Annotated in this window: 59 protein-coding genes and 1 tRNA gene (1 of these 60 running past the window's edge); 21 read left to right on the top strand and 39 right to left on the bottom strand. The window is 61.7% G+C overall.

Going from position 1 to position 56,184, the window contains the following annotated elements; all coding sequences use genetic code 11:
* The 4 genes from R4P65_RS25740 to R4P65_RS25725 all read right to left on the bottom strand — a co-directional run.
* Window positions 1–1,013 carry the 5' portion of an MFS transporter gene (locus R4P65_RS25740; RefSeq protein WP_317828613.1) on the bottom strand. The gene continues 289 nt to the left of window position 1, outside the view, so 1,013 of the gene's 1,302 nt are visible here — the first part of the coding sequence; it begins with the start codon at window positions 1,011–1,013; its stop codon lies off the left edge, out of view.
* Window positions 1,010–1,150: a hypothetical protein gene (locus R4P65_RS25735; RefSeq protein WP_317828612.1), complete on the bottom strand. Its 141-nt coding sequence runs from the start codon at window positions 1,148–1,150 to the stop codon at window positions 1,010–1,012. The genes R4P65_RS25740 and R4P65_RS25735 overlap by 4 nt, the downstream gene beginning before the upstream one ends.
* Before the next feature lie 1,677 nt (window positions 1,151–2,827).
* Window positions 2,828–3,223, bottom strand: a complete 396-nt coding sequence (locus tag R4P65_RS25730) for a PPOX class F420-dependent oxidoreductase (protein ID WP_230817094.1) — start codon at window positions 3,221–3,223, stop codon at window positions 2,828–2,830.
* 28 nt (window positions 3,224–3,251) lie between these two features.
* Entirely contained in the window at window positions 3,252–4,478 is a 1,227-nt protein-coding gene (locus tag R4P65_RS25725; RefSeq protein WP_317828611.1) for an MFS transporter, read from the bottom strand.
* 141 nt (window positions 4,479–4,619) lie between these two features.
* Between R4P65_RS25725 and R4P65_RS25720 the strand changes: the two genes are divergently transcribed.
* A complete protein-coding gene (locus R4P65_RS25720) occupies window positions 4,620–4,967 on the top strand; it encodes an ArsR/SmtB family transcription factor (protein WP_230817096.1) in 348 nt (115 codons plus the stop codon).
* A 52-nt stretch (window positions 4,968–5,019) separates the two neighbouring features.
* Window positions 5,020–6,003 carry a LysR family transcriptional regulator gene (locus R4P65_RS25715; RefSeq protein WP_269590771.1) on the top strand — a complete coding sequence of 328 codons (984 nt, stop codon included), beginning with the start codon at window positions 5,020–5,022 and terminating at the stop codon, window positions 6,001–6,003.
* Here the strand turns inward: R4P65_RS25715 and R4P65_RS25710 are convergent.
* The 30 genes from R4P65_RS25710 to R4P65_RS25565 form a co-directional block, all read right to left on the bottom strand.
* Entirely contained in the window at window positions 5,975–6,805 is an 831-nt protein-coding gene (locus tag R4P65_RS25710) for a DUF6282 family protein (RefSeq protein WP_230817098.1), read from the bottom strand. The two genes, R4P65_RS25715 and R4P65_RS25710, sit on opposite strands and share 29 nt — an antisense overlap.
* Complete coding sequence (locus R4P65_RS25705) at window positions 6,802–7,491, bottom strand: RraA family protein (protein ID WP_317828610.1); 690 nt, start codon at window positions 7,489–7,491, stop codon at window positions 6,802–6,804. Before R4P65_RS25705 ends, R4P65_RS25710 begins: the two co-directional genes overlap by 4 nt.
* Window positions 7,488–8,579 carry an isocitrate/isopropylmalate dehydrogenase family protein gene (locus R4P65_RS25700; protein WP_317828609.1) on the bottom strand — a complete coding sequence of 364 codons (1,092 nt, stop codon included), beginning with the start codon at window positions 8,577–8,579 and terminating at the stop codon, window positions 7,488–7,490. Before R4P65_RS25700 ends, R4P65_RS25705 begins: the two co-directional genes overlap by 4 nt.
* On the bottom strand, window positions 8,554–9,294 hold the full coding sequence (locus tag R4P65_RS25695; RefSeq protein ID WP_317828608.1) for a hypothetical protein: 741 nt from the start codon (window positions 9,292–9,294) through the stop codon (window positions 8,554–8,556). Before R4P65_RS25695 ends, R4P65_RS25700 begins: the two co-directional genes overlap by 26 nt.
* A complete protein-coding gene (locus R4P65_RS25690; protein ID WP_317828607.1) occupies window positions 9,291–10,229 on the bottom strand; it encodes a hypothetical protein in 939 nt (312 codons plus the stop codon). Before R4P65_RS25690 ends, R4P65_RS25695 begins: the two co-directional genes overlap by 4 nt.
* A 52-nt stretch (window positions 10,230–10,281) precedes the next feature.
* A complete protein-coding gene (locus R4P65_RS25685) occupies window positions 10,282–11,676 on the bottom strand; it encodes an FAD-binding protein (protein WP_317828606.1) in 1,395 nt (464 codons plus the stop codon).
* A gap of 25 nt (window positions 11,677–11,701) precedes the next feature.
* On the bottom strand, window positions 11,702–12,286 hold the full coding sequence (locus R4P65_RS25680) for an antibiotic biosynthesis monooxygenase (protein WP_230817104.1): 585 nt from the start codon (window positions 12,284–12,286) through the stop codon (window positions 11,702–11,704).
* Window positions 12,287–12,337: 51 nt separating this feature from the next.
* A complete protein-coding gene (locus R4P65_RS25675; protein WP_317828605.1) occupies window positions 12,338–13,387 on the bottom strand; it encodes a nitronate monooxygenase in 1,050 nt (349 codons plus the stop codon).
* Window positions 13,388–14,178: 791 nt separating this feature from the next.
* Window positions 14,179–14,252: transfer RNA gene (locus R4P65_RS25670), tRNA-Cys, on the bottom strand.
* A gap of 103 nt (window positions 14,253–14,355) precedes the next feature.
* Window positions 14,356–14,982, bottom strand: coding sequence for a class I SAM-dependent methyltransferase (locus R4P65_RS25665; protein WP_230817106.1), 627 nt, complete (start codon window positions 14,980–14,982; stop codon window positions 14,356–14,358).
* 20 nt (window positions 14,983–15,002) lie between these two features.
* Window positions 15,003–15,725: a hypothetical protein gene (locus tag R4P65_RS25660; RefSeq protein ID WP_317828604.1), complete on the bottom strand. Its 723-nt coding sequence runs from the start codon at window positions 15,723–15,725 to the stop codon at window positions 15,003–15,005.
* A complete protein-coding gene (locus R4P65_RS25655; RefSeq protein WP_317828603.1) occupies window positions 15,722–16,306 on the bottom strand; it encodes a sigma-70 family RNA polymerase sigma factor in 585 nt (194 codons plus the stop codon). The genes R4P65_RS25660 and R4P65_RS25655 overlap by 4 nt, the downstream gene beginning before the upstream one ends.
* 30 nt (window positions 16,307–16,336) lie before the next feature.
* A complete protein-coding gene (locus R4P65_RS25650) occupies window positions 16,337–17,020 on the bottom strand; it encodes a lysoplasmalogenase (RefSeq protein WP_317828602.1) in 684 nt (227 codons plus the stop codon).
* Between the two features lie 4 nt (window positions 17,021–17,024).
* Entirely contained in the window at window positions 17,025–18,620 is a 1,596-nt protein-coding gene (gene nuoN, locus R4P65_RS25645; RefSeq protein ID WP_317828601.1) for an NADH-quinone oxidoreductase subunit NuoN, read from the bottom strand.
* On the bottom strand, window positions 18,617–20,221 hold the full coding sequence (locus R4P65_RS25640) for an NADH-quinone oxidoreductase subunit M (protein WP_317828600.1): 1,605 nt from the start codon (window positions 20,219–20,221) through the stop codon (window positions 18,617–18,619). Before R4P65_RS25640 ends, nuoN begins: the two co-directional genes overlap by 4 nt.
* Window positions 20,215–22,107, bottom strand: coding sequence for an NADH-quinone oxidoreductase subunit L (nuoL, locus tag R4P65_RS25635; RefSeq protein WP_317828599.1), 1,893 nt, complete (start codon window positions 22,105–22,107; stop codon window positions 20,215–20,217). The genes R4P65_RS25640 and nuoL overlap by 7 nt, the downstream gene beginning before the upstream one ends.
* 1 nt (window position 22,108) lies before the next feature.
* Window positions 22,109–22,408, bottom strand: coding sequence for an NADH-quinone oxidoreductase subunit NuoK (nuoK, locus tag R4P65_RS25630; protein ID WP_003942238.1), 300 nt, complete (start codon window positions 22,406–22,408; stop codon window positions 22,109–22,111).
* On the bottom strand, window positions 22,405–23,202 hold the full coding sequence (locus tag R4P65_RS25625; RefSeq protein WP_317828598.1) for an NADH-quinone oxidoreductase subunit J: 798 nt from the start codon (window positions 23,200–23,202) through the stop codon (window positions 22,405–22,407). Before R4P65_RS25625 ends, nuoK begins: the two co-directional genes overlap by 4 nt.
* Window positions 23,199–23,756 carry an NADH-quinone oxidoreductase subunit NuoI gene (nuoI, locus tag R4P65_RS25620; RefSeq protein WP_317828597.1) on the bottom strand — a complete coding sequence of 186 codons (558 nt, stop codon included), beginning with the start codon at window positions 23,754–23,756 and terminating at the stop codon, window positions 23,199–23,201. The genes R4P65_RS25625 and nuoI overlap by 4 nt, the downstream gene beginning before the upstream one ends.
* Window positions 23,749–25,104 carry an NADH-quinone oxidoreductase subunit NuoH gene (gene nuoH, locus R4P65_RS25615; RefSeq protein ID WP_317828596.1) on the bottom strand — a complete coding sequence of 452 codons (1,356 nt, stop codon included), beginning with the start codon at window positions 25,102–25,104 and terminating at the stop codon, window positions 23,749–23,751. Before nuoH ends, nuoI begins: the two co-directional genes overlap by 8 nt.
* The gene (locus tag R4P65_RS25610; RefSeq protein WP_317828595.1) at window positions 25,101–27,515 is read right to left on the bottom strand and encodes an NADH-quinone oxidoreductase subunit G; all 2,415 of its coding nucleotides are present in this window, start codon (window positions 27,513–27,515) and stop codon (window positions 25,101–25,103) included. The genes nuoH and R4P65_RS25610 overlap by 4 nt, the downstream gene beginning before the upstream one ends.
* Window positions 27,512–28,831, bottom strand: coding sequence for an NADH-quinone oxidoreductase subunit NuoF (nuoF, locus tag R4P65_RS25605; protein WP_317828594.1), 1,320 nt, complete (start codon window positions 28,829–28,831; stop codon window positions 27,512–27,514). Before nuoF ends, R4P65_RS25610 begins: the two co-directional genes overlap by 4 nt.
* A gap of 1 nt (window position 28,832) precedes the next feature.
* On the bottom strand, window positions 28,833–29,657 hold the full coding sequence (gene nuoE, locus R4P65_RS25600; RefSeq protein ID WP_317828593.1) for an NADH-quinone oxidoreductase subunit NuoE: 825 nt from the start codon (window positions 29,655–29,657) through the stop codon (window positions 28,833–28,835).
* The gene (nuoD, locus tag R4P65_RS25595; protein WP_230817119.1) at window positions 29,654–30,985 is read right to left on the bottom strand and encodes an NADH dehydrogenase (quinone) subunit D; all 1,332 of its coding nucleotides are present in this window, start codon (window positions 30,983–30,985) and stop codon (window positions 29,654–29,656) included. Before nuoD ends, nuoE begins: the two co-directional genes overlap by 4 nt.
* The gene (locus R4P65_RS25590; RefSeq protein WP_317828592.1) at window positions 30,985–31,647 is read right to left on the bottom strand and encodes an NADH-quinone oxidoreductase subunit C; all 663 of its coding nucleotides are present in this window, start codon (window positions 31,645–31,647) and stop codon (window positions 30,985–30,987) included. Before R4P65_RS25590 ends, nuoD begins: the two co-directional genes overlap by 1 nt.
* On the bottom strand, window positions 31,644–32,198 hold the full coding sequence (locus tag R4P65_RS25585; RefSeq protein ID WP_095970587.1) for a NuoB/complex I 20 kDa subunit family protein: 555 nt from the start codon (window positions 32,196–32,198) through the stop codon (window positions 31,644–31,646). Before R4P65_RS25585 ends, R4P65_RS25590 begins: the two co-directional genes overlap by 4 nt.
* 81 nt (window positions 32,199–32,279) lie before the next feature.
* A complete protein-coding gene (locus tag R4P65_RS25580; RefSeq protein ID WP_003942165.1) occupies window positions 32,280–32,639 on the bottom strand; it encodes an NADH-quinone oxidoreductase subunit A in 360 nt (119 codons plus the stop codon).
* Between the two features lie 228 nt (window positions 32,640–32,867).
* A complete protein-coding gene (locus R4P65_RS25575; protein ID WP_230817164.1) occupies window positions 32,868–33,260 on the bottom strand; it encodes a hypothetical protein in 393 nt (130 codons plus the stop codon).
* Between the two features lie 180 nt (window positions 33,261–33,440).
* Window positions 33,441–33,875: an SRPBCC family protein gene (locus R4P65_RS25570; protein ID WP_230817121.1), complete on the bottom strand. Its 435-nt coding sequence runs from the start codon at window positions 33,873–33,875 to the stop codon at window positions 33,441–33,443.
* An 87-nt stretch (window positions 33,876–33,962) separates the two neighbouring features.
* The gene (locus R4P65_RS25565) at window positions 33,963–34,445 is read right to left on the bottom strand and encodes a toxin-antitoxin system HicB family antitoxin (protein WP_230817122.1); all 483 of its coding nucleotides are present in this window, start codon (window positions 34,443–34,445) and stop codon (window positions 33,963–33,965) included.
* Between the two features lie 155 nt (window positions 34,446–34,600).
* Here R4P65_RS25565 and thyX point away from each other — a divergent pair, with 155 nt between their 5' ends.
* From thyX to R4P65_RS25535, 6 genes are all read left to right on the top strand, one after another.
* On the top strand, window positions 34,601–35,353 hold the full coding sequence (thyX, locus tag R4P65_RS25560) for an FAD-dependent thymidylate synthase (protein ID WP_317828591.1): 753 nt from the start codon (window positions 34,601–34,603) through the stop codon (window positions 35,351–35,353).
* A gap of 43 nt (window positions 35,354–35,396) precedes the next feature.
* Window positions 35,397–36,302, top strand: a complete 906-nt coding sequence (dapA, locus tag R4P65_RS25555) for a 4-hydroxy-tetrahydrodipicolinate synthase (protein ID WP_003942142.1) — start codon at window positions 35,397–35,399, stop codon at window positions 36,300–36,302.
* Entirely contained in the window at window positions 36,303–38,327 is a 2,025-nt protein-coding gene (locus tag R4P65_RS25550) for a ribonuclease J (RefSeq protein ID WP_317828590.1), read from the top strand.
* A gap of 59 nt (window positions 38,328–38,386) precedes the next feature.
* Window positions 38,387–39,010 carry a TIGR03085 family metal-binding protein gene (locus R4P65_RS25545; protein ID WP_317828589.1) on the top strand — a complete coding sequence of 208 codons (624 nt, stop codon included), beginning with the start codon at window positions 38,387–38,389 and terminating at the stop codon, window positions 39,008–39,010.
* A gap of 142 nt (window positions 39,011–39,152) precedes the next feature.
* Window positions 39,153–41,924: a DNA translocase FtsK gene (locus R4P65_RS25540; protein WP_317828588.1), complete on the top strand. Its 2,772-nt coding sequence runs from the start codon at window positions 39,153–39,155 to the stop codon at window positions 41,922–41,924.
* Between the two features lie 45 nt (window positions 41,925–41,969).
* Window positions 41,970–42,950 (top strand): TerC family protein, encoded by a 981-nt coding sequence (locus tag R4P65_RS25535; protein ID WP_317828587.1) that lies wholly within the window; start codon window positions 41,970–41,972, stop codon window positions 42,948–42,950.
* 17 nt (window positions 42,951–42,967) lie between these two features.
* On the opposite strand, the gene R4P65_RS25530 is transcribed toward R4P65_RS25535, so the two are convergent.
* Together R4P65_RS25530 and R4P65_RS25525 are read right to left on the bottom strand one after the other, a co-directional pair.
* Window positions 42,968–43,252, bottom strand: coding sequence for a YciI family protein (locus tag R4P65_RS25530; protein WP_230817127.1), 285 nt, complete (start codon window positions 43,250–43,252; stop codon window positions 42,968–42,970).
* A gap of 57 nt (window positions 43,253–43,309) precedes the next feature.
* Complete coding sequence (locus R4P65_RS25525) at window positions 43,310–43,834, bottom strand: amino-acid N-acetyltransferase (RefSeq protein ID WP_019748183.1); 525 nt, start codon at window positions 43,832–43,834, stop codon at window positions 43,310–43,312.
* 120 nt (window positions 43,835–43,954) lie between these two features.
* Between R4P65_RS25525 and pgsA the strand changes: the two genes are divergently transcribed.
* The 5 genes from pgsA (at window position 43,955) to pspM (ending at window position 47,407) form a co-directional block, all read left to right on the top strand.
* Window positions 43,955–44,596 (top strand): CDP-diacylglycerol--glycerol-3-phosphate 3-phosphatidyltransferase, encoded by a 642-nt coding sequence (gene pgsA / locus R4P65_RS25520; protein WP_317828586.1) that lies wholly within the window; start codon window positions 43,955–43,957, stop codon window positions 44,594–44,596.
* A complete protein-coding gene (locus R4P65_RS25515) occupies window positions 44,593–45,090 on the top strand; it encodes a CinA family protein (RefSeq protein ID WP_230817129.1) in 498 nt (165 codons plus the stop codon). Before pgsA ends, R4P65_RS25515 begins: the two co-directional genes overlap by 4 nt.
* Window positions 45,091–45,180: 90 nt before the next feature.
* Complete coding sequence (locus tag R4P65_RS25510; protein ID WP_230817130.1) at window positions 45,181–45,561, top strand: helix-turn-helix domain-containing protein; 381 nt, start codon at window positions 45,181–45,183, stop codon at window positions 45,559–45,561.
* 156 nt (window positions 45,562–45,717) lie between these two features.
* Complete coding sequence (gene pspA / locus R4P65_RS25505) at window positions 45,718–46,530, top strand: phage shock protein PspA (RefSeq protein ID WP_003942098.1); 813 nt, start codon at window positions 45,718–45,720, stop codon at window positions 46,528–46,530.
* A gap of 31 nt (window positions 46,531–46,561) precedes the next feature.
* The gene (gene pspM, locus R4P65_RS25500; protein WP_230817131.1) at window positions 46,562–47,407 is read left to right on the top strand and encodes a phage shock envelope stress response protein PspM; all 846 of its coding nucleotides are present in this window, start codon (window positions 46,562–46,564) and stop codon (window positions 47,405–47,407) included.
* Window positions 47,408–47,429: 22 nt separating this feature from the next.
* On the opposite strand, the gene R4P65_RS25495 is transcribed toward pspM, so the two are convergent.
* From R4P65_RS25495 to R4P65_RS25485, 3 genes are read right to left on the bottom strand one after another with little or no spacing between them, the layout of a single operon-like run.
* On the bottom strand, window positions 47,430–48,035 hold the full coding sequence (locus tag R4P65_RS25495; protein WP_230817132.1) for an energy-coupling factor transporter transmembrane component T family protein: 606 nt from the start codon (window positions 48,033–48,035) through the stop codon (window positions 47,430–47,432).
* Window positions 48,032–48,712 carry an ABC transporter ATP-binding protein gene (locus R4P65_RS25490; RefSeq protein WP_317828585.1) on the bottom strand — a complete coding sequence of 227 codons (681 nt, stop codon included), beginning with the start codon at window positions 48,710–48,712 and terminating at the stop codon, window positions 48,032–48,034. The genes R4P65_RS25495 and R4P65_RS25490 overlap by 4 nt, the downstream gene beginning before the upstream one ends.
* Window positions 48,713–48,718: 6 nt before the next feature.
* The gene (locus R4P65_RS25485) at window positions 48,719–49,315 is read right to left on the bottom strand and encodes a biotin transporter BioY (RefSeq protein ID WP_317828584.1); all 597 of its coding nucleotides are present in this window, start codon (window positions 49,313–49,315) and stop codon (window positions 48,719–48,721) included.
* Window positions 49,316–49,552: 237 nt separating this feature from the next.
* Here R4P65_RS25485 and R4P65_RS25480 point away from each other — a divergent pair, with 237 nt between their 5' ends.
* From R4P65_RS25480 to recX, 8 genes are all read left to right on the top strand, one after another.
* A complete protein-coding gene (locus R4P65_RS25480; RefSeq protein WP_230817135.1) occupies window positions 49,553–49,729 on the top strand; it encodes a hypothetical protein in 177 nt (58 codons plus the stop codon).
* A gap of 17 nt (window positions 49,730–49,746) precedes the next feature.
* Window positions 49,747–50,460: a PIG-L deacetylase family protein gene (locus tag R4P65_RS25475; protein ID WP_317828583.1), complete on the top strand. Its 714-nt coding sequence runs from the start codon at window positions 49,747–49,749 to the stop codon at window positions 50,458–50,460.
* A gap of 73 nt (window positions 50,461–50,533) precedes the next feature.
* Window positions 50,534–51,172 (top strand): TetR/AcrR family transcriptional regulator, encoded by a 639-nt coding sequence (locus R4P65_RS25470; RefSeq protein ID WP_317828582.1) that lies wholly within the window; start codon window positions 50,534–50,536, stop codon window positions 51,170–51,172.
* Between the two features lie 2 nt (window positions 51,173–51,174).
* Window positions 51,175–52,725 carry a glycerol-3-phosphate dehydrogenase/oxidase gene (locus R4P65_RS25465; protein ID WP_317828581.1) on the top strand — a complete coding sequence of 517 codons (1,551 nt, stop codon included), beginning with the start codon at window positions 51,175–51,177 and terminating at the stop codon, window positions 52,723–52,725.
* 12 nt (window positions 52,726–52,737) lie between these two features.
* Window positions 52,738–53,901 (top strand): glycosyltransferase, encoded by a 1,164-nt coding sequence (locus R4P65_RS25460; protein WP_317828580.1) that lies wholly within the window; start codon window positions 52,738–52,740, stop codon window positions 53,899–53,901.
* 52 nt (window positions 53,902–53,953) lie between these two features.
* Entirely contained in the window at window positions 53,954–54,148 is a 195-nt protein-coding gene (locus tag R4P65_RS25455) for a DUF3046 domain-containing protein (protein WP_003942185.1), read from the top strand.
* A gap of 288 nt (window positions 54,149–54,436) precedes the next feature.
* Entirely contained in the window at window positions 54,437–55,474 is a 1,038-nt protein-coding gene (gene recA / locus R4P65_RS25450) for a recombinase RecA (RefSeq protein ID WP_007735170.1), read from the top strand.
* An 8-nt stretch (window positions 55,475–55,482) separates the two neighbouring features.
* Window positions 55,483–56,058 carry a recombination regulator RecX gene (gene recX / locus R4P65_RS25445; protein WP_317828579.1) on the top strand — a complete coding sequence of 192 codons (576 nt, stop codon included), beginning with the start codon at window positions 55,483–55,485 and terminating at the stop codon, window positions 56,056–56,058.
* Window positions 56,059–56,184 lie beyond the last annotated feature (126 nt).

Raw genomic sequence — 56,184 nt, 5'->3', positions numbered from 1 at the left:
GAGATGACGAACACTGCCGTCGACGCGGCGGCAACGCCGGTACCCGCCAGGATCAGCACCACAACGATCTGCCACATCGTGGGTGCAAGGACTCCGACGGCGCCGCTCAGGCCGAGGAAGGCAACTCCCGCTACCGCAATGGCTTTCGTGCCGACCCGTTGTGCGAGCTTTCCGGAGATCACCGACGCGATCACCGCTGCGCCGTAACCGAGGCACAGCAGGATTCCGATGGCACTTGTCGACGCACCGCGGCCGAATCCGCTCTCCGGGGGCGCGGCGAGTTGCTGCGGAAGTAGATAGACAACAGCGCCGTAGGTGAACCCGAAAACCACGCCGATGACCACAGCGTTCCACATCGAACGATGCCGCATCATCGTCAGGTCGACCATCGGTTCGTGTGTCCGGCTCTGATACCTGGCCCAGATCGAGAACACCGCAGCGGCAGCGAGAACCAGCAGCATCGACGTCGGTGCGCTCCAACCGTCGCTCGCCAGCCATGCTGTCAGCGTCAGCAACCCCAGAGCCAATCCAGCAGCTCCCGGCCAATCGAGTCGACCGCCGCCGTTCGAGTTGTGATCCCGTGGTGTGCTCACGGCAAAAGCAAGTGCGCCGAGGAGGACGAAGGCGGTCGGCACTGCGTACATCGCCGTGCGGGAAATGTTTTCGGCCACCGGTCCCGCCAGCACGACTCCCAGAACGCCGCCCGCGACGACGACAGCCCCGAGCAATCCGGTGGCAGTTTTCAGCTGTTCCGAGGACAAAGTGCGTCGTAGGACCACGACGCTCACGGGCAACAACCCGAGCCCGAATCCCTGGAGAAACTGGCCGAGAACGAACAGCGGGAAGATCGTTGCGAGAGCGGACACGCTGCCGCCGAGCACGGCGATTGTCGTGATCGCGAGCAAGGTGGGGCGGGCGCCGTACACGTCGGCTATTCGCCCGGCCATCGGTGTGACGAGAACAGTGCTCAACGTCAGAGCGACGGATGCGAGCGCTCCGACGTCGGCCGTCACTTCGAAGTCTGCTGGGCCAGGGGGAGTGCGGGGACGATGATACTTTCGAGAGCGGCGACCGCAGCGATCAGAAGTGTCCGGCTGGCAATTGTTGCTACCGGTCGCTGCTGATTTCCGGAGATGCTCTCAGTGGTCATTGCGCTCTCTTTCGATCGGGGTGTGAGGAGCTTTTGGGCGCGACGATGCGTCGCCCCACCAAGAGTCCGGAAGGGTTGTGGCACTAGCTATATCGGATGGCTAGTAGAGTATCTTTTTATTTCGTTACGCGTACCGGTATTGTGAAGAACGTAATCGGGTTCGGCAAACAATGCAAGAGACCGCTGGAGCGGAATTGATGCCGGATAGCGCGAGACCACAACCGCCAGGCTTTCGCTGTTGCCGTCGGTCAGGGTCAGGTGATGTGACGACCGGGCTCAGTTCTCGACGAACATGACGCTGGTCACCAAAATTATTCTGCGAGCAGGGAGTTCATCTGCCGGACACATCCACGGTCCCCGTTTGCATGTCGGGTTTGCTAGCTTTCTGCCTGTGACGCGAGGTCACGGAAAGTTCACGAATCACGGAGGATCATCATGGGTTCTATTTCAACGATCATCGGCATCTTCGAGCTCTACAAGCTTCTCGAGCCGCTGCTGAGCTCGCTGAGCTGATTCGGGTGTGATTTCCGCTGTCGAGCCGGGGCGCCGAGGGACTCGGCTCGACAGCGGATCTCGAGGATCCGGCGCGATCAGGACCCGTGGAACGGACGTCGGCACCGGCAGAATTCCGTCGCTCCGGTGTATGGTCCATCACCAGTATTTCTGCGCACCGAGCGGGCTGCGGTGCGAACCTGAGGCAGCGCTCGATCCACCCGCGCTCCAGGGAAGGGGCGGGATGTGTGCAATTCGTGCATCGACTGGGACGTTCTGCGACACGAACGGAAGCATGGCGCTCCGGGGCATGCAAACATCTTGGTGGTACGAGGTTTCGAGGACAATGGTTCCGCTCGAGCGGAAGCGATGTCACGAAAGCCCCGCCGTAAGCGGAATTCCGACGTGTTTGTGCGAGCGCGAAGAATCGCCACGGCGTGGGGTCGCAGGCATCCGTCGAAGCGAAACACTATGCCAGCTGGAATTCCTCCGAAGTACAGTCACGGAGACTGATCGACCGTTCGTGGATGTGATGTGTTTGCTACCCGATTATCTGGCCGAGCACGAGTACCTGGACTGTGCGGCACCACGCAGTTCAGCGCAGCGATCTCCGGCGGCGATAACCGAGGACCGAGTACGGCGTGGCTGCGCTCCTGTCTACCTGACGATCGAACGCGCGCACCGAGTTCTGTGCCACCTGCGGATGCTGCGCTGGCGCCCAACCGTTCTCGGCCTTCGGCTGCAACGGTCTGACCCGGAAGATCGCGGCCAGACCGTCAGGTCCTCGCTGTATAACTTCGATCCATGAGTCGCCGAGAAGTCGCTTCCAATGGACCCGACTGCGCCCACGGAACTCGATCTCCGCTGCTGGCAGTCGCACTCGTCTAGAACGATTCCGTGACCAACGCTCGGCCGGCATCTGTCGCGGGCAGCACTGGGTTGCATCCATGGGGGCGTTGCAGTGAATGCGATTTCTCCGGTACAACCCGATCAATGCGTTGTCGAAGAGATCGAGGCGGCTGAGTTGCGCCGACTGGTCAGAGTAAGGGTCCTCGGCGGCACAGAATTGCTCCTTGGTTTCAAGGATTTCAGAGGTCCAAGACTCAAGCCGAGTTCGGGTAGACACTGTGCCGCGGGTACTGGACGAACCTCCACCCTTACCCTTCGTTCGCGGATTTCGGGGTGTCAGGAGCGGCCCACTAGACGCTGCGGGGTGAGGCGGATGATGACCCTTCTCGCTTCAGGATCTTTTTCGGTCCAAGTACTTCCGGTGTATGCGAGTGACAATCGTTGGATGAGATCTCCGTCCGGGTCGTCGACGATGACGGCACGTCCTCGAAGTTCGATGCGGCGCATCGGGTTCTCCGAGTCAGTGATGCTGATACTGATGCGCGGATCGCGGTCTATGTTGGTGTGTTTGCGGCGTCCCTCGACGGTCGAGAACGTCACAGTGTTGTCGTCGTGTGTTATCCAGACTGGGGACAGTTGGGGTGAGCCGTCTGGCTCTATTGTGCCGACGGTGGCGATATGGGGAGCCTTGGCCAGGTCTGATGCCAAGGTGGCGAGTTCTTGTTCGTTCATCTTCACTCTTTTCGGTTGGCCGATTTGTTCAGTCCGCCTCGATGGATTTTGCGACTGCGACTCCGCCGGCGACGGCGGCGAGGAACAGAACGACGCCGAACACGGTTACCGCTGTGGGAATGGATGTGGCGTCGATCAGGTAACCGGCAACCAGGGGCAGTATTCCTGCGGGGATGTAGCCGCCGATGTTCATCAATGCATTTCCTTGCGCCCGAGATGTAGGGGGAACATGCATTCCGATCAGCGTGAGCCCCCCGAGTTGGCCGAGGCCCTGGCCTGCGCCGGCAAGGAGTGCGGAAAAGATGAGTAGTGCTGCGGCGTCAGACTGGACGGCACCGTACAACGCGAGCATAGACATTGCGGTTGATGTTGCGCCGCCGATAAAGATGGTTCGGATCTGCGCACGAGCCACGGCAAATTGAACGCCTGTGGCGACGAGGAACATCGCGCTCGCGGTTCCGCCCGCGACCAGGGGGCTCGTAACCCCTAGCTGCCGGGCAAGCAACGAAGGACCGAGAGAAAGGACGAATGAGGTTGCAGTAATCCCAGGTCCGAAGACCGCGATACCGAACAGCACGTAACGGCGAAAACGCCGGGGAACCGACGGCAGACGTGGCTGAAACGGACCGCGATCATCGATGCCTGCGAGGTTGGTAAGTGGGCGGGAACGGACGACAGCGATAGTGGCGATGACAATGAGTAGAGCTTCCGCACCGAACACCCAGGTGACGGGCTCATCAAGGTACTGAGCCATGATTCCTGCGAACAGCGGGCCGAGTCCGGCCCCGAGGACCATGGCAACGGACGCGAGTCGCGCGGCGGTCGCGCGAAGGGTGTCGCCTCCTGCGTCGACGACGGAAGCCATTCCGGCAGAGACGATAACGCCAACCGAGATGCCGGTGAGCAGCCGCGCCACTATCAACATGGCGACGTTGTCGGCGACGAGGAAGAGGGCGCTGGCGGCCAATGCGACGACGAGTCCGGGCAGAAGTACGCGTGGGCGACCGAAATGGTCGGATAGTTGCCCCGCAACAAGAAGCGTCAGAAGTAGGCCGAGGATGTACGCACCGAAAATGACCGTGAGCATGCCCGAGCTGAACCCGATGCTCTGTTGCCAATGGACGTAGAGCGGCGTCGGCGAATTCGAGAGCACGAATACTGCCGTGACGACGAAAGCCGCGGTCATTACCGCAGGCATGGATCCGGGCACGGGTGTCGACGAGTGTGTGGAGGGCTGAACCTCAGAGCTTGTCATGGAGTCTTCCCTTCGGAATCGATGTACGTAATTATTCGTACTGTAAGGACCATAGTCGTATTGGTTCGAATCTTCTAGCGCACACTTCAGCTCACACTCGTACCGGTTCGACAAAACTAGTATTGGATGTATTCTCCTGTTATGGTCACAATCGCGGTTCCTGAAGTCACAGATAAGTACCTGCCACCTCCCATTGACGAGCCATCAGTCGACGAACTCGACCTCGCCGCAATTTTCGGCGCACTCTCGACCCCCATCCGCCTCGAGATTGTCAGACGTTTGCTCGCCGACTCCGTCGAATACGACCACCCTTGTAGTTGGTTCGGCTTCGATCGACCGAAATCGTCACTGACGCACCATTTCAAAGCTCTACGAGAAGCCGGATTGATCAGGCAACGCCAATACGGAATGGAGCGGCGCAGTCGCGTGCGGTACCAGGATCTTGAACATCGCTTCCCGGGACTTCTCGATCTGATAGCCAGAGGCTGAACAACTTTCGACGCATGCTCGCCCAACAACAGGAGGACCTGAATTGACCGTTGTGCGAACGTCACCAATCAGATCATCGACGGCCGAATTGCTCGGTCCGATCGCCACTGTCGATGACATCAACATTCGCAGTGTTCGATACTTTCTCACTGTTGCCGATACTGGATCGGTGTCTTCTGCATCAGCGTTATTGCAGGTCGCTCAACCAACTCTCAGCCAGCAGATCAAACGCCTCGAATCCCGCATCGGTTTCGAACTGTTCACCCGAAACGGACGGGGGCTGGTGTTGACCGCCGCCGGCGAGGCCTTCCGTAACCGCATCGCACCGCTTCCTCTGCAAATCCGTGACGCGATCGAAGCCGCACGGCCTTCACCGCCCCCTCATGTTCTCCACCTGGCATTGTGCCCAGGGATTGCCTACACGCGAATCTCTGACCTCACTCGACTTTTGCAGGGTTGCTACGCAAACAAGGTGGAGGATCACCTCGATGTGCGATTGCATTCGACCGCCACATCAGATCTACTGGCTGACCTCAAACAACAACGGATAGCGCTCGGAGTGGTGCGACTTCCATTCGATCACAAGGAAATCAATGTGACAGCATTCCGGACGGACGTTCTCGGAATCGCGGTGCACAGCAACCATGCATTTGCCGGCCGGGACGCGGTGACCTGGAACGAGTTGTCGGCACAGCAACTACTTTGCTTGGATACCGCCCAGAGCGACACCGAAAGAGGTGGAATGCTCTCTCAACTGCACCAACGCGGATGGTTCCCGGAAACAGTCTCGATCGACGACGATCATCCGGCTGTCATAACCCATACGCTGGCAGCCAATCCGTCGACCCTCATGCTGACTTCGCGAGATGACCTCCCCGCTTCGAGAGAACTTCACTGGATTCCACTGTCGGATAACCCTATTGAAGAGACGCTTGCATTGGTTGCCACTCGTTCATCCGTCTACGCGCGCGTCCCACGCGAGCTGGCAGGGCGAATGACCAGCCGCATCACCGAAACAGCAAGCGAGACGGGTTGACCCGTGAGACTCGGTCGAACACCTCTGCAGCACACCACTGACTTGCCAACTGCCAACCGGCAGGAAGATCGGGACGATCCGGTTGGCCGAGGTCGCTCGACAGCACGACCCGTTGGTGAACATTGGCAAGCTCGATTACCCTTTCGTACGGATGCCGATTCATCAAAACGCTCAGCGCAGTCACCTCAACCCAGATAGCCGGGTTTGCCGCGAGCTCTGCGATGTGGTCCACGGAGAAACCTGACATCGGGTGTGTCGCGTGGGTGAGTAAAACTCGTTCGACACCGATCGCCGCGGCCGCATCCATGATTCGTAGACTCTCCTCGGCACTGCTGTGCCCGGTCGCAAGAATCAGATCATGATCTCTCACGCATCGGAGAACGTCGAACGTCGGCCTGGACACAGTGCCCTCTGCCGTGAACGCGGTAGCGGACGACCATCTCGCGCGAGTGAAACCGCTATGCGCGAAACTTTCGCCCGCTGAGCTGTGTCCGCTACGCATGGTAGGAAGAAAGACGATCACTCGGGCGTCACAAAGCTCCCCCTGAGCGAAGACACCTCGCTCGACCGCTCTGGGATCGACGCCACCAGCCACATCGTTGAGGACGATCGACCCGCTTACTGGAAGCCCGAGTTCGCGTGCTTCCCATGCCGATTCGCAGGTTGATCCGAGATGTGACTTGGCGACGAACCAAGCCCCCATACGTTGAGCGTGCCGGCCCGCTTCTATTACGCTGTGTCGACGAAGAAGGAGGTCCGGCCCCGCGTGGACATGAAGATCGACCAATACCGGTGCACTCACCGTTCCCGGTTCTCGTTCCACGGCTGGGCATAACCGAACCGCGATCGTGCCTCATCGAGGCGGATACCTTCGCTCACCGCGGCCGCGATCTTCGCTTCGGTTCGCTCGACGGCTTCTGCCCGTGTGATGACGTCCGCAGCTTTGTCCTCTGGAATGACGAGTACACCATTGTCGTCGGCGATAATGAGATCCCCGGGACGAACGATCACCGTGCCGACTGTCACCTCACGCCCCACGGCGTCTAGCTCGACGCGATTCTTTCCGGACACCATCGACACTCCGACACTGAACAACGGATAGTCCGCGTCGCGGATTTCGGTGATGTCACGTGCAGCCCCGTGTACCACCGTCCCTCTGACCCCTTGACGCTGAGCGACGGAGGTCAGCAGACCTCCCCAATTCGTGCAGTCGGTACTTGCGAAATTGTCCACGACGACGACCGAACCTGCGGGCACATCATCAAGGTAGTTGGCAGCATTGTGAAATCCGCTGACGGCTTCCGCCACCGGCCGGTAAGTCACGGTGTATGCAGGGCCGACAGTTCGGGAGCCGGGCACCCTGGGTACCAGGCCCCTGAGGTGGCCGGTGAGACCCAGGCTGTCGAGAGCATCCGACACGGCAGCAGTATCGAGTTGTTCTGCCCTGTATACGAGTTCGGTGGACACTTGTGGCTTGGAAGTGGTCATCGTTCGATCTCCTTCAGAACCGCGTTTGCTGCTGCGGTAGTGGTTGCGGTACCTCCGAGGTCGTAAGTCACATCGGACGAGTGGCGCCGCTCCACGACTGTGCGAACGGCACTGCGGATGGTCGTCGCTTCACGGGGGAAGTCATGGTGTTCGGCGATTTCGGCGATCGTCAGTATGGTCGCCAACGGGTTGGCGCGGCCGGTGCCTGCCATTTTCGGCGCGCTCCCGTGGACTGGTTCGAAATAGCTGCCGCTACTCCCCAGATTCGCACTGGGTGCCAGCCCGAGCCCGCCCATGATCCCAGCACCAAGATCGGACAAGATATCACCGAACATGTTCTCCGCCAGTATCACTCCGAAACGTTCAGGACGGGTGACCATCCACAGGGCTAGTGCATCTACGTTGAGGATCTCCACCTCGATCTCGGGGTGCTCCTCGGCAATCGATTCGACGATGCCTCGTAAAAGCGTGCTCGACGCTCGAAGTACGTTCGGTTTGTCGGCCACCGTGACGCGGTCGAAACCGTGCGAGTGCGCGTACGCGAATCCGAAACGCACTAATCGCTCGATACCGGTGCGCGTTTGCAGCCGAATCGTCGCTGCGGTCTCCTCGCGACCGGAGTCTGCGGCGTTCGGGTGTACCCGTACGTGTTCCCATAAGTCAGCCGGCACCGGCCGGAAGTCCAGGCCGGCGTAAAGACCTTCAGTGTTCTCACGAATGACGACGAAATTGAACTGGTCGTTTCGTAGGTCTCGTATGGGGCGCACATTGGCGTAGAGCCCGAGATTCTGCCTCAATTGGATGACGGGCGATCGGTAGATCGGTGGATTGACGCGAAGACGAGTGGGTTGTTCCTGCTCTGCTTCTCTGGCAGGTTTGCTGGTGATCGCCCCTAGTAGGCACGTGTCGGTTTTACCGAGTAATTCCCAAGTCTGCGGAGGTACAGGGTCACCGCCCGATCGCCAGCACTCCCAGCCGACATCCCCGTATTCGAGCGCCCAGGGCAACCCAACGGTTTCGATCACGGGGAGCGCAGCGTTGATAACGTCTGGGCCGATACCGTCACCGGGCAGAACTGCTAATTGCATGGCTTGTCTCCAAAGGTTGGCGGATCTCGGTCAACGCGACGTCGATGCACGTCGGGTTGTGGTGATGTGGTCGCATACCGGCGCCGGCCACCGACAAAGTGCTGGAAGTTGGCCCGTCGGCAGTGTGTTCGGCCCCGACCAATTGGGATCGTGTTCCAACGATGCTCACGATTCGACCTGGGTATCTGTGCGTCGCCTCGTCGAGGTCGACTGTCCGCAACATCGACAGTCCGGTAGCAATTCGTCGAGCTGCGACATGGCGGCTGTGCCGTGTCAGCTGCAGTGGCGGAGTCGGAGGTGCTGCTTCACCGGCGGGCATCACTTTTGCGTGCAGTTCGACCATGGCCGCATCGATACCCCCTGACGCGGCGAGGTTGATGATCGTGGTCAGCCGGGCGCTGAGTTTGGGGCTGGTCCGCACCGGTCCGGAGACCGTGAGCACTGGACAAGATAGGCGGTTCCGTACTGCGAACATTGTCGCGACGGCGCCTCCGAGGGCATTTCCGCAGACAAGATCGAAGCGCAAGCCGGAAAGGTGTTCAGCCCACAACTCTGCCAAGTGTTCGATGCTGGTGGCCTCTTCGGTGAGGGAGTTCGTGTCGACGATGTGTGCGGCGATTCCGTGTCGATCGAGCCCTGCTCTGATTGGTTCGACGGATGCACCTTCGTCCCAGATCGGCAGTGCCGGAGCGAAGATCACTGCTCGAGCGGTCACGCGCTGAGCGCCTGTTCGAGGTCACGTGCCGCACGAACTCTGGCTTGCGAGTCCAGTCCGTGCACCTTGCTTTTGTGTTCGATCGACAGGTTGTATCGCCCGAGTAGTAGATCGGTGGCAGGAACGACTGGCGCCGATTCCGGAACCGTGTCTGATAGTAGGGCGGAGAGGTCGAGCAGTGCTGCAAGTTCGAATCCTGAGCTTTCCGGTGCGCAGCTGTCGAGGTATGAAATCCACTGCTCTGCGATGAGATTGCCCGCTCCTTTGCCCATGCCCAACACAGATGAGTCGATCCAGGATGCGCCTGCCGAAACTGCTGCGATGGCGTTCGCGAGCGCCAAGCCAATGTTGTTGTGTGCGTGAAATCCGATTTGGAGACCGCTGAAATCGCCGGCGACCGTGACCATTCGGGTGACATCTGCGGGTTGCATCGCTCCGTTGGAATCGGCTAGGTAGAGTGCGTTCGCTCCCGCAGCGGCCGCAGCACCGGATAGTTCTGCGATCGTTCGGGGCGTGAGGTTGCTGACTCTGGTGAGGTTCGCCGCGCAGACGAAACCCAGAGATCGGGCGTGGGAGATCAAGTTCCAGGTGAGTGAAGGATCATTCGCGTTGACGCACAAGCGGATCAGTCGGGCTCCCGCGGCGTAGGCCGATTCGAGATCCTCTGCGTCGACATTGTGGGGGTGGGCGATCAGGGCGACATGATCAGCGCCGATTCGGGCGGTGACGTCTTCGATGTAGTCGTCGTCGCCTCTGCCTGTGAGGCCGTTACTTGTGTTGGGGTTGAAAGATCCATTCCGGTAGGCGATTTCGACCCAGTTAAATCCGGCCTCGACGGCCAATGCTGCGTGGTCGAGTGCGTACTGCCTGGGAAAATTGAAGGTGTTGCGGTAGCCGCCGTCACGCAGTGTGACGTCAAGATTGGTCAGGCGCATTTCAAGCTCCTCGGCGTTGGGCTGAATTCGAACGGGATTGTGTGTCAGGTAGTCACAGGTTCGAGATCGAGGTGCCAGCACGTCGGCCGAAGATGACCGAGCGGAGCACCGATGTTGCTGGCGGGTATTCGCTGTAGTACAGACCGGTTGCTTCACCTGCTGCGAACAGACCGGGAATAGGCGTTCCCGACGGTGTAAGGACGCGGGCATCAGGGTCGGTTCGGATGCCTCCGTAGGTGAAGCACAACGCGGCTGTCAGGGGAAACCCGATGTACGGCGCTGTATCGATGGGGGTTGCCCAGTTAGACTTGTCGATTGTCAGGCCTTCGGTCCGTTTACCATCGAATTGTGTGTGGTCGAATGCGACATCGTTGGTGGCAGTGTTGAACTGCGAGATGGTCGCTGTGAGTGCTGCGGGTTCCAGACCGAGTTGCTCGGCCAAATCTTCGATCGTGTTCGACGTGACCGGTGGGACGTCGCTCAGGAGAGCGCGCTCGAACCAGGGCAAGTTGACGGAGGTGGCGTCACCGATCCAGTAGGCGCTCTGGTTCTGATGCGCCCAGATCGAGTAGCCGACTTTTTCGAAGGTGTTGTCCCATGTGTCTTTTCCTTCGTCGATGAAGCGTTCGGCGTGGTCATTGACGAATATTCCTGCAGGAAATCCGTAGAGAACCGCGTCGGCGGATGTCGATCGACGATCGACGGGTTCGGCGTGGATGCCGTCGAATGCTCCGGCTGTGTCAGCTCCCACCTCCAGTGCCATCCGGAGTGCGTCGCCTCGGTTGTTGGCGATGCCTGGCGCGATGAGTGGTAGTTCCCATGCGCGGGGGCCGACGTAGCGGGTGAGCATTTCCGGGTTTCCCTCGAATCCGCCGTTGGCGAGGACGACAGCAGAACCGGTCAGGTCGTGTTGGCCTTGTGGAGTTCGTACTCGTACGCCGGTGACGACTCCGTTTGTGGTCAGTAGCGACAGCGCTTCGGTTTGGTACAACAAGTCCACTCGGTTGTCGGATTCGAGTGTTGTGGAGAAGGATTCGACGATGGATCCGCCTCCTCCGACGGGGCTTGCCGGCGCAGCCATGGAAGGCTGCCCGCTGACAAAGGTGTGAGGAAACGGGAATTGATTGAAGCTGATCTCGACTCCTTGATCCTCCAGAAATGCGATAGCTGCAGGTGTGTCTTTCTGCAAGATCTGTAGGTAGTCGAGATCAGCACGCCCTCCCGATGTTTCAGTGAGCCGATCCGAGTATGTGTCGTCGAAGTTGTGTTCGCTGTCGATGCGGAGAAACGCCCCGGTCCATCGGGTCGCACCACCGCGCTCTTCACGGGAGGAACGCTCGAGGACGGCTACGCGTGCGTCGGCGTCGGCGCTTTCCAGGTAGGTGACGGCAGCGGCGAGCCCAGCGGCTCCGTGCCCTATTACGACGAGGTCGAACGAGGTGTTCACGGTGGTTCCTTTCTGATCGGGGATGTCAGGATTCCGGGCTGATGATGTGTGCCGAGCGGTAGAGCCTGTAGCGAGCTTCCGTGGTGGTTTCAGCGAAAGCTGCGTAGCGCGTTGTGAACTCGGGGTCGTCGAAAATCGCTTCGAATTCGTTCAGACTGTTCCATCGGGCGAAGTTGATGATGCTGTCGTTCTGTGTGCTTCGGAGCAATCTTGACCCGAGGAAGCCGGTCGCGGTGTGGGCGACGTGGTCGACTGCGTCGTTGAGTGCTGCCAGTGATTTCTGAGGGTCGTCAGTGAGCGCGACGTTGATGAGAGTGACCTCGTCAGAGTTCGGGCGGGGAAAGACGCCGGGGGCGCTGTAGGTACTGGCGAAGTGAATTCGGTCGTATCGGGCCAGCCCGTCGACGGTCCACGGGTCGCTGGCGACCAGTTTGTCGACAGCTTCGTCGTCGAGGTCTGAGGTGATTACGACGCCACCACCACCGTCTCTGGGTCCGGCTGCGACCACAGTGCCGGCGTTGATTTGCTCGCGTAGCCATCGAATGTGGTCAGGTTTGCTGCGGGTGAGGACGTCAGGATCCGCAAGATAGGTAAGTTGTAGTACGAACATCGGTTTCGCCTTCTTTCGTTGTCGCTGAATGGTGCTCGGGGCCTGGGCCGGTCAGTGAGCGGGAAGTGCGTCGCGGAACTCGGTCGTCCCGAGCGCATCCAGAACCGAGCAGGCCTGTGCGATCATCGACTCGATGATCTGAGCGGCTGGTTGAACCGAGGTAATCAGATCGATGTTCTCCCCCGCGAACAACGGTCGTTGTGTGACGTCGTCATCGGAGACCGATTGCGACCATGCGTCGACGAGGGTGGCAGCGTTGTCGGCGAGTTCGTCTTCATGGCCAAACCATTTGCGGGAGAAGTCGTTCCCGAGAGTGCGAGCGGTGTACTGAGATGGCCAGGGAATTGAACGGATGATGTCGAATGCACGGGTATCGAGGAGATCTCGACTGTGTCCATTGATCAAGGAATCGGTGAAGGACGGGCTTGTGAGTGCCTCGGCGGCGGCGGCGAACCGAGTGCCGATCATGACCCCGTCGGCACCGAGAGCGAGTGCTGCCGCCAGTCCCCGGCCGTCTGCGATTCCACCGGCTGCAACAAGTGGGATCTGCCCGTTGAGTGCGTCCGCGACTGCTGGAATGAGCGGAAATGTTGCACGGTCTTTGTGGTGTCCACCCGCTTCGGATCCTTGGGCAATGATCACGTCGGCTCCGGCAGCGGCGGCTTCTCGAGCTTGGTCGGTGTCGTGAACCTGCACGGCGGCTAACAGGTTTTCGCGTTGAATGGCTGCGACGTATTTGTTTGTCTGGGCGGCATTTCCGAACGACAATGCAACGAGTGGCGGCCGGTGGGACAAGACGCTGTCGAGCAAGTGAGGGGCCTTGTCGAAGGTGAACGTCACCAGGCCTGCCCCCCAGGCGCCACGTGACCGGGCGGCGATGGGCAACTCCGAAGCTATGAATTTTTCGTTGCCGTAGCTGACTCCGACAAGGCCGGCACCACCAGAGTTCGAGACTGCGGCGGCCAGTTCGCCACCTGCTACTCCACCCATTGGTGCCGACAATATCGGATAGCGCGTTCCCAATAGTTTATTCACTTTATTTACCATGCATAAGTCCTCGCTGTACGTTTCGGGATCTTCACTGCAGGAATGTGACGACATGAACGTACTTCGGAACGTCAACTACGTCTATTTGCTATTAGTGATAGCTGGTATTGCGTTTTATAGTTGAATGTACGAGCACGGCAGAATAGTGAATGGAGCGAGGTAGATTGGCGCCGATTACGGTCGGTGCGTACGTTCTGTCTGCTTCGAGTCTCCTATTAATCCGTTTGAGCTGAGTGAAGAATATCTGCAACTAGGTTCTGCTCAGAAGTCAAGATATTAATTCGTTAACAGTCTGTATATTTAGCATGTCGCGTAGCTAGTATGATATCCGTCACTTCAACAAATTGCAGTCCGCGGATGAGTATTCGGATACTCGATCTATGAAATCTACAAGACTTAGTAAACTTACTATCAACAATTTACCTAAATTCGTAATGCCGAAATAGGGAGATTTTCCAAATTCTGGCTACTCAGCGATCACTGTCGACCTGCGCAACGCGATGCAACCCGAAGTGATGGGCGGAACATGGGTTCGCTTCACTAGCCACCTATGTGCTGATTTGTCGGGCAGAGGGAGCGATGACGGCGAATGCGATGCGCCTGCGCACTTTTGGCCACCCGCGACCGTCGATCTTCCCGATGGTCAACGAGTAGACGCGCGCGTCAATCGAGGGCCGCGAAGGTGGTGTGATCGGAAATGATTGTGCATTCGCGGCTTTAGATTGCCGAGTGTAGAACTCGCCTACTGCGGTGGGGTCAGTAAAGGGTTTCTCGGAGCGGGGCAGCTCGCGGACACATCCACACGCTCTGAAGGACCGCCACGTCATGAATCGCTGTATCGCACGTGGAGCGGATGGCAGGAGTCGAACCTGCGTGGACGGTTTTGCAGACCGTTGCCTTGCCGCTCGGCCACACCCGCATTGATCCAATTGTGTTCGTAGTGAACAACAATCGCCACGATTGCGATCAGGGTGAGTTGATCGCAGTGTGACGGGTTGCGGGGGTGGAGGGCAATTGCCGGGCTAGGAGCGCGAGAACACCGCGACGAGGAATTCGGAATTGTCCTTGAACGGGCGCAGATCCCACGTGGAGAGCAGCAGATCAGCCTCGAGGCCACTCGCGGCCGCGTCGGCGAGAAACTCGGGGAACTCATAGCCGCGGCCGGCACCGAATCCGATGACCACTCGGCCGCTCGGAGCGAGATGACGAGCAAATCCTGACAATACAGCTTGCCTGGTTGACGGAGCGAGAAACGCCATCACGTTGCCTGCCGACACGATGACGTCGAAATTCGCCTCGACACCGCGGGCCGGTAGATCGAGCTCGGAGAGATCGCCGACAAGCCACGTCGGGCCGGGGTGGTCCTCCTCCGCGGCAGCGATGAGAACCGGGTCAACGTCGACTCCGACAACCACATGCCCGACGTCGTGCAGATAACCGCCGAGTCGGCCCGGCCCGCACCCTGCATCGAGAACCCGGCCACCGCGTCCGAGCATCGCGTCGATCAAACGTGCTTCCCCGACAATGTCCTTGCCGTCCGCTCTCATGGAACGGAAACGCTCGACATATCGTGTGGAATGCGTCGAGTCGGCTGCAGTGATCTCTTCCCACTGGCTGGGGATGCGCTCGTTCGGGGCCTGTGCAGTCATCTTTCGAGGGTACCGACAGCTCATCTGGTGCCGACGACCGTCCCGTCTGCGGCATATCCGACGAGAGTTGGACGCGGGAAGGTGAGCGAGAGGGGAATCCATCCGTAGAAGCGATCTTCGGCAAGAACTGTTGGATAGATCTCGCCGTCAGCTGTGTGAAGTTCGGCCCGAACGGCGCCTCCTGCCCCTGCGTCGTAGGTCGCCTCGTGCGGACCAGCAACCATGATCCCGGCTCCGCCTCCGAATGAATCTGCGCCGTACAAGTCGTCGTTCGATCTGCAGCCGTGTCCGAGGCTGATGAATTTCGACGGACCAACCTTGTCGATGTCGGCTGGCGCCTCGAAAACCGGGGCGACACACCTCCAGCCATCAGCGCCGTGGGCAACGAAGACGCTGAACAGGGTTCCGTCAGGTCCGGGGACGGAGCCGACCCGCTCGGCGGTGGACGGATCTATTCCGCCGTTGGTTCCCGGCATGGTCTGCCAACCCGAGTACATATCCGTAAACGGTTTTGGCATCATCGCCGTGGCAGCGGCGCAGCCCACCATTCCCGCTGCACAGAGCATCGCGACGAGAGCTACGGCGCCTACTCGGCGGCGTGGAACTCTGGGTGTTCCAATGTTGTTTTCGGTAGCGATGATTCGGATGCGAGCGGCAACCTGGACGTTCTCGGGCCAGAACTCGGCGGAAAGAGAATCGGTCGGCCGCAGCTTCTCGAGGGTGGTCAGCAGATCTTTGCTCATGGAGTACTCCCGTGTTCGGCGGCAGCGCAAGGTCGGGCGGTGTTCATCGGGATCGCGGTGTCGGATTCTGAAGCCAACCCGGTGCTCAATCGGCGCCGAGCGCGAAAGAGTCGAACATGCATGGCTGGAACCGAACATCCGGCGACCCGCGCTGCTTCGGTGGCGGTCAATCCGTCCCAGGCAGTCAGGAGTAGGGCTTCACGCTCGGTGACGGTGAGTGTTGTCAGTGCTTCGAGCAGTTCTGTGCGGTCGGTGACAGTCACGTCGGCGCCCGGCGTCGATGCCGCGATCTGCTCGATTCGTCGCATCTTCTCGGTCAACGCATCGTGGCGCCGAACGCTTCGACGGTTGTTGTTCACGGTGTTTCGAGCCACCACCAACAGCCATGGAAGTGCCTGTTCGGGCACTTCGTCCAAGCGTCGCCAGGCAACGAGGAACGTCTCGGAGACAACTTCTTGTGCGCTGTGATGATCAACGTGGCGGCAGGTGTACGCGAACACCCGACCGGCGTAGGCGTCCCACAGGACGGTGAAACGCTCTTCGTCGCTCGGTGGTGGCCCGTCCTCGGATTTCGGCGTCATAAGAAGAGATGTCCGGCTGGTTACTGATCCTTACAGCGTCGGCGCCAGTGGACGGTTTGCCGTGTTACTCCGGCCGAGGATTCCGACGGTCAGGAGCAACAACGCAAGGATGTACAGCGTCATGATCCAGATGCCCGCAGCGGCAGGCTGCCACTTGTTCGCCTGACCGAGCAGGATCAGGGCGTCAGAGGTGAGGAACAGTGCGCCGCCGATACCGGTGATCGTGTTGTAGGCCAGTGCGGTTGATGCGGTTCCCACCAGGATTGCGGCGTACACTGGGACGGCAATTCGAAGTTCAGGTTCGAGACCGGTCCAGGTGTACGACACAAGAGCGATTCCAGCGGCGGTGTTGGCGCACAGAAACCATGGCCGCCTTCGCATCTCCCGAAGAGCGCCGGCTGAGAGAAAGAATCGGATGAAGCAGAGGTGACCGATCGCGAAGGCGGCCATCCCGATGACAAACGTGGAGTCCCAGATCAGGAACAGGTCTCCGAAAGCGCAGGCAATCAGTGCAGCAGCAACAATTCTCGGTCCGCCTTGGTCGACAACCCAGGCAGCCAGAATCGGCGCGAGCATGACCTTGGTGATCCCGTCCCAGGGCGCAGCATCAGCGGCATTGACGATCAGATGAAGAATCGCTACCGCGGAAAACCCGACAAACCATGGCGACCGGATGGTGCTCGGCAGTCCGGCGTTGCGAACAGATTCACGCATCGGCTCAGCGTAGGAAGTCCGCTGCACGCTCGGCGAGATCGAGCGCCGGCTGGGGGAGTATGCCGAGAATGAGCGTGACACCGGCACCGAGGCCGATCACGCTGCTGGTCAGTGCGCTCGGTACCACGACGGTTGGTGCGTCCGCGGCCGATTCGGTGAAGAACATCAACACGATCACTCTCACGTAGAAATACGCGGCGATCGCGCTGCTCAGCACGCCGACGATCACGAGAGGTGCGGCACCACCCTCGGCGGCCGCGCTGAACACGGCAAACTTTCCGATGAACCCACTGGTCAACGGGATCCCGGCGAAAGCCAACAGGAAAAGTGCAAACACAACTCCGACCAGTGGTGAGCGCCGACCCAATCCTGCCCAGCGCGAGAGCGTCGCGACCTCACCGTCAGCGTCCCGGACCAAACTGACGACGGCGAACGCACCCACGGTGCTGAATCCGTAAGCCAGAAGATAGAACATCGCCGAGGCGAGGCCGGCATTCGAGTTCGCCACCACGGCGGTCAGAATGAATCCGGTGTGCGCGATAGCCGAATAGGCCAGCATCCGCTTCATGTCGGTTTGCGTCACAGCGACGATCGATCCGACAACCATCGTGAGTATCGCGACCGCCCACATCAGCGGACGCCAGTTCACGTATTCGTTGGGCAGGGCCACATAGAAGACACGAAGGATGGCGCCGAATGCGGCGATCTTGGTCGCAGTCGCCATGAAACTGGTGATCGGCGTCGGCGCCCCTTGATAGACGTCGGGAATCCACGAATGGAACGGCACGGCACCGACTTTGAACAGCAATCCCACCGCCACGAGTGCTGTCCCGAGCCACAGGAAGGCGTCGGTACCCGACCCGATGCGTGCTGCGTCGGCGATACCGGAGAGTGTGACCGTCCCGGCATAGCCGTACAGCAACGCAATTCCGAAAACGAAGAACGCCGACGAAAATGCCCCGAGCAGAAAGTACTTGAGCGCAGCTTCCTGGGAGAGCAGGCGACGTCTGCGTGCCAGACCACACAGGAGATACAGAGGCAGTGAGAACACTTCGAGCGCAACGAACATCGTCAGTAGATCGTTCGAAGCCGGAAACAGCAACATACCGCCGACCGCAAAGAGCGTGAGAGGAAAGACTTCGGTCTGGGCGATACCGACCTTCACTGCTTCTTGCTCCGCAACACTTCCCGGGACGCTCGACGCTTGAGGGGTGAAACTGCCGAGCGCGTCATGTTGCGCAATCACTTCGGCGGTGTTGCCCGAGCCTCGCTCGGCAATCAGCAGTACCGCGGGGATCGACACAAGAAGGATCGTGGCCTGCAAGAACAGCGTCGGTCCGTCGACCGCAACAGAACCCATCATCGCCGTCGACCGCGTGCCGGCGAGCAGAAGCACTGCCACGAATGCGGCTGCCAAACCTCCGACACCGAGGACGAGTTGCACTGGGTACCGAATACGCCGGGGTGCAAAGGCTTCGATGAGTACCCCGACCACCGCAACACCGAACACGACCAGCATCGGCGAGAGCAGGCTGTATTCGATACTGGGTGATGCCGCGTCGGCCGAGCCGAGGATGGTCACGTCGTTGAAGGAACTCATTTGTGGGCACCTCCTTCGTGGTCGGCGACGAGCGGCGTCGGTGCCTCGTAGACGACCGTGTGGCTCACTGCAGGAGTGATGACGTCCAAGGCAGGCTTGGGGTAGATGCCGAGAAGCAGCAGGAGTGCGATCAGAGGGGCGACCACCACGAGTTCGCGTCGCGCGAGGTCGCGGATCGTTCCCTGCCCTTCCTTCACGGGTCCGCCCATCATGCGCTGGTAGAGCCAGAGTATGTAGATCGCGGACAGTACGAGCGCGGCAGTCGCCGCGATAGCGGCGACGTGGTAGCGCGAGTACGTTCCGATCAGCACCAGGAATTCACTGATGAACGGAGCCAGACCCGGCAGCGACAGCGTTGCCAACCCCGCAACGAGGAATGTGCCGGCAAGGACGGGTGCGACTTTCTGTACGCCGCCGTACGCCGAGATAGATCGAGTACCTCGCTGCGAGACGAGGAAGCCCGCAATCAAGAACAGCGCGGCAGTGGAGATTCCGTGATTGACCATGTACAGCGCGGAACCCGCCTGGCTCTGGCTGGTCATCGCGAAGATTCCGAGAATGATGAAGCCGAAGTGTGAAATCGACGTGTAGGCGATCAGTCGCATGACGTCTGTCTGCGCGATCGCCAGAATTGCCCCGTAGACGATTCCGATCACGGCGAGCGTGATGATCCACGGTGCAAAAGTCGACGACGACTCCGGGAACAGTTGCAGGCAGTAGCGAATCATCGCGAAGGTGCCTACCTTGTCCACGACGGCCATCATCAACACCGCAGTCGACGGAGTCGATTCCACCGCGGAGTCGGGCAACCAACTGTGCAGCGGCCAGAGGGGTGCTTTCACCGCGAACGCGAACATGAATCCGAGGAACAATGCGTTGAGCACCCCGGGTCCCACACCGAGTTCACCGCTGTTTGCCGCTGAGGCGATCGCCCGGAAATCGAAAGTGCCGCTGGTGAAGGGACTCTCGTCGCGAGTGGTGACCACGTACAGGCCGATGACCGCAGCGAGCATGACCAGGCCGCCGAGGAGGTTGTAGAGCAGAAACTTCACGGCGGCGCGAGATCTACCAACTCCGCCGAACCCGCCGATGAGGAAATACATCGGTATCAGCATCGCCTCGAAGAAAATGTAGAACAAGAGAATGTCCAAGGCGCTGAAGGAAATCATCACCATGGACTCGACAACAAGGATCAGGGCGAAATAGGTGTGCGGCATCCGCTTGGGTGATGCCGGGTCCGCGGGGACGTCGTTCCATCCCGCGATCAGAAGTAATGGAACCAGCACGGCGGTGAGAAGAACCAGAACGAGTGCGATCCCGTCGAGTCCAAGTGTGTAGCTGGCACCGAAAGCCGGTATCCAGCTGTGGCTTTCGACGAACTGAAATTGTTCGCCGCCGCGGTCGAACGCAACTCCGAGAACGGCGGCGACTACCAGGACCGCCACCGACACAGCCAACGCGAGAGACTTCGCAAATTGGTACGACCGTGCCGGTATGGTGAGGACAACGCCCGCTCCGATGAGCGGAAGCAGCCAGAGCACCGTCAGCGCAGGGAAGCCGGCATTAGTCACAGAGTCGCTCACCGCCGCTTCGATCACCACAGTGTCACCGCCATCATTGTCGCGACCACGAGTGTTGCTCCGACAAACATCACCAGCGCGTATGAGCGAACAAACCCGGTCTGCAGCCTCCGCGTGAGCGCAGACAACCCGGTGACGACCACCGCAAAGCTGCCCACCACGCCGCCTATTCCCTTGGTGTCGAACACTTCCAACGACTTGGTGAGTTGTTGACCGGGCTTCATGAATACTGCCTCGTTGAAGGCATCGCCGTACAGATCACGGCGAGCCGCAACGGTCAACGGAGAAACCGGAGTCGGCGGCGCCACTGGAATCTCCCGGGTGGCGTACTCGCGATAAGCAATCGCGACGCCGGCGGCGACTGCGAGCAGCGCCAGCGCGGTGATCGACCATGCGGGTATCGGCGGTTCGACGTGATGGGAGCCGACAACCGGTTCCAGCCAGTTCTGCAAGCTGGACCCGATGGTCAGGAGCATGCCGGCCCCGACGGATCCCACCGCCAGAATGATCATCGGAGACGTCATCACCGCCGGAGATTCGTGAGGTTTCTCGTTCTCCCAGCGGGCCCTCCCGAAGAAGGTCATCAGCATCACGCGGCTCATGTAGAAGGCAGTGAGCGCTGCGCCCAACAGGGCGACCAGGCCCAGCACGACACCCTTCACGCCGCCCTCGCCGATCGCAACTTCGATGATCTTGTCCTTGGAGAAGAATCCTGCGAACGGCGGAACACCGATGATGGCAAGGTAACCGAGTCCGAATGTGACAAAAGTCAGTGGCATGAACGCTCGGAGTCCGCCGTAGCGCCGCATGTCGGTTTCGTCGTTCATCGCGTGCATCACCGAACCTGCGCCGAGGAACAGACCAGCCTTGAAGAATCCGTGGGTGATGAGGTGCAAAATCGCGAAGGCATATCCGGCCGGTCCGAGACCCGCAGCCAGGACCATGTATCCGATCTGGCTCATGGTCGATGCGGCGAGCGCTTTCTTGATGTCGTCTTTCGCACAGCCGATGATCGCACCGAACAAGAGCGTCACCGCGCCGACGATGACAACCACGAGTTGAGCGTCGGGTGCGAGATCGAAGATCGGATTCGAGCGCACGATCAGGTACACACCGGCAGTGACCATCGTGGCGGCGTGGATCAGTGCCGATACGGGGGTGGGGCCCTCCATCGCGTCGCCGAGCCACGATTGCAGTGGCACCTGCGCCGACTTCGCGCACGCAGCGAGGAGGAGCATCAGTCCGATCGCCGTCAGGAGACCTTCGCTTGCGGCAGATGCGTCGCCGAAGACGTTGCTGAACGAGAGCGACCCGAACGTGCTGAACATCAACATCATTGCGATCATCAAGCCGATGTCGCCGACCCGATTGACGACAAAGGCCTTCTTCGCCGCGGTCGCTGCCGACGGCTTGTGCTGCCAGAATCCGATGAGCAGGTACGACGCCAAACCGACGCCTTCCCAGCCGACGTAGAGTCCGAGGAAATTGTCGGCGAGGACCAGGAGCAGCATCGCTGCCAGGAATAGATTGAGGTACGCGAAGAACTTACGACGCTCGGGATCGTGCGCCATGTAACCGACCGAGTAGATGTGGATCAGCGAACCCACACCCGTGATGAGCAGAACGAAACACATCGACAGTTGGTCCAGCTGTAGTCCGAACTCGACTTGAAGACTGTCGACCGGGACCCAACTGAACAGGTGCTCGGTAACGGTGCGGTCGGCGGTGTCGCGGCCGAGCATGGCGATGAAAAATACTACCGCCACGACAAACGACGCGACAGCCATGACGCAGGCGAGCAGGTGACCCCACACGTTCGTGCGGCGACCGGCCAGCAAAAGGACAGCGGCACCGCACAGCGGCAGGGCGGGGAGCAACCAGATGGCGGACGTGATTCCTCCTGACATGTCAGTACTTCAGCAGGTCTGCGTCGTCGACGGATACAGAACGCCGAGATCGGAAGATGATCATGATGATTGCCAGGCCGACGACAACTTCGGCTGCAGCGACCACCATCGTGAAGAAGGCGAAGATCTGGCCGTCGAGATTGCCGTGCATACGCGCGAAAGTCACGAACGCCAGATTGGCGGCGTTGAGCATCAACTCGATGCACATGAACACCACGATGGCGTTGCGTCGCAGGAGGACTCCCGCAGCCCCGATGGTGAACAACAGGACCGACAGATACAGGTAGTTCTCGGGATTCATCGCGCAGACTCCTCACCGGTACTCGGATCCGGGGATCGCGGAGTGAGCGCGCTGCTGACGGAGAGTGTCGAGTACGATCCGTCCGGCAACAAGGCCGGCATGTCCACCGCGTTGTGTCGTGCGTACACACCGGGGCTCGGGAGTGGAGTGGCCGAGCCTTTTTCGGGATTGTTCTCATCGCTGCCCAGGTACGCGAACCGGTGCTGCGAGAGTTCCCGTTGGCTGAGTGTCGCTCCGATCTTCTCCCGATGCGCGAGCATCATGGCGCCGAGTGTCGCCGTGATCAGTAGTGCGCCGGTCAGTTCGAAGGCCCAGACGTAGCGGATGAAAATGAGATCGGCGAGAGCGTCGATGTTGCCCTGCTCGAGTCCGGTGAAGCCGGTGAAGCCCGAGATCGACGCATTACCGAGGCCACCGATGAGCAGCAGCCCGAATCCGACGCCGATCACGATCGCGCTGACTCGTTGTCCCCGTAGAGTTTCGATCAAGGAATCCGAAGAATCCACGCCCACCAGCATCAAGACGAACAAGAACAACATCATCACCGCGCCGGTGTAGACGACGATCTGGACGACGCCCAGGAACAGTGCGCCCTGCACGATGTAGAACACGGCCAGGATGATCATCGTCATTGCAAGGAAGAGTGCAGAATAGACGGCTTTGGGAGCGGCCACGACACCCAAAGCGCTGATCACCGCCAAGGTTCCGAGGATCCAGAACTGCACCGCTTCGCCGGTGGAGGTCGAAGTCATCGTTCCCTCCGCCAGAATCGTAGTAGTGACCGCCGCGATCATTTCTCGGTCTCCTGGCTCGGCTTCGGTTCGGGTGCTGCTTGCTCTGATGCTGCTGCGATGTCGCCGCGGTAGTAGTCGTCCTGAGTTGTGCCGGGACGCAGCGCGTGTGGTGGTGCCGTCATGTCGGGCTTCAATGGTGCGAGGAGGCGGTCCTTCTCGTAGATCAACCCGGCTCGGTTGTCGTCGGTCATCTCGTACTCGTTGGTCATCGTGAGGGCCCGAGTGGGGCATGCCTCGACGCAGAGGCCACAGCCGATGCACCGCAGGTAGTTGATCTGATACACCCGCCCGTAACGCTCACCGGGAGAGAACCGTTCTTCTTCGGTGTTGTCAGCGCCTTCGACGTAGATTGCGTCAGCGGGGCAGGCCCACGCGCACAGCTCGCATCCGATGCACTTCTCGAGTCCGTCCGCATACCGGTTGAGTTGGTGGCGACCGTGATATCCGGGGGCGGTGGGGCGCTTCTCCTCCGGATAGAACTCTGTCTCGGGCTTCTTGAACATTGTCGAGAGCGTCACTCCGAAACCCGCGATAGGTCCGAGGAATTCAGGCATGGGAGTCCTCCGATGTGTCGGAAACATCTGTCCGCCGCGGCGGTGGCACGTTCTGACCCGGTGGTTTTCGGGTCGGCAGCGTTTGACCAGGCAGTGTTTGACCCGGCAGGGGCGGAACCGGGAAGCCGCCCGACATCGCATCGAAAGGTGTGGCCCCCGAATCGGGCACCAACGCGGCGGTTCGGCGACGGCCACGGTAGGTTCCGGCCAACACCATCAGGAGCCCGGCTCCGAGAACCAGTGCGACGCAGAGGAGTACGAGCCAGGTGTTGTAACCCTCGTTGCGGAAGGCGCGAACAGTCGCGATCACCATCACCCACACCAAGGCCGCGGGGATGAGAATCTTCCAGCCGAGATTCATGAACTGGTCGTAGCGCAACCGCGGAAGTGTGCTGCGCAACCAGATGAAGACGAAGAGGAAGCCCCACACCTTGGCGACAAACCACAGCACGGGCCACCAAGCGGAATTGGCGCCGTCCCACAGATTGAATGGGAACGGTGCGTGCCACCCGCCCAGAAACAGCGTCGTGGCCAGAGCGGACACCGTCACCATGTTCACGTACTCGGCCAGCATGAACATCGCGAACTTGAGTGAGGAGTACTCGGTGTGGAACCCACCTACCAGCTCACCCTCGGCCTCCGGAAGGTCGAAGGGCGCTCTATTGGTTTCGCCGACCATCGCTGTCACGTAGATCAGGAAAGACGGCAGGAGAAGAAAGACGTACCAGGCACCTTGTTGGGCACTGACGATTCCGGACGTGGACATCGTTCCGGCGTAGAGGAAGACTGCGGCGAAGGACAGTCCCATCGCTACCTCGTAGGAGATGACCTGCGCGGTCGATCGAAGTGCGCCCAGTAGTGGATACGTCGATCCCGACGACCAGCCGGCAAGCACGATGCCGTACACACCGATCGAGGTCACGGCCAGGATGTAGAGAACTCCGACCGGCAGATCGGTCAGCTGCAAGGGTGAAAGGGTTCCGAAGATCGACACCTGCGGACCGAACGGAATGACGGCAAAAGCCATGAACGCGGGCACGACTGCGATGACGGGCGCGAGGAGATAAATCGGTTTGTCGGCTCCGGTAGGAGTGATGCCTTCCTTGAGGGCGAGCTTGATTCCGTCAGCGAGGCTCTGGAGCATTCCGCGGGGGCCGACGCGGTTCGGTCCGACACGCATCTGCATACGCGCCATGACTTTTCGTTCCGCGTAGATCGCCACCAGCGGGGTGAGTACGAGGAACACGAAGATGGCGAGAGCCTTGCCGATCACTAACCACCACGGGTCGTGTCCGAACGCCGACAGGTCGACCGGAGCAGCGACGCTCTCGTACTCGTGGGCGGTCATTGCGTTCCCGCCTTCGCGATCTTCACGATCGATCCCGCGGTGGCGCAGAGTGTTTCGTAGACGGTGCTACCCGGTGAATTGAGCGGCAACCAGACAGTTCGAGGTGGTAGTTCGGTGATCTCCAACGGCAAAGTGACGGTGCCGGATTCAGTCGACACGGCAACCTGATCACCGTTATCGGCTTCGATCTCGGCGGCGGTCTCGGCCGACAAACGCACGAGGAGGGATCGAGCAGTACCGGCCAGGTTGGGTTCGCCGTCCTGCAAACGACCATTGTCGAGCAACATCCGCCAACTCGACAACACCGCTTCGCCTTGCGCTGGTGACGGCACGGTTGCTGCCGGTACCTGGGGTAGGGTGGGGCGCGATCCGGACCATGCTCCGAGGCGGTGTATCTCCGCGCGCGCGGAAGCTGCGTCGGGCAGGCCAAGATCGATACCCATCTCCGCTGCGATCGCGTGGAGAACGCGCTGATCGGGCATTACGCCTGTTGTTCTCAATGCCGTGTCGAACACACGCTCGCGGCCTTCCCAGTCGAGGAAGGTTCCGGGCTTCTCGGCGACCGGTGCCACCGGGAAGACGACGTCGGCGAGTTCGGTGACTTCGCTGTGACGGATTTCCAAGCTCACCACGAATCCGGCGGCTTCGATCGCGGCGCGCGCCTTCGCCGGGTTCGGGAGATCACTCAACTCGACGCCGCCGACAAGAAGCGCAGCAGTCGTCCGCCTCGAATCCAGGAGGCTCGCGGCGTCGCGACCGTCGGACGTCGGGATGGGGGCGTCCCACACCGATTCCACCTCTCGACGCGCCAGCGCGTCCGCAACGAGGCGTCCACCGGGAAGCATTCCCGGTAGCGCACCAGCCTCGACGGCGCCGCGATCACCAGCGCGGCGTGGGACCCAAGCCAGGGAAGCTCCCGTCGCTTCGGCGAGACGTACTGCCGCCGAGAAGCCACCCGTCACCTCACTGAGTCGTTCGCCCAGCAGGATCACTGCGCCGGGCTGTCGGAGGAGCTGACCCTCCTCACTACTGGGGCGAGCCAACGAATCCATCAGAGCTGCTTCACTTCCGGGTACGGTCCGAAGCAAAGCACCCCCCATCTTCTGCAGGCCTCGCGTAGCGAACGGCGCGCTGGCGAGCACCGTTGTCTTGCCGAAACGAGCGGCTTTGCGTAGCCGCAGGAAGATGATCGGTGACTCCTCCTCGGGCTCGAGAGCGACCAGCAACGCAGCCGGGGCTGATTCGAGATCTTGGTACGTCACCGACTCTTCGAGCGTGCGGCCAGCGACGTGAGCTGAGATAAAGCTGGTCTCTTCGCCTGAGTGAGCGCGGATTCGGAAGTCGATGTTGTTGGTAGCGAGAGCAACTCGCGCGAACTTGCTGTAGGCGTACGCGTCCTCCCGGGTCGATCGTCCACCGACGAGTACGCCTGCGTCACCGTGGGCCTGTGCGAAGGATCGCGCAACGAGGTCGAGTGCCATGGGCCACGACGCCGGAATCAATTCGCCGTCAGCGTTGCGGATGAGGGGGGTGGTGATGCGATCGCCTTGGGTCGTGTATGTGAAAGCGAAACGTCCCTTGTCGCAGTTCCACTCCTCGTTGACGTCGGGGTCGTCCCCGGCGAGACGACGAAGAACCTTGCCGCGACGGTGGTCGGTGCGCTGGGCGCATCCGTCGGCGCAGTGCTCGCACACGCTGGGACTGGACACCAGATCGAACGGGCGCGCCCGGAATCGGTATGCCGTGCTGGTGAGCGCACCGACCGGGCATATTTGGATCGTGTTACCCGAGAAGTAAGACTCGAAAGGCTCGTTGGCGTAGATCCCGACCTGTTGAAGCGCACCGCGCTCGAGGAGATCGATGAACGGGTCGCCGGCGATCTGGCCCGAAAACCGTGTGCACCTGGCACAGAGGACACAACGCTCGCGGTCGAGGAGGATCTCGGACGAGAGTGGGATGGGTTTGGGGTAGGTCCGTTTCTCCTCACCGAACCGCGATTCCGTGCGACCGGTCGACATCGCCTGGTTCTGGAGCGGGCACTCGCCGCCCTTGTCGCACACGGGGCAGTCCAGAGGGTGGTTGATGAGCAGGAGTTCCATCACCCCCCGCTGCGCCTTCTCGGCCACCGGCGACGTGAGTTGCGTGGTGACGACCATTCCGTCCGCAACCGGTGTCGTGCAGGACGCCACCGGCTTGCGTTGACCTTCGACCTCCACGATGCACTGGCGGCACGCCCCGACCGGATCCAGAAGGGGATGATCGCAGAACCGCGGAATCTGGGTGCCGATCATCTCTGCAGCGCGAATGATCAACGTGCCCTTGGGAACCTGAAGTTCTCGGCCGTCGATGGTGAGAGTGACCAGATCAGTAGGCGGTGCCGTGTCGGTCTTGGTGGCGTCGGCTGCAGTCATGAGACGAACGCTCCTGTCGCGAGTACGGACCGGTGAGGATCGAACGGGCATCCGTTGCCGTCGAAGTGCGCGACGTATTCCTCGCGGAAGTACTTCATGGAGGACATGATCGGGCTGGTGGCTCCATCACCTAACGCGCAGAAGGACTTTCCGAGGATCGTGTCCGAGATGTCGAGTAGTTTGGTGAGATCGGCTTCGGTTCCTGTTCCGCCTTCGAGTCGCCGCAGGATCTGGACCAGCCAGTACGTGCCTTCTCGGCACGGCGTGCATTTACCGCAGGATTCGTGGGCGTAGAACTCGGTCCATCGCAGCACCGCGCGCACGATGCAGGTTGTGTCGTCGAATATCTGCAGTGCCTTGGTGCCCAGCATCGATCCCGCGGCGCCGACGCCCTCGTAGTCGAGTGGGACATCGAGGTGTTCCTCGGTGAAGATCGGTGTCGAGGATCCGCCGGGAGTCCAGAACTTGAGGGTGTGTCCAGCCCGAACGCCGCCCGCGTAGTCGAGAAGCTCTCGCAAGGTGATGCCGAGCGGCGCCTCGTACTGGCCGGGTGTGGTGACATGACCCGAGAGCGAGTACAGCGTGAATCCCGGTGACTTTTCACTTCCCATCGACCGGAACCACTCCGGGCCGCCCAGGACGATCGACGGAACACTCGCGATGGACTCGACGTTATTGACGACGGTCGGGCAGGCGTAGAGGCCGGCGACAGCGGGGAACGGCGGCCGCAATCGAGGCTGACCGCGCCGCCCCTCCAGAGAATCGAGAAGGGCTGTCTCCTCCCCACAGATATACGCGCCGGCTCCGGCGTGGACGACGAGATCCAGGTCGAATCCCGAACCGAGGATGTTTCGGCCCAGGTATCCGGCCGCGTAGGCTTCGGCCACAGCAGTCTGTAGGCGTCGCAGGACAGGGACGACCTCGCCCCTGACGTAGATGAACGCCTTGGCTGCTCGAATTGCGTACGCTGCGATGATCACTCCCTCCACCAACGTGTGGGGAGTCGCCATCATCAACGGCATGTCCTTGCATGTGCCAGGCTCGGACTCGTCGGCATTGACGACGAGGTAATGAGGCTTGCCGTCTCCGGGCGTGTCTTCAGAGACCTGCGGGATGAAGCTCCACTTCAGGCCCGTCGGGAAGCCGGCGCCACCGCGCCCGCGAAGGCCCGCGTCCTTGACCGTCTCGATCACGGCATCGGGGGAGCCTTCGAGTGCTGTGCGTAGGGCCTTGTAGCCGTCGTGACGAAGGTAGCTGTCGAGGGTCCACGAGTTCGGTTTATCCCAGTAGCGACTCAGGACGGGGGCGAGTGTCATGTCACTTCCCTTCGCCGGGAGCGTCGACCGCGGAAGCCGGGCCTGGTCGATTGTCGTCGAGAGATCGGCTGACACGCAGTCCGGCAACAGTTGCCCCGCCGACGGTCTGCGCTTCGGCCGCTTCGATTCGCGTATCCGGGAAACCGGCCAGGGTGCGCGCGGTCTGTCGGAACGAACACAGCGTCGCACCGCGACTGGGCGTCACGCGCTCTCCGGCGCGTAACGCATCGACAAGTGAGCGCGCCGATTCCGGAGTCTGGTTGTCGAAGAACTCCCAGTTGATCATCACGACGGGCGCGTAGTCGCACGCCGCATTGCACTCGATGTGTTCGAGGGTGATCTTGCCGTCGGCCGTCGAGATGGTGTGTCCGCCTTCGTTCCTGGACCCTGCCGAGCCCAGGTGCTCTTCGAGTGCCGCGAGGATGTCGTCACCGCCCATGATCGCGCACAGCGTGTTGGTGCAGACTCCGACCAGATACTCACCCGTCGGACCACGCCGATACATGGAGTAGAAAGTGGAAACGGCGGCGACCTCAGCGCCCGTCAAACCTAGCTTGGCACTGCAGAAATCGATCCCGGCCGGCGTGATGTACCCGTCCTCGGATTGCACGAGGTGAAGGAGCGGCAGGAGGGCCGATCGACTGGTTATCGCGGCGGCGTCAGGCTCGCGATAACGAGCGATGACGGTGTCGGCGTCGGCGTCGAGTCGGGCGAGTACGTCGGGGGGATAGCTCGATCGTGCGCCGGGGCGTACCAATTGTGTGGGTTCCTCCGGTCGCGGTCCGAGTTCGATGAACACCCGTGACGAACCGTTCGGGCCGGTCATCGGTCCACTCCGCCCATGACGGGATCGATACTGGCGACCGAAGCGATCACGTCGGACACCATGCCCCCCTCGCACATCGCCGCTACGGCTTGAAGGTTTGTGAACGACGGATCCCGGAAATGGACGCGGTACGGCCGGGTTCCCCCGTCGCTGACCATGTGCACCCCCAGTTCGCCACGCGGAGATTCCACGGCGACGTACACCTGACCGGGCGGCACGCGGATGCCTTCGGTGACCAGTTTGAAATGGTGAATCAGACCCTCCATGGACGATTCCATGATCTTGGCGATGTGCTTCTGCGAGTTGCCGAGGCCATCAGGTCCGACGGCGAGATCGGCAGGCCAGGCGATCTTCTTGTCGTCCACCATGACCGGCCCCGGTTGCAGCTTGTCGAGACACTGCTCGACGATCTTGAGGGACTCCTTCATCTCCTCGACGCGGATGACGTACCTTCCGTAGCAATCGGATCCGTCGTGCGTCACGACATCGAACTCGTAATTCTCGTAGCCGCAGTAGGGCTGCGCTCGACGCTGATCGTGGGGGAGACCTGTGGCGCGCAGGACCGGTCCCGTCACTCCGAGCGCCATACAACCGGTGAGATCGAGATATCCGATTCCCTGAGTGCGGGCCTTCCAGATGGAGTTGTCGCTGAGCATCAATTCGACGTCACGCAACCGCTTAGGAAGGACCTTCAACAGATGTCGTACCTTCGCCACCGAGCCGTCGGGTAAATCTTGCGCCAGACCGCCAGGCCTGATGTACGCGTGATTCATCCGCAGTCCGGTGATCGTCTCGAACACGTCCAGAATCAGTTCCCGTTCGCGGAATCCGAACAGCATCGCCGTCACGGCGCCCAGTTCCATTCCGCCGGTCGCCAGGGCGACAAGATGTGACGAGATTCGATTGAGCTCCATCATCATCACGCGAATGACGGTGGCTCGCTCGGGAATGTCGTCGGTGATGTCGAGAAGTTTCTCGACTCCGAGGCAGTAGGCGGTTTCGTTGAAGAACGGTGACAGGTAGTCCATCCGAGTAACAAAAGTGACGCCCTGCGTCCAGTTCCGGTATTCGAGATTCTTTTCGATTCCGGTGTGCAGGTAGCCGATTCCACACCGTGCTTCCACAACGGTCTCACCCTCGATTTCGAGTATGAGGCGCAAGACGCCGTGCGTGGACGGATGCTGCGGGCCCATGTTGACCACGATCCGTTCGGCCTCGCCGGTTCGCTGCCGGGCCGCTGCGGTGACGATGTCGTCCCAGTCCTGACCGGACGCCGTCACGATGGTTTCCGTCGTGGCGCCGGCGCTGCTTCCTGTCGTGTTGTTCATCAGTTGTACGCCCTACGCTCGTCGGGTGGCGGAGTCTGGGCACCCTTGTACTCGACCGGGATACCGCCGAGCGGATAGTCCTTCCGCTGCGGGTGGCCTTTCCAGTCGTCGGGCATCTCGATACGGGTCAATGCCGGGTGACCGTCGAAGACGATTCCGAAGAAGTCGTAGGTCTCACGTTCGTGCCAGTCGTTGGTCGGGTAGATCCCGACGATCGACGGAATGTGCGGATCGGAATCCGGCACAGACACTTCCAGTCTGATCCGGCGATTGTGCGTAATGGAGGCGAGTGGATAGACGGCGTGGAGTTCGCGACCGGTGTCCTGCGGGTAGTGCACTCCGTCGACACCCAGGCAGAGTTCGAAGCGAAGATCCGGTTCGTCGCGCAGTCTGCGCGCGACCTGCGGGAGGTGAGACCGTTCGACGTGCAGCGTCATCTCGTCTCGAAAAACCGTTACTCGCTCGATTGCGTCAGTGAAAGTGTCACCCACGCTGCGCAATGTGGCGTCCAAGGAATCTGCAACCACGTCGAAGTATCCACCGAACGGTCGAGAAGCCTTGTCTTCTACAGAGATCGGAGGGGCAAGACGGCTGTAGCCCGAGGTGTCGCCACTGCCGCGGACCCCGAACATCCCTCTCGCGCCGGTGTTGCCCGAGGTCATCGCAGCAGCCCCTTCATGTCGATGGTGGGGGTGGATGCCAGTGCCGCGCGCTCGGCTGCCGCGCGAGCCTCTTCGCGGTTGACGCCGAGGGGCATCTCCTGGATCTTCCGGTGCAGCTCAATGATCGCGTTGAGGAGCATCTCAGGCCGCGGCGGGCAGCCGGGCAAGTAGATGTCGACCGGAACGATGTGGTCGACGCCCTGTACCACTGCGTAGTTGTTGAACATTCCGCCGGAGGAGGCGCACACCCCCATGGCCAGAACCCATTTCGGCTCGGCCATCTGGTCGTAGACCTGACGAAGTACCGGACCCATCTTTTGACTGACTCTCCCGGCCACGATCAGAAGGTCTGCCTGGCGCGGCGACGCGCGGAAGGCCTCCATGCCGAACCGCGCCAGGTCGAAGCGGCCGGACGTGGTTGCCATCATCTCGATGGCGCAGCACGCGAGCCCGAAGGTGGCAGGCCACAGTGATCCCTTGCGGACATACCCGGCAAGGCCTTCGACCGTTGTCAGTAGAAATCCGCTGGGAAGCTTTTCTTCGAGACCCATATCCGACTCTTTTCAGTCGTAACAGCTTCGGTATGACCGGTTTTGTCTGAATTTCTTTGTGTTGATCGTGTCTTCGCCCAGCTAGTCCCAACCGAGACCGCCTCGTCGCCATTCATATGCGTATGCCACCGACACGTTGACTATGAAAAGGCCCATGGCCGCGAGACCGAACAAGCCGAGCGAATCGAAATGCACGGCCCACGGATAGAGGAAGACGATCTCGATATCGAAGATGATGAACAGCATCGCCGTCAGATAGAACTTGACGGGAAACCGGCCACCACCAGCGGTACGGGGTGCCGGTTCGATTCCGCATTCGTAGGCTTCGAGCTTCGCCCTGTTGTACCGCTTCGGGCCGACCACGGACGCGAGAACAACCGACACGACGGCGAAGGCCATCGCGATGACCCCGAGAACGAGAATGGGGATGTAAGCGTTCATGTCACCCGAACTCCTCTCCGCTGTGCGGATGCCCGCCTAGCCCGAAGGTGCCGTTAACCCGAAGGTGCCGTTCGATTTCGATACTGCCAGCAATTCGATATTTATGTGACCTGCGACACCCACACTAGGTGAGGCCTCCGACATTGGGTTGATTTTCGGGGTGCCGAGTTTCGCTCTCGAAAGTCCGAAGTAGTCGGCGCCGCAACGAATCACCGCCGCAACGGGTGCTCACCGGCTCAGTTGCCGACGGAGAAGCGCGATGACGGTGGAAGCGAGTTCGATCGGATCTATCGGCTGCGGCACTGAGGCTTCCGCTCTCGACCACGACGCCAGCCATGCATCGTCGGGTCGACCGGTCAGTACGAGGATCGGTGGACAGTCGGCGATTTCGTCCTTGAGTTGTTTCGCCACGCCCATGCCGCCGGCCGGACTGGCCTCGCCGTCGAGAATTGCGAGATCGATTCCGCCGGCATCGAGCTTGTCGACGACGATCGGCGCCGTTGCGACTTCGACGTAATCGATGGTGGGCATCGAGGGATGTGGACGCTCACCGAGAGCGAGCCGGACTTGCTCGCGCGTGTGCGCGTCGTCGCTGTAGACGAGGATGCGCACGGGTGCCATGGAGTTGGGCTCTGCGGTCTCGGCGGACACGCGGCCGACGTTACTCCGGGCGGTCCCCGGCTACCGGCGAATCTTCGACATCGGCAAGAACTTCCGCGAAATCGCAGCTCGGCTTCGCAGTAAACGGCCCCTACCCGGCGATGAACGCCGAAGTAAGGGCCGCCTGAATTGCGTGTGCGCTCAGAAGTTTTCGACGAACTTCGTCAGGCCCTTGCTTGCCGTTTCCAGGGCCGTCTTCTGCGCCTTCTTCACCAGGAAACCCGGCAGCGGAATCTTGGGATCGATGGTCAATTCGAAGGTGACTTTGGTTCCACCGTCGGTGGGCGTCAAGACGTAGGAGCCGTCCTGCTGGTTCTGCTGGCCGCTCTCGACGAGGGTCCAGGTCACCTTCTCGTCGCCCTCGAAGGTGTAGTCGACTACCTGCTCGTCGTTGATTCCCAGAATGGACACGGCCATGCGAACGCGATGGGGGCGACCGTCGGCGTGGGTGCTCTCGATGGTGATCTTCTTGTGCGCAGACGACCACTCCGGCAGTCGATCTACCGCGGCGACGGCCTGCATCACCGTTGCCGGATCAGCCTTGATCTCGAATTCCTTGACGCCCGAAACAGCCATGAACGTGCTCCTTCTCGCCTTGCGGCAACGGTTCGTGATTACTGCAGTTGCGCAATTAGATCATTCGGCGATCGGGGTGGCGTCGGACTAGTCCATGCCGTTCTTGCGCATCTGGTCCCGCAGTGCGCCCTGAACGGCTTGTGAAACCCACGAGTTGAGGGAGACTCCGTTCTGATTGGCTGCCTCCTCGGCGCGGGCTTTGATCTGCTCCATCATCCTCAACGTCACTCGGCTGATATCTCCGCTGACGTCGTCGAACGAGTAGGTGGAGTCCTTCTTCTCGTCGTCTGCCTTCTCGTTGTCGGCGGAATCGCCGCCAGTCGAACTGGGCGGGCGAACCACATCGACCAGCAACTCGCTGCCGTCGAGATTGACCTTGACCTCTCGATCGCCGAGCTTCGCCCCGATCTCCTTGGCCAGCTCAGTCGCCGCGGCCAGCAAGACCAGGCGGACCGAGGGTTCGATGGCGGCGGACAGCGACGCCGCAATTCGGCGCGTGTGATCGTCACCGAGTTCGGCTGCGGTGACAAGGTCGTTCTGCAGCTTTGCGGTGTACTCCGAAATGTCCATGACACCAGAGTGGCGTCAAAAGTGACGTCAGTCAAGGCTGCTGGTGACGTCACTCGATCTCGGGGACGGTCGACCGCTATAGAGTTGCCCCGCACCTGAGGCGAACAGCGTCCGGGTTTCGTGCTGGTTGTTTCGTGCTTGTCGAGGAGTGGGTTGTGCCGAACACGGTGTCGCTGAAAGTGCAGTTGGTGGCGAAGTCCGAGTTCTTCCCGCCCGAGGGCATTCCGTGGGAGACGGACGCCGACGGCGGCGAAGCGCTTGTCGAGTTCTCCGGTCGGGCCTGCTACCAGAGTTGGTCCAAGCCGAATCCGCGCACGGCAACCAACGCCGGCTACCTGAGGCATCTGCTCGAGGTCGGACACGTTTCGGTGCTCGAGCATGCAACCGTGAGCTTCTACATCACCGGTATATCGCGCTCGTGCACTCATGAATTGATTCGTCACCGGCACTTCTCCTACTCGCAACTCTCGCAGCGATTCGTTCGCGAGAACGATGCGAACGTCGTCGTGCCTCCGGCTGTCGAAGGCGATCCCGAACTCGAAGCACTGTTTCTGTCGGCCACCGACGAAAGCCGTCGCGCTTACGGTGAACTGCTCACCGCCCTCGAAAGGAAACTGCAATCAGTGCCCGGCGCCCCGATGCGGGGGAAGCAAGCCAGGCAAGCTGCACGCTCGGTGCTGCCCAACGCCACCGAGACTCGCTTGGTCGTGACCGGGAACTATCGGGCCTGGCGGCACTTCGTCGAGATGCGTGCCACCGAACATGCGGATGTCGAGATCCGGCGAGTCGCGGTCGAGTGCCTGCGTCAGCTTCGCGACGTCGCGCCAAATGTGTTCGGGGACTACGAGATTCTCCGCGGAAGCGACGGATCGGAAATCGCCGTCAGTGCATTTGCAGCTGAGTCGTGACTCGTGTGCAGAAGTAAGAGCTGAACCGGGTAACCTTCTGACCATGACCTACGGTGATTCCGCTTCTCTCGTCGAGCGTCCGTTCGGCACCATTTCCGTTGCGATGGTGACCCCGTTCACTGCCGACGGGAAGTTGGACGTCGACGCGGGAGTGCGCCTCGCAGCCCATCTCGTCGACAACGGCTGCGACGGCCTTGTCCTTGCCGGTACCACCGGTGAATCTCCCACCACCACCGAGTCCGAGAAGCTCGACCTGCTCCGCGCGGTAATCGACGCCGTCGGCAACCGCGCGAAGATCGTCGCAGGCGCCGGCAGTAACGACACCGCCCACAGTGTCGAACTCGCCCGTGATGCGGCTCGCGCCGGAGCGCACGGTCTGCTCGTCGTCACCCCGTACTACTCGCGTCCGCCCCAGGCCGGACTTTTTGCACACTTCACCGCCGTCGCCAACGCGACCGACCTGCCCGTCATGTTGTACGACATTCCGCCCCGCTCCGTCGTCCCCATCGAGACCGAGACGATCCGCCGACTCGCCGAGCATCCGCGGATCAAGGCCGTCAAGGACGCCAAGGGCGACCTCAACGCCGGCGCAGAGTTGATCGGCACCACCGAGCTTCAGTTCTTCTCCGGTGACGACCCGCTGAACCTTCCATGGCTCGCTGTCGGTGCTACTGGCTTCGTCAGCGTCATCGGCCATCTTGTTCCGGGTCGCCTTCGCGACCTTCACACCGCGTTCGTGTCCGGCGACATCGCCCGCGCACGCGAGATAAACCTCAGTTTGATCCCTGTGATTCGTTCCGTTGCCCGTCTCGGCGGTGTCAGCGCTTCGAAGGCGGGTCTGCGACTCATCGGAATCGATGTCGGAGAACCACGCCTTCCGCAGGTTGCACCCACTAAAGAGCAGATCGACGGTCTTGCCGCCGATCTGCATGCGGCAGGAGTTTTGTAAATGACCCGTCCCCCCCGACGTCGTAGTGCCAGTCGTCAAGCCGGTCCGCCCGCGCCTCCGGCTCCCGAAACGGCCGCGAAGGCCGCACCGGTAGAGGCACCAGCTGCGGCTGCGGCAGAAGCGGCCCCCGCCGCAGCCGCCCCGCCCAAGAAGGCCGCAGCAACCAAACCTGCAGCAACCAAATCTGCAGCAACCAAGTCCGCTGCCACCAAATCTGCTGCACCCAAGAAGTCGACCGAAGACAGGTCGCCGCGCAAATCTTCCGGCGGCAACCGTCCGGCAGCGTCGAAGGCGGGCAACGGGCGCGGAAACAAGCGCCCCGAGAACCGTCCGGCCGTCGATCCCACTGGTCGACTCGGAACACCCCCGAAGGCGCCGGCATCAGGTCTGCGCGTCGTCGCTCTGGGCGGCATCGGTGAAATCGGCCGCAACATGACGGTGTTCGAGCACCGCGGCAAGCTGCTGATCGTCGACTGCGGTGTGCTGTTTCCCGAAGACCAGCAGCCTGGCGTCGACCTGATCCTCCCGGACTTCCGCTACATCGAAGACCGTATGGACGACGTCGAAGCCGTCATCTTGACTCACGGACACGAGGACCACATCGGTGCTCTGCCGTTCTTGCTGCGCCTGCGCGCGGACATTCCGGTCATCGGCGCGAAGTTCACTCTCGCCCTCGTTGCCGCCAAGTGCCGCGAGCATCGCCTGCGACCGAACCTCGTCGAGGTCGTCGAAGGAAACACCACCACCCACGGCCCGTTCGACTGCGAGTACTTCGCCGTCAACCACTCGATTCCCGACGCGCTCGCGATCGCGATTCGCACCGACGCCGGCGTCGTACTGCACACCGGTGACATCAAGCTCGATCAGCTGCCTCTCGACGGCCGCCTGACCGACCTCGCCGGTTTCTCCCGCCTGGGCGACGAGGGTGTCGACCTGTTCCTCGTGGACTCGACCAACGCCGAGGTCCCGGGATTCGTCACGCCCGAGCGCGAAATCGGGGGAGTGCTCGACAACGTCATCGGCAAGGCGAAGCAGCGCGTCATCGTGGCATCGTTCGCCAGCCACGTGCACCGCATCCAGCAGGTCGTCGACGTTGCCGCTCGGTACAACCGCCGCATCGTCTTCGTCGGCCGCTCGATGGTCCGCAACATGCAGATCGCCCAGGATCTCGGCTACCTCACGGTGCCTGACGGCCTGGTCGTCGACATCGACACCGCCGCGACGCTTCCCGACGATCGCTTGGTTCTGATCTCCACGGGTTCGCAGGGTGAGCCGTTGGCAGCGCTCTCGCGGATGGCACGAGGCGAACACCGCCAGATCAACATCCGCGCCAACGACCTGGTCGTTCTGGCGTCCTCGCTGATCCCGGGCAACGAGAACTCCGTTTTTGCCGTGGTCAACGGTTTGGCCAAGCGCGGTGCCACCGTCGTGACGCAGCAGAGCGCCAAGGTTCACGTCTCGGGCCACGCGTCCGCTGGTGAGTTGCTTTACCTCTACAACGCGGTTCGGCCCACCAACGCCATGCCTGTTCACGGTGAATGGCGCCACCTGCGTGCCAACGCCGCGCTTGCCAAGGCAACCGGCGTTCCGGAAGAGCGCATCGTATTGGCCGAGGACGGCGTCGTGGTCGACATGGTCGACGGCCTCGCCGAGATCGTCGGACGGGTACCGGTCGGACACGTCTACGTCGACGGTCTGTCCGTCGGTGACGTCGGTGAGCCGACGCTTTCCGATCGCCTCGTGCTCGGTGAGGGCGGTTTCATCGCCATCACCATCGTCATCAACGAGTCGACGGGGCGCGCGGTCAGCACTCCCGAAGTATCCGGTCGCGGTTTCTCCGACGATCCGACAGCCCTCAAGGCCGCCGCGGATCTCGTGGAATCGGACCTGACACGGTTGGCGAGCGAAGGTGTCATCGACGCTCACCGCATCGCGCAGTCCGTGCGCCGCGTCGTCGGACGCTGGGTCGCGGACAAGTACCGCCGCCGTCCGATGATCATTCCGACGGTCATCGCGGTTCCGTAGATTCGGCACAGCAGGTCGCTTGCGCTCGAACCCGGTCCGGTTCGAGTACTTTGGCGAAGGTGACCTTCGCTCATGACGAACGACTCGCCCTGGTGGACAGCATGGTCGAATTCGGCCCCGATGCTCCGACGCTGTGTGGGGAGTGGACCAATCGTGACCTGGCAGCACATCTGATCGTCCGGGAGCGGCGTCTCGACGCCGCTCCCGGAATCATGTTCAGCCCTCTGGCCGGTCACACCGAGACCGTGCGAAAGGCCGCAGCGGCGCGTCCGTGGGAGGACATCCTCGACGACGTTCGCGGCGGGCCGCCTCGGTGGTCGCCGATGTACTGGCTCGACGCGCAGGTCAACACCACGGAAATGTTCATCCACCACGAAGATGTACGACGCGCACACCTGAACTGGGCGCCGCGTCCGTTGTCGGAGGGTCGGCAGGCTCAACTGTGGAAGTACGCGCGGCAGATCGGCAAGATGGGCTACCGCAAAGCCGCTGTCGAGGTGATCTTCGAACTTCCGTCCGGAGAGAGCGCGGTCGTCCACAAATCCGGCTCTCGCAGTGTTGTCCTGCAGGGCGAACCTGCCGAGTTGCTGCTTCACGCTTTCGGTCGCAACGAAGTGCAGATCGAAGCAAAAGGCGAACTCGGCGACGTTCAATCGGTGATGGCGCTCGATCGCAGTTTTTGATCCGCCCGTTTGGGATCTGCCCGTCTTTCGACCTTTACCGAGTTCGCCAGGCGGGTTGTGAAGATCACGTTTCGCACTCGCGACCTGTGTTGCTGGTGTTGCGGATGGTCCAGATGGGGTCGCACAGACTAGCCTGAACTCCATGGCAGGTAAGTCGAGCGCCCGGGGATCCAGTACAAGCACGTCCACGTCCAGGGCATCGACCAGGTCGTCAGCGTCTGCGCCGAGCGCGCGAGCGACCGCAAAACCCCGCACATCGCGCACCACGCGGACCGTCTCGACTCCTCGAAATGTCACGACGTCGGCCAAAGCCGGTGGCCGTCCCGCTTCGGGGAAAGGCTCCAAGCCTGCGCCGAAGAAGTCGTCCGGTACATCTTCGGCTTCGCGCCGACCCGTATCGAAAACGTCTCAGCGGGCCAGCCCGTTGGCGGCGGTCGGCAAGGGGATCGGCGCGGGGTGGTCCCTGGCTGCCCGCGGTGTCGGCGCCACTACGCGCACGGTCAGCAAGGTCGGCGAGATCGAAGCCGGCCATCGCCGCGACGGAATAGCGCTCGGCCTGATCGCATTCAGCGTCGTCATCGCCGGCGGAGTCTGGTTCAAGGCCGGAGGTCCGATCGGCGGTGGCATCGATACCCTCGTGCGGGCGATTTTCGGCGCGGCTTCGGCTGTGCTCCCCATCGTCGGCGTCGGCCTCGCGATCCTGTTGATGCGCACGGAACCCAAACCTGAGATCCGACCTCGATTGATCATGGGATCGTTGCTGGTCGGTCTGCCTGCACTCGGCCTGTGGCACATCATCTCCGGATCGCCGACAGACGCGACCGGCCGCTCCAACGGCGCAGGGTTTGTCGGATACGTCGTGGGAGGCCCGCTGACCAACGGCCTCACCGTTTGGCTGTCGGCGCCGCTGTTGGTCATCGCCACCGGATTCGGAATCCTGCTTCTGACCGGAACGACTCTGCGTGAGGTTCCGAGCAAGTTCCAGTCCTTCTTCGGGGCCTCGTACCGCTCGGACGAATACGGCGACTACGGATCCGAATTCGACGAGGACGGCGAGCACCACTACGGCGAATCGGCTTACGATCCTTCTCTGTTCGACGCCGACGGCTACCCGGTCGACACCTACGCCGAGCCGCCGCTCAAGCCCGCCAAGCGGACCAGCCGACGCGCGCCGATCGACAACTACCCGACGGACGAGTTCGAATCCGGAGACAAGAAGACCGAAGTACTCGGTCTGTGGAACGCCGACGAAACCGCAGAGCCCGACGAGCCCGTCGTGGCTGCGGCAGCGCCCGTCGTGGAGACACCGGCGCCGCGCCCCAAGGTGCCGGCTCGTTCGGTACCCATCGCCAAGCCCGTGCCGAAACCCGAACCGGAGCCGGAGGAGAAGGAACACTTCGTCACCGATCGGGTGACCGACGGCGACTACAACCTCCCGCCGACGACGTTGCTGATCGAGGGCGATCCGCCCAAGCTCCGCAGTTCTGCGAACGACGCGATGATCGAAGCGATCAGCGAGGTCCTCGAACAGTTCAAGATCGACGCCGCCGTTACCGGATTCACCCGCGGGCCGACAGTGACGCGCTACGAGGTCGAACTCGGACCCGGTGTGAAGGTCGAGAAGATCACTGCGCTCGCCCGCAACATCGCCTATGCGGTGGCAACCGACAACGTCCGCCTCCTCGCCCCCATTCCGGGTAAGTCCGCGGTGGGTATCGAGGTGCCGAACTCCGACCGTGAAATGGTTCGCCTCGCCGACGTGCTGAACGCGCCGAGCACCCGACGCGATCACCATCCACTGGTGATCGGTCTGGGTAAGGACATCGAAGGTGACTTCGTCAGTGCGAACCTCGCGAAGATGCCCCACTTGCTGGTGGCAGGTTCGACCGGCTCGGGTAAGTCGAGCTTCGTGAACTCGATGCTCGTGTCACTGCTGACCCGGGCGACGCCGGAAGAAGTACGGATGATCCTCATCGACCCCAAGATGGTCGAGCTCACGCCGTACGAAGGTATCCCGCACCTGATCACGCCGATCATCACTCAGCCCAAGAAGGCAGCGGCAGCGCTGGCCTGGTTGGTCGAGGAGATGGAACAGCGCTACCAGGACATGCAGGCCAATCGAGTGCGTCACATCGACGACTTCAACTCCAAGGTCAAGTCCGGCGAAATCACCGCGCCGCTGGGCAGCGAGCGCGTCTACCGCCCGTACCCGTACATCCTGGCGATCGTGGACGAGTTGGCCGACCTCATGATGACCGCTCCGCGCGACGTCGAGGAAGCAATCGTCCGCATCACCCAGAAAGCCCGTGCGGCCGGTATCCACCTGGTGCTGGCAACACAGCGCCCGTCCGTCGACGTCGTCACCGGCCTGATCAAGACCAACGTGCCTTCGCGTCTGGCGTTCGCGACGTCCTCGCTCACGGACTCGCGAGTCATCCTCGATCAGCCCGGCGCCGAGAAGCTCATCGGTATGGGTGACGGCTTGTTCCTGCCCATGGGCGCCGGCAAGCCGACCCGTATGCAGGGCGCGTTCATCACCGACGAGGAAATCTCTGCGGTTGTCGACTTCGCGAAGAACCAGGCCGAGCCCGAGTACACCGAAGGCGTCACGGCGCAGAAGGCCGGGGAGAAAAAGGACGTCGACCCCGACATCGGCGACGACATGGACGTCCTCTTGCAGGCCGTGGAATTGGTCATCACGAGTCAGTTCGGATCGACGTCGATGCTGCAGCGCAAGCTGCGCGTCGGGTTCGCCAAGGCAGGCCGACTCATGGATCTCATGGAAAATCGTGGTGTCGTCGGCCCCAGCGAGGGCTCGAAGGCACGCGAGGTTTTGATGAAGCCTGAGGAACTCGACGGTCTGCTGTGGTCGATTCGCGGTGGCGACCCGGACGAGGCACCCGCAGACGAGTAGCGACACCTCGGCGGACAAGCCGTCGACAGACGACCGGAGGAACCCGTGCATGTGACGCAGTTGGCTTGGGGAATCACGATCGTGGTGATCCTCGGCCTGTTCGTCTTCGACTTCTTCGCCCACGTGCGCACGCCACATGCGCCGACTTTCCGGGAGTCGGCATTCTGGTCGACGGTCTACATTTCGATAGCCATCGTCTTCGGCCTGGTCGTGATGTGGATCTGGGGTACGACGTACGGCGGTGAGTACTTCGCCGGCTACGTCACGGAAAAGGCGCTCTCGGTAGACAATCTGTTCGTCTTCGTGATCATCATGTCGACGTTCGCCGTCCCGCGAGAGTTCCAGCAGAAAGTTCTGCTGATCGGCATCGTCCTCGCGCTGGTGATGCGCGGAATCTTCATCGGCGTCGGCGCGGCCGCCATCAACGCGTACAGCTGGGTGTTCTACCTATTCGGTGCATTTTTGATCTACACCGCATACACCCTGATCCGCGATCACGGCCACGAGAAGGAAGCGGAGGAGAAGCGCGACAGTCGCATCATCTCGCTCGTGAAGCGGGTACTGCCCACCACCGAGGAATACGACGGGGACAAACTGATCACCCGGATCGACGGCAAGCGCGTCGTGACACCGTTGTTGTTGGCGCTCATCGCAATCGGGTTCGCCGACGTGCTCTTCGCGCTCGATTCGATTCCGGCGATCTACGGTCTGACGCAGGAACCGTACCTGGTGTTCACTGCCAACGCCTTCGCGCTGATGGGCCTACGGCAGCTGTACTTCCTGATCGGCGGGTTGCTCGAACGACTCGTCTACCTCTCGTACGGGCTCTCGATAATTCTGGCGTTCATCGGCGTGAAACTGGTATTGCACGCGTTGCACGAGAACACGCTCTCGTTCGTCAACGGCGGTGAACACGTCTCGGTGCCGGAAATCTCGACGGCACTCTCACTCGGAGTCATCATCGGAGTGCTGGCGGTGACAACGGTCGCGAGCCTGTTGAAGACCCGCGACCGGGCCGGGGAGTAAAGCCGGGGCTTGTGTCGTCAGGCGCTGAACTGGCCCAGAACCGGCACCCACTCGGTGATCCGGACGTTTTCGATCAGGTCGGCGATCGCGAACGGATCGTGGGTGAAGAGAAGCGAAACGGTATCGGTGTCAGCGGCGTCGACGATGATCAGCGCGCCGTTTCCATCTGCAAACGGACCTGAAGACAACACGATCGAGCGGGAAACCAGATCGGCGAGCCACGCGCGGTGATCGCTGCGGAGCTCGTCGCGCTGAGGATTTTTCTCGGGCGCATAGGTGTATTCGACGAGGAACAACGACATCGTGAACCGCTTTCGGGACGGGGATCGAAACAGGGATGTGTGAAGAGTCTGAACGGCTCAGAGAGTCAGAAGCATGCGAGTATTACCGAGTGTGTTGGGTTTCACATAGCTCAGATCGAGGAACTCGGCGACGCCGGCATCGTAGGAACGACACATTTCGGCATAGACCTCGGCGGTGACGGGAGTGCCGTCGATCTCCGCGAATCCGTGACGGTGGAAGAACTCGGTCTCGAACGTCAAAACGAACAGTCGTTCCAACTCCAATTCCTTGGCGACCTCGATAAGTTTGTCGACGACGTGGAAACCCGCACCCTGTCCCTTGGCGGTCGGATCGACTGCGACGGTGCGGATCTCGCCCAGGTCTGCCCACAGCACATGCAGTGCGCCGCAAGCGATTACCTGGTCGCCCCGCTCAGCGACCCAGAACTCCTGAACAGCCTCGTACAGCGTCACGAGATTCTTCTCGAGCAGGATCTTGCCGGCGTAGATGTCGATCAGGCGCTTGATTTCGGGGATGTCCGACGTTCGCGCGCGACGCACGATCAACTGGCTCTCGGTATAGGTCGGCGCGGTCGAAGTCATGTGGTGCACATTAGTCAATGGCCCTACCGATATTCTAAGTCGCGTGCCTGTCCGCCCCACGCAATTCCCGCGCCGCTCGGCTGTATCCCGGGTTCGGCTCACCGCCCGTGCGGTGATTCGATGAGTACCCCGCGCGATCAGACCGACGCCCATCGCGCCGCCGTCGGCCCGTCCGACGGCACACCTGTCGCGGACAACCCGGTTCCGTTGCTGAACATCGCGAACATTCTCACGATGGTGCGAATGGTTCTCGTTCCGGTGTTTCTCGTTGTTCTGTTCGTCGACGGCGGACACTCGACGTGGTGGCGTCTCGGAGCGATGGGCGTGTTCATCGTCGCCGCGATCACGGATCGAATCGACGGTCAATTGGCGCGGAAATACGGTCTGGTCACCGATTTCGGGAAACTCATGGACCCGATCGCGGACAAGGCATTGATCGGAGCCGCGCTCATCGGGCTCTCGCTTCTCGGCGATCTGTCGTGGTGGGTGACCGGGGTGATCATCGTACGAGAACTCGGAATCACTCTGTTGCGGTTCGCGGTCCTGCGGCACGCGGTCATCCCGGCAGGCAAGGGTGGCAAGCTCAAGACACTCGTACAGGCCGTAGCGATCGGCTTCTACCTCTGCCCGCTGCCGAGCAGTTGGGACATCGTCAGCGGACTGCTGATGGCTGCTGCCGTCGTACTGACGGTGGCGACGGGAATCGAATACATCGTGCAGGCGGTCAGGCTTCGCGCCGGAGTTCGCGCAGTCGAGTCATGATCGACCCGCTGCTCGGACTCGGAGTGGTCGAACTCGTCGACGCCCTCGGCGCCGCGAGGCAGACTGTCGCCGCCGCCGAATCTCTGACGGCCGGATTGTTCACGGCTGCGGTCGCGTCCGTGCCGGGGTCGAGCGCGGTGCTGCGTGGGGGCCTGGTCGTGTATGCGACCGACCTGAAAGCAACTCTGGCCGGCGTGGATCCCGAGCTCCTGGCGTCAGACGGTCCCGTATCCGAGAGCACCGCCGTGGCTTTGGCGCTCGGCGCCCGGACGAGGTGCGGTGCCGACTGGGGTATCGGACTGACCGGAGTTGCCGGTCCGAGTGAGCAGGACGGACACCCGGTCGGAACGGTGTTTCTCGGTATCGCCGGCCCGGACGGAACCGAATGCGTACCGCTCGCGCTCGGCGGCGAACGGTGGGAGATTCGGACAACGGCAGTCGCGACTGCCGTGTCGCGGTTGCGTGATCGTGTCGTAGAGCGTGCGGCACGATAGGCTCGGGAACCAATCGGATGTGTTCGGACGTTGACGATTGTGAAGACGTACGACCATGCACGATGAGGTCACGGATGAAGGAGGAGCGAGATGGCGCTGCTATTGCGTGAGGCAATCGGTGACAGTCTCCGGCGTACGCGCGTTTCGCAGAGCCGCACGCTACGTGAGGTGTCGAACAGCGCGCGTGTGAGCTTGGGCTATCTGTCCGAAGTGGAACGTGGACGTAAGGAAGCATCGAGCGAACTGTTGGCAGCGATCTGTGATGCGCTCGCAGTCCCACTGTCCGACGTGCTGGTCGATGTGAGCGAGACCTTGGCGACCAAGAAGAGCTCTCCGGTAGCTGGTCGACAGGTCACCGAACCTGCCGTGTCGGCATCCGGCACTGTCTCGGCTTCCGGCTCGCCGACTATCGCACGCGATACCCGCGTCGTGATTCCGGCACCGAACGCTCGAAGGTTGGCGGCGGCGTAGCCACTACCGGCCGTAACCGATAGATTTTGTACGTAACCGCCGGTTTCCAGCAGGTGGGGTCAGAGCAGATAGGGCGCAGCCCTTGTTTCGGTGCGCGACGGTCGCGCTCCGGGTCGCGTTCGGCGCGGCGCATCAGATGGAGGCAGGATCAAACCAATGGCTAATCCTTTCGTCAAGGGCTGGAAGTACCTGATGGCGCTCTTCAATTCGAAGATCGATGAGAAGGCAGATCCAAAGGTTCAGATTCAGCAGGCGATCGAGGACGCACAGCGCCAGCATCAGGCGTTGTCCCAGCAGGCTGCGTCGGTGATCGGTAATCAGCGTCAACTCGAGATGAAGCTCAGCCGTCAGCTCGACGAGGTCGAGAAGCTCAACGCCAACGCGCGCCAAGCCGTCAACCTTGCCGATCAGGCTGCTGCTGCGGGCGACAACGACAAGGCGATCCAGTACACCAACGCCGCCGAGGCTTTTGCGGCTCAGTTGGTGACGGCCGAGCAGGGCGTCGAGGATCTGAAGGCACTGCACGACCAGTCCTTGCAGGCAGCCGCTCAGGCCAAGAAGGCCGTCGAGCAGAACGCGATGACTCTGCAGGCAAAGGTTGCCGAGCGCACCAAGCTGCTCAGCCAGCTCGAGCAGGCCAAGATGCAGGAGCGCGTGAGCGAGTCGCTTCGTTCCATGGACAGCACGCTGTCGGCTCCCGGCAACACACCCAGCCTCGATGCTGTGCGCGACAAGATCGAGCGCCGCTACGCTGACGCACTCGGCTCAGCCGAGCTCGCCCAGAACTCCGTCCAGGGCCGCATGATGGAGGTCCAGCAGGCCTCGGTCCAGATGGCAGGGCACAGTCGCCTCGAGCAGATTCGTGCATCCATGAAGGGCGAGGCACTGCCTTCCGGCGGCGCAGCAGCCACTCCCGCGACTCCGTCCGTCGAGAAGCAGCCCCCGGCTGCCGGTCAGACCGGACAGTAGCCGAATCCTCGATGTCGGCAGTGATGCTCTGATGTTTTCTTCGCGAGACGGTCGATCTGGGCGTGAGCCCCGGTCGGCCGTTCCCGTTTCCGTATCCGGCGCCTTCGGGGCGTTGGGACGCACCGCGGATACATTGCGTGAGGTTGGTTTGTCTGCGGCGGATGCCGCTCGGCGGTGGCAGGATCCGCGTGCCAAGTTCGAGCGCAAGCGTGCCCGTGCGCGTCGACGGGCGCAGCGATGGGGATTCATGTCCGGCGGTTCAGTGGTCGGCACTGCCGGCCTCGCGGTTGCGGCGGCTCCCGAGTGGTCGGTGGTCGTGGCTGGCGGGGGAGCGGCACTGTTCGCGGTTCCCGCCGTCATCGCGGTCGGCCGTTACCGTTCGATGAGCTCCGGCCCTCCGCCGTCCGCGCCGATTCGCAGACGATTGCCACCGTCGTCGTCTCGCGCGTTCATTCCGATGTCGCGCCTCATCGGTGCCGAGACGTCGCTGTTCGAGATTTTGAGTGTTCTCAGACGCGCCGACACCATCGACCCCGGTGAGCTGGACGAAATCACCGCTACCGCCGATTCGGCACTCAGAGCGATGTTCGCGGTGTCTTCGGACGTGGTCGCGATGGAACGTGCGGTGGCCGCAACGCCCAAAGTGACTGAGCCTCTGGATCCCACCATCGACGGCGCAGTTCGTGAGTTGCAGTCGGGGTTGGATCAGTACGAGGATCTGGTGACCTCGGCCGCCGCACTGACTGCGCCTCACAGCCCTTCGGCGCTCGTGGGATTCAACCGAGAACTCTCGGCGCTGCACGCGGCCGCCGAGCGACTTTCGGCGCTTGCCGACGCCATCGGCGAGGTGGACGACATCACCCGCAAGTACAGCTGACAGTTCCTGGTCTGATCGGCGCTCAGTCGTCGGCGCCGCGGGCTGCCAATGCTTCACCCATCGCATCTGCGGTCATCAGGGTGCCAACGATGACCGGCACTGCGAAGGAACGCAGCGAGAAGCCGAGCCCTCGTGCCTTGCGTGCTTCTGATACCTGTGTGATGACCTCGAACATAAGTGGGATGCACCGGATCGTCATTGCCAGGAGCAAGGCGATCCGTTCGGGGTTGACGCCGAAGCGTCGCAAGGGTGTCAGGAATCTGGTGATCGCGTCGAGCATCTCGGAGATCCGCGTGGTCAGACCCATGATCGCCGCTAAGGCAATCGAGATGATCAGAACGCCGCAAACGACCGCCGCTCGCTGCCATCCCGCGACCACCAGCTGGAACGCGCCGATGAACAGCAACATCCACAGTGCAGGTCGCAGCTGCCGGATCGCCGTCATCGGCGGGATGCGTGCAATGACGTAGAGCGCGACGACGACGATCGCGGGAGGTGCCAGTTGCCACGGCTCACGTACGAAGATCGAGACGGCGAGGATGGCCACGATCAATCCGAGGAGCTTGATCCCCGTCGGCATCCGGTGCAGGAGCGACGTGCCCGGCCGGTAGACGCCGAGTGTGGTCACGAGACCAACGACCGGTAATGGCCGATCGAGTCGGCGGGGGAGCCGTCAGCGACGACACGGCCTTGGTCGACAACCAATACCCGTTCGAAGGATTCGAGGAGATCGAGTTGGTGGGTCACGACGATCAGTTGTTGATCGAGTGACTCGAACACCGAGCTGATGAGTCGCGAGTTGCGAAGATCGAGGAGCGTGGTGGGCTCGTCGGCGACGAGTACGTTCGGCTCCGTCACCATGATGGCGGCAAGCGCGAGAAGCTGCTTCTGCCCACCGGAAAGCTGGTGGGTGGGATGGTCGGCGTGCCCGGCGAGACCGTAGCGCTGCAGAACCGAGGTGACCTTGGCGGTGCGCTCAATTTTGCCTAAACCGCTACGACGGAGCGAGAATTCGATGTCCTCGGCCACCGTCGGCATCACGATCTGATGGTTGGGATCGGTGAAGACGAACCCGACCTGCTTGCGTACGTCGCGGCCCTTCTTCGCGGTATCCAGGCCGTTCACCTGGACGCGCCCTTCGGTTGGTACGACCAGCCCGTTGATCATGCGAGCGAGGGTCGACTTGCCGCTTCCGTTCGCACCCACGATCCCGATTCGCTGCTCGCTCAGTCGCAGATTTATCTGCTGCAGGACTGTTCGTTCACCGAAGCTGTGGCAGACGTTCTCGAAGACGATCTCACTCATCGGAGATTAATTCGCCACCACGGTCTTGGTGGACGCGATCACCGAATCACGCAAGAGTGCCGGATATGCGCGATGGACCTGGGACGCGACGAGCGCGGTGACCACGGCCTTTGCCGCGTCGAGAGGAATGAAGGCAGCGTTGGCCGACCAGGCAGCCAGGAAGCTCATGTGTCCGCGGATCATCATTCCGACGATGCCGAACGCGTAGAGGATGACGACCCCGCCGAGAAGGTTGATGCCGATGCCCGCGATGATCCGGTACTTCGGCAGCATCTTGGCAGTCAGCCACCCGATGACGAATGCCGTCGGGATCCAGCCGATGAGGAATCCGGCCGTCGGGCTCGAAAGAGACACGAGTGCGGTGCGACCGCCGGCAAGGACCGGCAACCCCACCAATCCCAGGGCGATGACCGTCAGGACGGCGAGAACACCCTTGCGCGGTCCGAGCAGAGCACCGGCCATCATGACGCCCATGGACTGAAGTGTGATCGGTACGCCGGAAATACCGATGTTGATCGACCCGGGTAGGCCCAGCGCGATGATGAGTGCGGCGAAGACGGCTACATGCGCGAGATCGCGAGCGGGGAAACGGGTCGTAGACACTGCGGACGTGCTCCTTCGGCGTACGGGATGGAACTTCGCGAGTTTACGCCAGTCGCACGCTGCAAGGGGTTGGACACCTGACCTGCGCGAGGGGCGGTCTCGGGGTGAACCCTGATCTTTACCTGAACTTGCCGCTGAGCTGCTGCTTTGTCACGCAAGACCTGTCAGGCTGGTTCTACGGACGACGTAGCACCTGTCCGATTCGACCGATTATTCAACGGCACGTTGGAGGTAAGCATGTTTTGGAAGATCGTTTTGGCCGTCGTACTGGTGTGGGTTGCACTCGCTGTGGTCGGTGCCCTGATCAAAGGGCTTTTCTGGATCCTGGTGGTCGGCGCTGTCGGCTTCGGAATCTACTTCCTGGTGAAGGCGATGTCGGGAAGTGACGACAATTCGCCCGCTTCGCGGTTCTGACAGGCAAGATCGGCCCTATGGAAAATTTCCCCGAGGACTGGCAGCGCGCGATTGTCATCGTGGCGCATCCCGACGACGTCGAGTACGGCGCAGCCGCGGCGGTGGCGCAGTGGACGGAACGCGGCAAGGACGTCCGATATGTCCTCGCCACGCGAGGCGAGGCCGGAATCGCTGGTCTGTCGCCCGAGGAGTCCGGCCCGGTCCGTGAGGAAGAAGAGCGCCGCTCGGCCGCGATCGTCGGTGTCAGTGAGGTGGAGTTCCTCGGACTACCCGACGGTCGTCTTGTGGAAGGCCTGGAGTTGCGCTCGACTCTTGCCGCTGCAATTCGTCGCCACCGTCCGGAATTGGTGGTCACGATGAACTTCTCGCACACCTGGGGGCCCGGTTACCTCAACAGTGCGGATCACCGCGCGCTCGGGATCAGCGTCCTGGATGCAACTGCCGACGCGGCAAACGAATGGATCTTTCCGTCATTGACGGCTCAGGGGTTGGTGCCGTGGTCCGGTGTTCGGTGGGTCGCGGTGAACACGATGACTCCCACGCACTGCGTCGACGTGACGTCGACGGTCGATCGCGCCGTGGATTCATTAGCGGAACACGCACGCTATCTGGCGGCATTGAGTGCCGTGCCTATCCGGGAACAGGCCAGCGCACAGATAGATATGGTCAGCGGACCGAAGCCTGGTTTTGATGCCGAGCGCGCAGTTGGTTTCGAGTTGTACTATTTCTGATGAGCTCTGAGCGAGAAAAGTCGCAAGTCCCGACAGGATTACCGGTGACTTGTCCGGTATTGTGTTACACACGATGGTAATCCGTAACGCAGATGACCCAATTGCCCCTCGCAAGGCCGACGGTCAGCGCATCCCCAGCCGCGATATCGACGACGTGATTCTCGACGCCGCAAGATCGTGCGTCCTCGATTTCGGAATGCAGCGAACCACACTTGCCGAGATCTCCCGTCGAGCCGGCGTCAGCCGACCTACGGTCTACCGGCGGTGGCCGGACACGCGGGCCGTGGTCGCGGACCTGCTCACCCGGGAGATCCGATCGGTGCTGCCCGAAGTGACCTTCACCGGGTCTGCGGGCACGTCGCTCGTGGAGGCGATCGGTGACGTCGTCGGCCAGATTCGCGACCATCCGCTCTTCGTGAAAATTCGGCAAGCCGATCAAGAATTGCTGACCACGTACATCGTGGACCGACTCGGCGCAAGCCAGAAGTCGATTCTCGAGCTGATCACCTCCGTCGTCGCGGCCGGTCAACAGGACGGTTCGATTCGCGAGGGAAGCGTCACCGAGATCGCGGCGATGGTTCTGCTGATGGCTCAGTCCGTTGTCATCTCCGCACCGACACTCGAATCGGAGCTTTCCTCGGAGGCCTCGGTCGAGCAACTTCGATATGCGGTTGCTGCGTATCTGGCACCTGTCAAGAATTCGGGAGAATAGCTGTGAACCCTCGAGATTCAGCAGGCAGTGATTCAGCAGGCAGCGATTCAGCTCTCAACGCACAGCGGCGTACGCGTGAGCTCGAGCAGTTGGCGAACGGCGATTCGGTCGACGTCTTGGTAATCGGTGGCGGAATCACGGGCGTCGGTGTTGCTCTCGACGCCGTGACTCGTGGGTTGAGTGTTGCGCTGGTCGAAAAGCACGACCTCGCGTTCGGCACCAGCCGCTGGAGTTCGAAGCTGGCACACGGCGGCCTTCGGTACCTTGCTTCCGGCAATGTCGGCATCGCCCGTGAAAGTGCGGTCGAGCGCGGAATTCTCATGACGCGCACCGCTCCGCACCTGGTTCGCGCCATGCCTCAACTCGTACCGCTGTTGCCGGAAACGTCGTTCTTCGGCAAGGCCCTGGTGCGCACCGGCTTCCTGGCCGGAGACGCTCTGCGCATGTCGGCGCGAACCCCGGCGTCGGTGCTACCCAGATCAAGGACGGTCAGCGCTGCTCGCGCTCGCGAGTTGGCCCCTGCGGTCAAGCAAGAGAATCTGCGCGGCGCCTTGACTGCGTTCGACGGGCAGCTCATCGACGACGCCCGTCTTGTCGTCGGCATCGCGCGAACCGCGGCATCCCACGGCGCGCGAATCCTGACGCGTGTCGGTGCGTACGACGTCTCCGGGACATCGGCCACCTTGCGCGACGAGTTGACCGGGTCCGAATTCTTGATGCGTGCCCGCGTCGTGATCAATGCGACCGGGGTGTGGGCTGATCAGGTCGACTCCAGCATCACTCTTCGCCCCAGCCGCGGAACGCACCTGGTGCTCGACGCGGCGCGATTGGGTAACCCCACGGCAGCACTGACTGTGCCGATTCCCGGCGAGACCAACCGTTTCGTCTTCGCCCTACCCGCACAGCTCGGCCGGATCTACCTAGGGTTGACCGACGAAGCAGCGCCGGGGCCAGTGCCCGACGTGCCGACGGCGTCCGAGGAAGAGATCGACTTCCTGCTCAGCACTGTGAACACGGCGTTGGAAGTTCCGCTGACACGTCAGGACGTTCTGGGGACTTTTGCGGGTCTGCGCCCCTTGCTGGACACCGGTGAAGGCTCGACTGCCGACCTCTCCCGCAATCACGCTGTTGTTCGTTCGGCTTCGGGCTTGGTCACGGTTGTGGGCGGCAAGCTCACGACGTACCGCAAGATGGCCGAAGACGCTGTCGACGCTGCGGTCGAGGTCGGGTCGCTGAGTGCCGGTGTGTGTCGGACACGCGCGTTGCCGCTGGTAGGTGCTGCGTCGCCGGTGGAATTGAAAAAGATCAAGGCTCCCGCATCCCTCGTGGCGCGATACGGCACCGAAGCGGAGATCGTTGCCTCCGCGAGCAGTGATCGTCTTCGGCCGGTTGCGGACTTGGATATTTGCGGCGCCGAGTTCGATTTCGCCGTATCGCACGAAGGTGCCCTCGATGTCGACGACGTCCTTGATCGCAGGACCAGAATCGGATTGGTGGCTTCGGATCGCGAACGCGCACTGGGTGCGGCAGAACAGGCGTTTCACTCGGTGTGACACTCTGATCCGGTGCGTGTAGCCGTCGTTGCCGGGCCGGACCCGGGTCATGCTTTTCCCGCAATAGCGTTGTCGCTGGCGTTGATCCAGGCCGGCGACGACCCCATCCTGTACACCGGGACCCGGTGGGTGGAGGCAGCGCGAGCAGCGGGCGTGGAAGCGGAGCCTCTCAAAGGCTTGGCTCCGCGGCCGGGAGACGACGATCTTGATGCAGGCGCTCGGATTCATTCGCGGGCCGCCTATATTTCCACCGAGCTGCTTCCCGACCTGAAATTCGTCTCCCCGGATCTTGTCGTCTCCGACATCCTTACTGCCGGAGGTGGATTGGCCGCAGAACGGCTGGGCATTCCCTGGGTGGAACTCTCGCCTCACCCGCTGTACTCACCTTCACGGGGGTTGCCGCCGATCGGCAGTGGGCTCGCGCCCGGCGTCGGAATTCGCGGTCGACTCCGCGACACCCTGATGCGCGCAGCGACGGGACGTTCGATCAAGCAAGGGTTGGCCCAGCGCTCACAGGCCCGTGTCGGTGTCGGGCTGCCCGCTCTCGATCCCGGTCCCCGTGCGCGGCTGATCGCAACACTTCCGGCACTGGAAGTGCCTCGCCCCGACTGGCCGGAGCACGCACACGTCGTCGGCCCGCTTCTGTGGGAGCCGACCGAGGTGATTCTGGATCCACCGCCAGGTGACTCGCCGCTGGTCATGGTGGCGCCGTCCACGGCACACACCGGCGCAGTGGGAATGTTCGAGGGAACGGTCGAAGGCCTCGACGGAGCCGGTGTCAGGCTGATCGCATCGATACTCGACGGAGCAGAAGGCAAGCAGCCTGATTGGGTTCGTGCAGGTCTCGGACGCCAGGACGCGATGCTGCGTGACGCGTCGGTATTGGTGTGCGGCGGCGGGCACGGCATGTTGGCGAAGGCCTTGCTGGCCGGAGTGCCGACCGTCGTCGTTCCCGGGGGCGGGGACCAGTGGGAGTTGGCCAATCGCGCTGCGCGGGCAGGCACGTCGGTGATCGTGCGGCCCGCAGATGCCCAGTCGATTCGCGATGCCGTACTGCAGGTGCTCTCCGACAGGCGATTCGCGGAAGCTGCGAAGTCTGCTGCAGCGACTGCGTCGCAGGTCACCGATCCGGTGGCGGTGTGCCGACAGGTGGTCAACGGTGGTGTGACGGCATGAGCATGATGCGCCTGAATGCTGATGCATCGCTCTGTGGACTACGGTGGCGGCTGTGCGGTTGACCGAATTTCATGAAATGGTGCGCGAAGAGTTCGGGCAGGTACGAGGTGACTCGATGCTGATCGACCATGTACTCCAGAGTCTCGACGGAATGACTGCCGCGGAGGCCGTCGAAGCAGGCTGGGAGCCTCGCGAAGTGTGGCGCGCGCTCTGCGTGGAGTTCGACGTACCACCCGCCCGTCGCTGAATTTTCGGCGTGTCGAACGTCTCTCATCTTCTGTTCGAACACGTGTTCGTCTATGCTGAACCTGTTCGGTGGTGACGCTCCTTTCGTAACTGCGAACTTTCGATGTTCTACGAACGCGGTGACCTACAAACGCGGTGATCGACAAGCGCGAAAGCAAGATCGAAAAGTCTGTCGGTGGCCGGATCTACTCTGATCGCAACACACCAACAGGGTCGGCTCAGGCAGGCGCTGAAGAGACGGAGTCTGCTCAGGCAGGCACTGAAGACTGAAACAAGGATGGGGATCACGATGGCACCACAGGCACCTGATCGGGACAAGGCACTCGACCTCGCGTTGGCGCAGATCGACAAGAACTTCGGCAAGGGTTCGGTGATGCGCCTGGGTGAGGGTGTCCGCCAGCCCATCGCCGTCATTCCCACCGGTTCCATCGCGCTCGACGTCGCGCTGGGTATCGGCGGTCTGCCGCGTGGCCGCGTCATCGAGATCTACGGCCCGGAGTCCTCGGGTAAGACCACCGTGGCACTGCACGCGGTTGCCAATGCTCAGGCCAACGGCGGCATCGCGGCGTTCATCGACGCGGAGCACGCACTCGACCCCGACTACGCAGCCAAGCTGGGTGTCGATACCGACGCGCTTCTGGTCTCGCAGCCCGATACGGGTGAGCAGGCTCTCGAGATCACCGACATGCTGATCCGTTCGGGCGCCCTCGACATCGTCGTGATCGACTCCGTGGCCGCTCTTGTTCCTCGCGCCGAGATCGAAGGCGAGATGGGTGACAGCCACGTCGGTTTGCAGGCTCGACTGATGAGCCAGGCGCTGCGCAAGATCACCGGTGCCATGAACAACTCGGGCACCACCGTCATCTTCATCAACCAGCTTCGCGAGAAGATCGGCGTGATGTTCGGTTCTCCCGAAACCACCACCGGTGGTAAGGCACTGAAGTTCTACGCTTCGGTTCGCCTCGACATCCGTCGTATCGAGACTCTCAAGGACGGTACCGACGCAGTCGGTAACCGCACTCGCGTCAAGGTCGTCAAGAACAAGGTCGCTCCGCCGTTCAAGCAGGCCGAGTTCGACATTCTCTACGGCCAGGGCATCAGCAAGGAAGGCTCGCTCATCGACATGGGTGTCGAGCACGGGTTCATCCGCAAGTCCGGCTCCTGGTACACCTACGAAGGTGACCAGTTGGGTCAGGGCAAGGAAAATGCTCGTAAGTTCTTGCTGGAGAACACCGATATCCGCGACGAGATCGAGAAGAAGATCAAGGAAAAGCTCGGTATCGGTGCTGACGTCACTGCAACCGACGAAGCTCCCGCTGACTTCTGAGTTCAGTCATGAGCTTCGGCGATGGTGACAACGGGGAGAATGCTCGTGAAGAGTACGGCGCGCCTCGGCGTCGATCCCGTCAACGATCCGAGAAGCCGTCGCAACGCGCGGAAGGTGGGACGGAGGCGCAGGCCAAAGATGCTTGCCTACGCCTCCTGACCGACCGGGCGCGCAGTCGTTCCGAACTGGAAACAAAGCTGAGCGGGCGCGGTTTCGAACCCGAGATCATCACGAGCGTTCTCGATCGGCTCCAGGAAATCGGTTTGATCGACGACGCAGACTTCGCGAACCAGTGGGTTCATTCGCGGCACACGTACTCAGGCAAGGGAAAGCGCGCCCTGGCAGTCGAATTGCGGCTCAAAGGCATCGACCAAGATGTGGCTTCCGAAGCGCTCTCACAGATCGATCCGGAAGACGAGCGCGAGCGAGCAGCGGAGCTGGTTCGGCGGAAGCTGAAGAACAAGCCCGTCGATGATCGTGACAAGGTCACGCGCCGACTGGTGTCGATGCTCGCGCGTAAGGGATATTCAGCGGGGATGTCGTACGAGGTGGTCAAAGCCGAGATGGCTGCTGCTGAATCGTAGGCAACAAATACCAGGAGCGGGGGGGGGGGTTGGGGTTTTGATGTGAAACACACGCCGTTTGGGGTTTTTGCTTGTTTTTGGGTTCGTCAGAGCGGGGGTTTTTCAGTAGAGCGGGCGCGCGCCGAG

The sequence above is a fragment of the Rhodococcus sp. IEGM 1318 genome (assembly GCF_033142465.1).
GTDB lineage: Bacteria > Actinomycetota > Actinomycetes > Mycobacteriales > Mycobacteriaceae > Rhodococcus_F > Rhodococcus_F qingshengii_B.
This window is presented reverse-complemented; position numbering and strand designations above follow the sequence as displayed.

What these genes read in the sequence shown, in the direction of transcription:
- nuoF (WP_317828594.1), bottom strand. Translation starts at nt 28,831, where the DNA reads ATGACACTCGCCCCCGTCCTGAGTCGCTACTGGGATAAACCGAACTCG.
- R4P65_RS25525 (WP_019748183.1), bottom strand. Translation starts at nt 43,834, where the DNA reads ATGACTTCGACCGCGCCGACCTATACCGAGAGCCAGTTGATCGTGCGT.
- R4P65_RS25590 (WP_317828592.1), bottom strand. Translation starts at nt 31,647, where the DNA reads ATGACCTCGGGCAACACCGGCGCGAGAGGGATGTTCGGGGTCCGCGGC.
- nuoD (WP_230817119.1), bottom strand. Translation starts at nt 30,985, where the DNA reads ATGAACAACACGACAGGAAGCAGCGCCGGCGCCACGACGGAAACCATC.
- nuoN (WP_317828601.1), bottom strand. Translation starts at nt 18,620, where the DNA reads ATGAGTTCCTTCAACGACGTGACCATCCTCGGCTCGGCCGACGCGGCA.
- R4P65_RS25610 (WP_317828595.1), bottom strand. Translation starts at nt 27,515, where the DNA reads ATGACTGCAGCCGACGCCACCAAGACCGACACGGCACCGCCTACTGAT.
- R4P65_RS25675 (WP_317828605.1), bottom strand. Translation starts at nt 13,387, where the DNA reads ATGTCGTCACATTCCTGCAGTGAAGATCCCGAAACGTACAGCGAGGAC.
- R4P65_RS25665 (WP_230817106.1), bottom strand. Translation starts at nt 14,982, where the DNA reads ATGACTGCACAGGCCCCGAACGAGCGCATCCCCAGCCAGTGGGAAGAG.
- R4P65_RS25490 (WP_317828585.1), bottom strand. Translation starts at nt 48,712, where the DNA reads ATGAGTGAGATCGTCTTCGAGAACGTCTGCCACAGCTTCGGTGAACGA.
- R4P65_RS25725 (WP_317828611.1), bottom strand. Translation starts at nt 4,478, where the DNA reads ATGACAAGCTCTGAGGTTCAGCCCTCCACACACTCGTCGACACCCGTG.
- nuoK (WP_003942238.1), bottom strand. Translation starts at nt 22,408, where the DNA reads ATGAATCCCGAGAACTACCTGTATCTGTCGGTCCTGTTGTTCACCATC.
- R4P65_RS25680 (WP_230817104.1), bottom strand. Translation starts at nt 12,286, where the DNA reads ATGTTCGTACTACAACTTACCTATCTTGCGGATCCTGACGTCCTCACC.
- R4P65_RS25705 (WP_317828610.1), bottom strand. Translation starts at nt 7,491, where the DNA reads ATGACCACTTCCAAGCCACAAGTGTCCACCGAACTCGTATACAGGGCA.
- nuoL (WP_317828599.1), bottom strand. Translation starts at nt 22,107, where the DNA reads ATGTCAGGAGGAATCACGTCCGCCATCTGGTTGCTCCCCGCCCTGCCG.
- R4P65_RS25570 (WP_230817121.1), bottom strand. Translation starts at nt 33,875, where the DNA reads ATGGCTGTTTCGGGCGTCAAGGAATTCGAGATCAAGGCTGATCCGGCA.
- R4P65_RS25720 (WP_230817096.1), top strand. Translation starts at nt 4,620, where the DNA reads ATGGTCACAATCGCGGTTCCTGAAGTCACAGATAAGTACCTGCCACCT.
- R4P65_RS25510 (WP_230817130.1), top strand. Translation starts at nt 45,181, where the DNA reads ATGGCGCTGCTATTGCGTGAGGCAATCGGTGACAGTCTCCGGCGTACG.
- R4P65_RS25585 (WP_095970587.1), bottom strand. Translation starts at nt 32,198, where the DNA reads ATGGGTCTCGAAGAAAAGCTTCCCAGCGGATTTCTACTGACAACGGTC.
- R4P65_RS25655 (WP_317828603.1), bottom strand. Translation starts at nt 16,306, where the DNA reads ATGACGCCGAAATCCGAGGACGGGCCACCACCGAGCGACGAAGAGCGT.
- R4P65_RS25660 (WP_317828604.1), bottom strand. Translation starts at nt 15,725, where the DNA reads ATGAGCAAAGATCTGCTGACCACCCTCGAGAAGCTGCGGCCGACCGAT.
- R4P65_RS25735 (WP_317828612.1), bottom strand. Translation starts at nt 1,150, where the DNA reads ATGACCACTGAGAGCATCTCCGGAAATCAGCAGCGACCGGTAGCAACA.
- R4P65_RS25575 (WP_230817164.1), bottom strand. Translation starts at nt 33,260, where the DNA reads ATGGCACCCGTGCGCATCCTCGTCTACAGCGACGACGCGCACACGCGC.
- R4P65_RS25540 (WP_317828588.1), top strand. Translation starts at nt 39,153, where the DNA reads ATGGCAGGTAAGTCGAGCGCCCGGGGATCCAGTACAAGCACGTCCACG.
- pgsA (WP_317828586.1), top strand. Translation starts at nt 43,955, where the DNA reads ATGAGTACCCCGCGCGATCAGACCGACGCCCATCGCGCCGCCGTCGGC.
- R4P65_RS25550 (WP_317828590.1), top strand. Translation starts at nt 36,303, where the DNA reads ATGACCCGTCCCCCCCGACGTCGTAGTGCCAGTCGTCAAGCCGGTCCG.
- R4P65_RS25480 (WP_230817135.1), top strand. Translation starts at nt 49,553, where the DNA reads ATGTTTTGGAAGATCGTTTTGGCCGTCGTACTGGTGTGGGTTGCACTC.
- nuoH (WP_317828596.1), bottom strand. Translation starts at nt 25,104, where the DNA reads ATGACCGCCCACGAGTACGAGAGCGTCGCTGCTCCGGTCGACCTGTCG.
- recA (WP_007735170.1), top strand. Translation starts at nt 54,437, where the DNA reads ATGGCACCACAGGCACCTGATCGGGACAAGGCACTCGACCTCGCGTTG.
- R4P65_RS25515 (WP_230817129.1), top strand. Translation starts at nt 44,593, where the DNA reads ATGATCGACCCGCTGCTCGGACTCGGAGTGGTCGAACTCGTCGACGCC.
- R4P65_RS25470 (WP_317828582.1), top strand. Translation starts at nt 50,534, where the DNA reads ATGGTAATCCGTAACGCAGATGACCCAATTGCCCCTCGCAAGGCCGAC.
- nuoI (WP_317828597.1), bottom strand. Translation starts at nt 23,756, where the DNA reads ATGCCTGAATTCCTCGGACCTATCGCGGGTTTCGGAGTGACGCTCTCG.
- R4P65_RS25650 (WP_317828602.1), bottom strand. Translation starts at nt 17,020, where the DNA reads ATGCGTGAATCTGTTCGCAACGCCGGACTGCCGAGCACCATCCGGTCG.
- R4P65_RS25475 (WP_317828583.1), top strand. Translation starts at nt 49,747, where the DNA reads ATGGAAAATTTCCCCGAGGACTGGCAGCGCGCGATTGTCATCGTGGCG.
- R4P65_RS25690 (WP_317828607.1), bottom strand. Translation starts at nt 10,229, where the DNA reads ATGCGCCTGACCAATCTTGACGTCACACTGCGTGACGGCGGCTACCGC.
- R4P65_RS25530 (WP_230817127.1), bottom strand. Translation starts at nt 43,252, where the DNA reads ATGTCGTTGTTCCTCGTCGAATACACCTATGCGCCCGAGAAAAATCCT.
- recX (WP_317828579.1), top strand. Translation starts at nt 55,483, where the DNA reads ATGAGCTTCGGCGATGGTGACAACGGGGAGAATGCTCGTGAAGAGTAC.
- pspM (WP_230817131.1), top strand. Translation starts at nt 46,562, where the DNA reads ATGTTTTCTTCGCGAGACGGTCGATCTGGGCGTGAGCCCCGGTCGGCC.
- R4P65_RS25730 (WP_230817094.1), bottom strand. Translation starts at nt 3,223, where the DNA reads ATGAACGAACAAGAACTCGCCACCTTGGCATCAGACCTGGCCAAGGCT.
- pspA (WP_003942098.1), top strand. Translation starts at nt 45,718, where the DNA reads ATGGCTAATCCTTTCGTCAAGGGCTGGAAGTACCTGATGGCGCTCTTC.
- nuoE (WP_317828593.1), bottom strand. Translation starts at nt 29,657, where the DNA reads ATGACCGGCCCGAACGGTTCGTCACGGGTGTTCATCGAACTCGGACCG.
- dapA (WP_003942142.1), top strand. Translation starts at nt 35,397, where the DNA reads ATGACCTACGGTGATTCCGCTTCTCTCGTCGAGCGTCCGTTCGGCACC.
- R4P65_RS25580 (WP_003942165.1), bottom strand. Translation starts at nt 32,639, where the DNA reads ATGAACGCTTACATCCCCATTCTCGTTCTCGGGGTCATCGCGATGGCC.
- R4P65_RS25565 (WP_230817122.1), bottom strand. Translation starts at nt 34,445, where the DNA reads ATGGACATTTCGGAGTACACCGCAAAGCTGCAGAACGACCTTGTCACC.
- R4P65_RS25625 (WP_317828598.1), bottom strand. Translation starts at nt 23,202, where the DNA reads ATGATCGCGGCGGTCACTACTACGATTCTGGCGGAGGGAACGATGACT.
- R4P65_RS25700 (WP_317828609.1), bottom strand. Translation starts at nt 8,579, where the DNA reads ATGCAATTAGCAGTTCTGCCCGGTGACGGTATCGGCCCAGACGTTATC.